The 56,896-nt window shown below is 69.3% G+C and carries 50 protein-coding genes (1 of these 50 running past the window's edge); 14 read left to right on the forward strand and 36 right to left on the reverse strand.

Translation table 11 applies throughout. From position 1 onward, the window contains the following. From GV007_RS12880 to GV007_RS12895, 4 genes are all read right to left on the reverse strand, one after another. The coding region (locus GV007_RS12880) for an MFS transporter (protein ID WP_160073122.1) at positions 1–1,477 on the reverse strand (1,477 nt) is incomplete at its 3' end. Positions 1,478–1,494: 17 nt separating this feature from the next. Beyond that, positions 1,495–2,517: an ABC transporter substrate-binding protein gene (locus GV007_RS12885; protein WP_160073124.1), complete on the reverse strand. Its 1,023-nt coding sequence runs from the start codon at positions 2,515–2,517 to the stop codon at positions 1,495–1,497. A 71-nt stretch (positions 2,518–2,588) separates the two neighbouring features. After that, positions 2,589–3,407, reverse strand: coding sequence for an amino acid ABC transporter ATP-binding protein (locus tag GV007_RS12890; RefSeq protein WP_104240008.1), 819 nt, complete (start codon positions 3,405–3,407; stop codon positions 2,589–2,591). Beyond that, positions 3,404–4,507: an amino acid ABC transporter permease gene (locus GV007_RS12895; protein WP_160074286.1), complete on the reverse strand. Its 1,104-nt coding sequence runs from the start codon at positions 4,505–4,507 to the stop codon at positions 3,404–3,406. Before GV007_RS12895 ends, GV007_RS12890 begins: the two co-directional genes overlap by 4 nt. Before the next feature lie 340 nt (positions 4,508–4,847). Here GV007_RS12895 and pcp point away from each other — a divergent pair, with 340 nt between their 5' ends. Continuing rightward, complete coding sequence (gene pcp, locus GV007_RS12900; protein ID WP_160073126.1) at positions 4,848–5,489, forward strand: pyroglutamyl-peptidase I; 642 nt, start codon at positions 4,848–4,850, stop codon at positions 5,487–5,489. A gap of 8 nt (positions 5,490–5,497) precedes the next feature. Here the strand turns inward: pcp and GV007_RS12905 are convergent, their stop codons facing one another. The 5 genes from GV007_RS12905 to GV007_RS12925 all read right to left on the reverse strand — a co-directional run bounded on the left by GV007_RS12905 (position 5,498) and on the right by GV007_RS12925 (position 11,188). Next, entirely contained in the window at positions 5,498–6,559 is a 1,062-nt protein-coding gene (locus tag GV007_RS12905) for a sulfate/molybdate ABC transporter ATP-binding protein (RefSeq protein ID WP_160073128.1), read from the reverse strand. Continuing rightward, on the reverse strand, positions 6,556–7,377 hold the full coding sequence (locus GV007_RS12910) for an ABC transporter permease (protein ID WP_160073130.1): 822 nt from the start codon (positions 7,375–7,377) through the stop codon (positions 6,556–6,558). Before GV007_RS12910 ends, GV007_RS12905 begins: the two co-directional genes overlap by 4 nt. A gap of 11 nt (positions 7,378–7,388) precedes the next feature. Further along, positions 7,389–8,198: a molybdate ABC transporter substrate-binding protein gene (modA, locus tag GV007_RS12915; RefSeq protein WP_160073132.1), complete on the reverse strand. Its 810-nt coding sequence runs from the start codon at positions 8,196–8,198 to the stop codon at positions 7,389–7,391. 115 nt (positions 8,199–8,313) lie between these two features. Next, positions 8,314–9,675: a threonine/serine ThrE exporter family protein gene (locus GV007_RS12920; RefSeq protein WP_160073134.1), complete on the reverse strand. Its 1,362-nt coding sequence runs from the start codon at positions 9,673–9,675 to the stop codon at positions 8,314–8,316. A gap of 79 nt (positions 9,676–9,754) precedes the next feature. After that, complete coding sequence (locus tag GV007_RS12925) at positions 9,755–11,188, reverse strand: hypothetical protein (RefSeq protein WP_160073136.1); 1,434 nt, start codon at positions 11,186–11,188, stop codon at positions 9,755–9,757. Between the two features lie 137 nt (positions 11,189–11,325). Between GV007_RS12925 and GV007_RS12930 the strand changes: the two genes are divergently transcribed. Next, positions 11,326–12,366, forward strand: a complete 1,041-nt coding sequence (locus GV007_RS12930; protein ID WP_160073138.1) for a Gfo/Idh/MocA family protein — start codon at positions 11,326–11,328, stop codon at positions 12,364–12,366. An 89-nt stretch (positions 12,367–12,455) separates the two neighbouring features. Continuing rightward, on the forward strand, positions 12,456–17,234 hold the full coding sequence (locus GV007_RS12935; protein WP_160073140.1) for an NAD-glutamate dehydrogenase: 4,779 nt from the start codon (positions 12,456–12,458) through the stop codon (positions 17,232–17,234). A 34-nt stretch (positions 17,235–17,268) separates the two neighbouring features. On the opposite strand, the gene GV007_RS12940 is transcribed toward GV007_RS12935, so the two are convergent. Then, complete coding sequence (locus tag GV007_RS12940; RefSeq protein ID WP_160073142.1) at positions 17,269–17,898, reverse strand: Fic/DOC family protein; 630 nt, start codon at positions 17,896–17,898, stop codon at positions 17,269–17,271. Then, positions 17,898–18,137, reverse strand: a complete 240-nt coding sequence (locus GV007_RS12945; RefSeq protein WP_160073144.1) for a hypothetical protein — start codon at positions 18,135–18,137, stop codon at positions 17,898–17,900. The genes GV007_RS12940 and GV007_RS12945 overlap by 1 nt, the downstream gene beginning before the upstream one ends. Before the next feature lie 129 nt (positions 18,138–18,266). Here GV007_RS12945 and GV007_RS12950 point away from each other — a divergent pair, with 129 nt between their 5' ends. Then, complete coding sequence (locus GV007_RS12950) at positions 18,267–18,734, forward strand: nuclear transport factor 2 family protein (RefSeq protein WP_160073146.1); 468 nt, start codon at positions 18,267–18,269, stop codon at positions 18,732–18,734. Between the two features lie 5 nt (positions 18,735–18,739). Continuing rightward, complete coding sequence (locus GV007_RS12955; RefSeq protein ID WP_160073148.1) at positions 18,740–19,303, forward strand: TetR/AcrR family transcriptional regulator; 564 nt, start codon at positions 18,740–18,742, stop codon at positions 19,301–19,303. 81 nt (positions 19,304–19,384) lie between these two features. On the opposite strand, the gene GV007_RS12960 is transcribed toward GV007_RS12955, so the two are convergent. Genes GV007_RS12960 through GV007_RS12975 form a run of 4 tightly spaced genes read right to left on the reverse strand, consistent with a single transcriptional unit; the run spans position 19,385 to position 22,116 of the window. Next, the gene (locus GV007_RS12960) at positions 19,385–20,137 is read right to left on the reverse strand and encodes an ABC transporter permease (RefSeq protein ID WP_160073150.1); all 753 of its coding nucleotides are present in this window, start codon (positions 20,135–20,137) and stop codon (positions 19,385–19,387) included. Positions 20,138–20,142: 5 nt separating this feature from the next. Beyond that, positions 20,143–21,108, reverse strand: a complete 966-nt coding sequence (locus GV007_RS12965) for an ABC transporter ATP-binding protein (protein WP_160073152.1) — start codon at positions 21,106–21,108, stop codon at positions 20,143–20,145. Between the two features lies 1 nt (position 21,109). Next, positions 21,110–21,415: a winged helix-turn-helix domain-containing protein gene (locus GV007_RS12970; RefSeq protein ID WP_104239989.1), complete on the reverse strand. Its 306-nt coding sequence runs from the start codon at positions 21,413–21,415 to the stop codon at positions 21,110–21,112. Next, complete coding sequence (locus GV007_RS12975) at positions 21,412–22,116, reverse strand: hypothetical protein (RefSeq protein ID WP_160073154.1); 705 nt, start codon at positions 22,114–22,116, stop codon at positions 21,412–21,414. The genes GV007_RS12970 and GV007_RS12975 overlap by 4 nt, the downstream gene beginning before the upstream one ends. A gap of 67 nt (positions 22,117–22,183) precedes the next feature. On the opposite strand from GV007_RS12975, the gene GV007_RS12980 reads away from it, so the two are divergent. Beyond that, positions 22,184–23,020, forward strand: a complete 837-nt coding sequence (locus tag GV007_RS12980; protein ID WP_160073156.1) for an exodeoxyribonuclease III — start codon at positions 22,184–22,186, stop codon at positions 23,018–23,020. A gap of 378 nt (positions 23,021–23,398) precedes the next feature. On the opposite strand, the gene GV007_RS12985 is transcribed toward GV007_RS12980, so the two are convergent. The 3 genes from GV007_RS12985 to GV007_RS12995 all read right to left on the reverse strand — a co-directional run bounded on the left by GV007_RS12985 (position 23,399) and on the right by GV007_RS12995 (position 26,589). Then, on the reverse strand, positions 23,399–24,328 hold the full coding sequence (locus GV007_RS12985) for a carbohydrate ABC transporter permease (RefSeq protein ID WP_160073158.1): 930 nt from the start codon (positions 24,326–24,328) through the stop codon (positions 23,399–23,401). After that, positions 24,325–25,176: a carbohydrate ABC transporter permease gene (locus GV007_RS12990; RefSeq protein ID WP_201297692.1), complete on the reverse strand. Its 852-nt coding sequence runs from the start codon at positions 25,174–25,176 to the stop codon at positions 24,325–24,327. The genes GV007_RS12985 and GV007_RS12990 overlap by 4 nt, the downstream gene beginning before the upstream one ends. A gap of 156 nt (positions 25,177–25,332) precedes the next feature. Further along, positions 25,333–26,589 (reverse strand): ABC transporter substrate-binding protein, encoded by a 1,257-nt coding sequence (locus GV007_RS12995; RefSeq protein ID WP_160073162.1) that lies wholly within the window; start codon positions 26,587–26,589, stop codon positions 25,333–25,335. Between the two features lie 225 nt (positions 26,590–26,814). Between GV007_RS12995 and GV007_RS13000 the strand changes: the two genes are divergently transcribed. Both GV007_RS13000 and GV007_RS13005 read left to right on the forward strand, forming a co-directional pair. Further along, a complete protein-coding gene (locus tag GV007_RS13000) occupies positions 26,815–28,050 on the forward strand; it encodes a Gfo/Idh/MocA family protein (protein ID WP_160073164.1) in 1,236 nt (411 codons plus the stop codon). An 86-nt stretch (positions 28,051–28,136) separates the two neighbouring features. After that, positions 28,137–29,117: a LacI family DNA-binding transcriptional regulator gene (locus tag GV007_RS13005; protein WP_160073166.1), complete on the forward strand. Its 981-nt coding sequence runs from the start codon at positions 28,137–28,139 to the stop codon at positions 29,115–29,117. A 62-nt stretch (positions 29,118–29,179) separates the two neighbouring features. Here GV007_RS13005 and GV007_RS13010 read toward each other — a convergent pair whose 3' ends face one another. From GV007_RS13010 to GV007_RS13025, 4 genes are read right to left on the reverse strand one after another with little or no spacing between them, the layout of a single operon-like run. Next, a complete protein-coding gene (locus GV007_RS13010) occupies positions 29,180–29,899 on the reverse strand; it encodes an NUDIX hydrolase (protein ID WP_160073168.1) in 720 nt (239 codons plus the stop codon). Between the two features lie 28 nt (positions 29,900–29,927). Then, positions 29,928–30,728 carry a DeoR/GlpR family DNA-binding transcription regulator gene (locus GV007_RS13015; protein ID WP_104297975.1) on the reverse strand — a complete coding sequence of 267 codons (801 nt, stop codon included), beginning with the start codon at positions 30,726–30,728 and terminating at the stop codon, positions 29,928–29,930. Positions 30,729–30,735: 7 nt separating this feature from the next. Further along, positions 30,736–32,166 carry a GntP family permease gene (locus GV007_RS13020; RefSeq protein WP_160073170.1) on the reverse strand — a complete coding sequence of 477 codons (1,431 nt, stop codon included), beginning with the start codon at positions 32,164–32,166 and terminating at the stop codon, positions 30,736–30,738. Continuing rightward, the gene (locus GV007_RS13025; protein WP_160073172.1) at positions 32,159–33,547 is read right to left on the reverse strand and encodes a homoserine dehydrogenase; all 1,389 of its coding nucleotides are present in this window, start codon (positions 33,545–33,547) and stop codon (positions 32,159–32,161) included. Before GV007_RS13025 ends, GV007_RS13020 begins: the two co-directional genes overlap by 8 nt. 140 nt (positions 33,548–33,687) lie before the next feature. Here GV007_RS13025 and otnK point away from each other — a divergent pair, with 140 nt between their 5' ends. Both otnK and GV007_RS13035 read left to right on the forward strand, forming a co-directional pair. Further along, the gene (gene otnK, locus GV007_RS13030; protein WP_201297694.1) at positions 33,688–34,941 is read left to right on the forward strand and encodes a 3-oxo-tetronate kinase; all 1,254 of its coding nucleotides are present in this window, start codon (positions 33,688–33,690) and stop codon (positions 34,939–34,941) included. Beyond that, positions 34,938–35,591 carry a class II aldolase/adducin family protein gene (locus GV007_RS13035; RefSeq protein ID WP_160073176.1) on the forward strand — a complete coding sequence of 218 codons (654 nt, stop codon included), beginning with the start codon at positions 34,938–34,940 and terminating at the stop codon, positions 35,589–35,591. The genes otnK and GV007_RS13035 overlap by 4 nt, the downstream gene beginning before the upstream one ends. 18 nt (positions 35,592–35,609) lie before the next feature. On the opposite strand, the gene GV007_RS13040 is transcribed toward GV007_RS13035, so the two are convergent. Beyond that, on the reverse strand, positions 35,610–36,143 hold the full coding sequence (locus tag GV007_RS13040) for a ferritin (RefSeq protein WP_104239975.1): 534 nt from the start codon (positions 36,141–36,143) through the stop codon (positions 35,610–35,612). After that, complete coding sequence (locus tag GV007_RS13045) at positions 36,140–36,694, reverse strand: hypothetical protein (protein WP_160073178.1); 555 nt, start codon at positions 36,692–36,694, stop codon at positions 36,140–36,142. Before GV007_RS13045 ends, GV007_RS13040 begins: the two co-directional genes overlap by 4 nt. Before the next feature lie 93 nt (positions 36,695–36,787). Here GV007_RS13045 and GV007_RS13050 point away from each other — a divergent pair, with 93 nt between their 5' ends. After that, positions 36,788–37,447 (forward strand): helix-turn-helix domain-containing protein, encoded by a 660-nt coding sequence (locus GV007_RS13050; RefSeq protein ID WP_160073180.1) that lies wholly within the window; start codon positions 36,788–36,790, stop codon positions 37,445–37,447. Positions 37,448–37,502: 55 nt separating this feature from the next. Next, positions 37,503–38,228, forward strand: coding sequence for a GOLPH3/VPS74 family protein (locus GV007_RS13055; RefSeq protein ID WP_160073182.1), 726 nt, complete (start codon positions 37,503–37,505; stop codon positions 38,226–38,228). Between the two features lie 735 nt (positions 38,229–38,963). Here GV007_RS13055 and GV007_RS13060 read toward each other — a convergent pair. The 3 genes from GV007_RS13060 to GV007_RS13070 all read right to left on the reverse strand — a co-directional run bounded on the left by GV007_RS13060 (position 38,964) and on the right by GV007_RS13070 (position 43,740). Then, positions 38,964–41,447, reverse strand: coding sequence for a YhgE/Pip domain-containing protein (locus tag GV007_RS13060; RefSeq protein ID WP_160073184.1), 2,484 nt, complete (start codon positions 41,445–41,447; stop codon positions 38,964–38,966). Positions 41,448–41,461: 14 nt separating this feature from the next. Continuing rightward, on the reverse strand, positions 41,462–42,154 hold the full coding sequence (locus GV007_RS13065; protein WP_160073186.1) for a TetR/AcrR family transcriptional regulator: 693 nt from the start codon (positions 42,152–42,154) through the stop codon (positions 41,462–41,464). A 341-nt stretch (positions 42,155–42,495) separates the two neighbouring features. Then, on the reverse strand, positions 42,496–43,740 hold the full coding sequence (locus GV007_RS13070) for an FAD-binding protein (RefSeq protein WP_201297696.1): 1,245 nt from the start codon (positions 43,738–43,740) through the stop codon (positions 42,496–42,498). 315 nt (positions 43,741–44,055) lie between these two features. Here GV007_RS13070 and GV007_RS13075 point away from each other — a divergent pair, with 315 nt between their 5' ends. After that, complete coding sequence (locus GV007_RS13075; RefSeq protein ID WP_160073190.1) at positions 44,056–44,598, forward strand: AAA family ATPase; 543 nt, start codon at positions 44,056–44,058, stop codon at positions 44,596–44,598. Between the two features lie 103 nt (positions 44,599–44,701). Here the strand turns inward: GV007_RS13075 and GV007_RS13080 are convergent, their stop codons facing one another. From GV007_RS13080 to GV007_RS13115, 8 genes are all read right to left on the reverse strand, one after another. Further along, on the reverse strand, positions 44,702–46,072 hold the full coding sequence (locus GV007_RS13080; RefSeq protein ID WP_201297698.1) for an FMN-binding glutamate synthase family protein: 1,371 nt from the start codon (positions 46,070–46,072) through the stop codon (positions 44,702–44,704). A 21-nt stretch (positions 46,073–46,093) separates the two neighbouring features. After that, the gene (locus tag GV007_RS13085; RefSeq protein ID WP_236558495.1) at positions 46,094–46,867 is read right to left on the reverse strand and encodes a protein glxC; all 774 of its coding nucleotides are present in this window, start codon (positions 46,865–46,867) and stop codon (positions 46,094–46,096) included. Further along, on the reverse strand, positions 46,855–47,763 hold the full coding sequence (locus GV007_RS13090; protein WP_104244798.1) for a glutamine amidotransferase: 909 nt from the start codon (positions 47,761–47,763) through the stop codon (positions 46,855–46,857). Before GV007_RS13090 ends, GV007_RS13085 begins: the two co-directional genes overlap by 13 nt. Before the next feature lie 51 nt (positions 47,764–47,814). Next, entirely contained in the window at positions 47,815–49,272 is a 1,458-nt protein-coding gene (gene glnT, locus GV007_RS13095; protein ID WP_228502501.1) for a type III glutamate--ammonia ligase, read from the reverse strand. A 1,452-nt stretch (positions 49,273–50,724) separates the two neighbouring features. After that, entirely contained in the window at positions 50,725–51,477 is a 753-nt protein-coding gene (locus tag GV007_RS13100) for a MerR family transcriptional regulator (protein WP_160073192.1), read from the reverse strand. Positions 51,478–51,642: 165 nt separating this feature from the next. Further along, positions 51,643–52,992, reverse strand: a complete 1,350-nt coding sequence (locus GV007_RS13105; RefSeq protein ID WP_160073194.1) for a M20/M25/M40 family metallo-hydrolase — start codon at positions 52,990–52,992, stop codon at positions 51,643–51,645. Positions 52,993–53,119: 127 nt separating this feature from the next. Further along, on the reverse strand, positions 53,120–54,463 hold the full coding sequence (locus GV007_RS13110) for an LLM class flavin-dependent oxidoreductase (protein ID WP_160073196.1): 1,344 nt from the start codon (positions 54,461–54,463) through the stop codon (positions 53,120–53,122). A gap of 18 nt (positions 54,464–54,481) precedes the next feature. Next, positions 54,482–55,522: an LLM class flavin-dependent oxidoreductase gene (locus GV007_RS13115; RefSeq protein WP_160073198.1), complete on the reverse strand. Its 1,041-nt coding sequence runs from the start codon at positions 55,520–55,522 to the stop codon at positions 54,482–54,484. 259 nt (positions 55,523–55,781) lie between these two features. Here GV007_RS13115 and GV007_RS13120 point away from each other — a divergent pair, with 259 nt between their 5' ends. Further along, the gene (locus GV007_RS13120) at positions 55,782–56,189 is read left to right on the forward strand and encodes a GNAT family N-acetyltransferase (RefSeq protein ID WP_160073200.1); all 408 of its coding nucleotides are present in this window, start codon (positions 55,782–55,784) and stop codon (positions 56,187–56,189) included. An 8-nt stretch (positions 56,190–56,197) separates the two neighbouring features. Here the strand turns inward: GV007_RS13120 and GV007_RS13125 are convergent, their stop codons facing one another. Continuing rightward, on the reverse strand, positions 56,198–56,896 hold the 3' portion of the coding sequence (locus GV007_RS13125) for a hypothetical protein (RefSeq protein WP_160073202.1). It continues 663 nt past the right edge of the window; only the last 699 of its 1,362 coding nucleotides appear in the window; its start codon lies off the right edge, out of view; the stop codon is at positions 56,198–56,200.

A 56,896-nucleotide genomic window follows, 5' to 3' on the forward strand; every position in this document is an offset into this window, starting at 1 on the left:
GGTTGGAGACGGGGTTGGTGGCGGCGGTGGAGGTGGCAGCGGCCGAGATGAGCAGCGCCCCGAGCGATGCGGCGATCGTGATCGACGCGGCCGCCCCGAACGCGAAGCTCGCCGGCATGTTCGCCCCCACTGCGAGGTAGGTGCCCGCGTAGACCGAGAGCGCAAGGGCCGCCGCGAGGCGTTGGCTGAGCTGGAAGAATCCGGCCGCGACCCCATTCACCCCTGGCGGCGCCTCGTTGAGCGTCAGTGATTGATTCGATGGGATGAAGAGCCCGGAGAAGAACCCCTGCAGCGTCCCGGCGCCCAGGATCCCGAGCACGATGAGCGGCTCCGATCCGGTCGTCACCAGGGCGATCTCGACGGTCACCACGATGAGCGCCAGGCCGAGGACCCACGTGATCCCGCTACGGCCGAAGCGCCGCGCGAGCCGCCAGCTCAGCATCGACCCGACGACCATGCCGAGGGCGCGGGGCGTGAGCAGCAGCGCCGCGGCGAACGGCGAGTAGCCGAGCCCCTCGATGAGGAACAGCGTGGTCAGCAGTCCGATGCCGAGGGCTGAGCCGAACGTGAGCGCGGCGACGGCGGTCCCGAGCAGGTAGCCGCGGTTGCGGGCGAGCTCAGGATGCAGCACCGCGGCGCCACCCCGCGCGTAGACGCGACGCTCCCAGAGGGCGAAGAGCACGAAGAGCGCAGCCGCAGCTGCAGCCAGCGCGGCGAGGAGGACCCCGGCGCTCACCGCCGCGACCAGCAGCGCGAGCGTGCCGGTGCCAAGCAGCACGACGCCCACCGCATCTACCTGTCGCAGCGCACCTCGCGCACCGCCCGGCACGGCAGACGGCCGCGGCAGCACGAACACCGCCGACACGATAAGCACCACGGCGAGCGGCACGGCGAGCAGGAAGACGAGCCGCCATCCCGTGTCCTCGGGGAGGACGGTCAGCAGGATGCCCCCGCCGAGCGGGCCGACGAGCCCGGCGGCCGAGCCGGCGGTCGTGTACCCGGAGAGCGCGCGCGAGCGCATGATGCCGCGGAAGGTGTCTTGGAAGAGCCCAAGCACCTGGGGGTTCACGATGCCGGCCCCGAAGCCCTGCACGAGGCGGGCGATGATGACGGTGGTCGTGTCGTCCGCGAGCGCGGCCGCGAACCCGGCGAGCGCGAACAGCGCGAGCCCGAGCACGTACAGCGAGCGTCGCCCGAGCAGGTCGCCCAGCCTCCCGGCGCCCACGAGGGCGAGCCCGAACGCGAGCGAGTACGACGACGTCAGCCACTGCACCTGTGCGCCATCGGCGTCGAGGGAACGCTGGATGCTCGGCACGGCGAAGCTGAACACGGCTTGGTCGAGGAGGGTCGTGAAGGCCGTCGCGACGCCGAGCGCCAGGATGAGCCCGTCCGGGCGCCCTCGTCGTCCGAGAGCTGCGGGCGCGGCGAAACCCGCCGCGCCCTCAGCCTTCGAGGACGCGACGGGTTCCGTCGCCATGGGGTGCGCGGCGATGGCTACTCCTCGCGCGGGAGGCCCGCGGGGTTCACCTCGGAGACGTCGATGCGCTCATCCTGCAGTCCCCAGCGGTCGAGGATCGCGTCGTACTGGCCGTTCTCGATGGCGTGGTTGATGACGATCGAGACGGCTTCGATGAGGCCGTTGTCCTTCGCGGTGCCGGCTGCGATCTGCGCGTTGGCGGGGAAGCCGCCGTTGAGGGTGCCGACGAGCTTCGTCTCTCCGTCGCTCGCCGCCTTGAACGCGGCGGTCGCGTTCGGGCCGAAGTTCACGTCGACTCGACCCGACTGCAGCGCGAGGGTGCCCGCCGCGTCGTCTTCGAAGTACTGGAAGTCGACCGGCTCGAGCCCAGCGGCCTTGTTCTCCTCATCCCAGGCGACGAGGATCTTCTCCTGGTTCGTGCCGGCGCCGACGATGACGGAGAGGCCAGCAACATCCTTCGCCTCGGTGATCGACTCGATCTCACTGTCGGCCTTCACGTAGAAGCCGAGCACGTCTTCGCGGTAGGTAGCGAAGTCGAAGAGGTCCTTGCGCTCTTCCGTGACCGTCACGTTCGAGGTGATGAGGTCGTACTTGCCGGACTGGATGCCGAGGGGCCAGTCGGCCCAGGCGGCGACCTCGCCCTTCAGCTCGAGGCCGAGTCCGTCGGCGATGAGCTGCGCGAAGTCGGCCTCGCTGCCGAGGCGCGTCACGTTGTCGTCCTCCGCGAGGAAGCTGAGCGGAGGGATGTACGCGCTGCCAACGACGGTGAGCTTGCCGGCCTCGGCAGGCTGCCATCCCGAGGCCTCGAGGGCCGCGATGGCTTCGGGGACCGGGTCGATCTGCGGGCGACCGTCGACGTTCGCGCTGGTCAGGTCGAACTGGATGAGGCCGCTCGCGGGGGCCGCGCCGTCGGGCTCTGCTGCCGTGACGGGAGCCGACTGGCCGTTGACGATGAGGGTCGTCGCGACGACGCCGATGACGGCGAGTGCTGCGACACCGCCGGCGATGACGCCGGCCTTCTTCTTGTTGAGCTTTGCCATGGGTGGCACCTTTCGGGTACGTACGTTGCTGAAGTTCTGGGGTGGGAGATGCGCGACGGGCCAGGGGGTGGCTAGAGGACCTTGCGGATGAAGTCCTGCGTGCGCGGATGCTGCGGGTTCGTCAGCACCTGCTCTGGTGTGCCCTGCTCGATGACGCGGCCAGCGTCGAGGAACACGATGCGGTCGGCGACCTCGCGGGCGAAGCCGATCTCGTGCGTCACGATGACCAGCGTCGTGCCGCCGTGGGCGAGCTCGCGGATGACATCGAGCACCTCCCCGACCAGCTCGGGGTCGAGTGCGCTCGTCGGCTCGTCGAAGAGGAGCACGTCTGGCTTGAGCGCAAGCGCCCTGGCGATCGCGACGCGCTGCTGCTGGCCGCCGGAGAGCTGCCGCGGGTAGTGGTGCTCCTTGCCCTCGAGGCCCACGCGCTGGAGGAGCTTGCGTGCCTGCGCCTCTGCATCCGCTTTGGATGCTCGCTGCAGCGCCACCGGCGCGGCCGTGATGTTCTGCAGCGCTGTGAGGTGCGGGAACAGGTTGAAGTTCTGGAAGACCATGCCAACCCTCGTACGGCGGCGAAGCGTCTCAGCTTCGCGCAGCTCGAAGAGGCGGTCTCCCTTCCTGACGTAGCCGATGTACTCGCCATCGATGAGGATCGATCCGCCGTCGACGGACTCGAGGTGGTTGATGGTGCGCAGGAGGGTCGACTTGCCGGAGCCGGAGGGCCCGAGGAGGGCGACGACCTCGCCTGGTTCGATCTCGAGGTCGATGTCGTGCAGCACCTCGTGGGTGCCGTACGACTTGCTGACGCCGCACACGCTGACCTGCCCGGATGCTGCGCTGCTGCGCTCGAGTTCCGCTTCGGCGTTCCGGTTGATCGTTGCCTGGCTCATGCTTCGCTCACGTCCTTCCGTGCTGGTCCTGGTGCTGGTGCTGGCGCGTCTGTGGGGCGGGCGGTCGCGCCCGCGGGGATGCCGTGCTTCTTCCGGTCGAGCGCCTTCGCGCTCTCGGCGTTCTCTCCGTCCGGCTTCTCGGGGTCCTCGCGCTGTTTATCTATGCCTCCGCTTTGCTCACCGTCGTCGAGCAGCGCCCACTTCTCGGAGATCCACGCGCGCGCCTTCTGGATGGGCGTCGGCGGCAGCTCCCGGTGCGCGCCCTTCGAGAAGTGCCGCTCGATGTAGTACTGCGCGATCGAGAGGAGCGTCGTGATGATGGCGTACCAGACGACCGCGACGAGGAGCAGCGGGATGATGCGCTGGTTGCGGTTGTAGATGACCTGCACCGTGTAGAACAGCTCCGGCAGGGCGACGACGAACACCACGGAGGTGCCCTTGACGAGGCCGATGATCTCGTTGAAGGCGTTCGGCGTGATGGCGCGGGCCGCCTGCGGCAAGATGATGCGGAAGAAGCGGTACCGGCGGGGCAGGCCGAGCGCGGCGGATGCTTCGAGCTGGCCCTGGTCGACGGACAGGATGCCGGCGCGGATGATCTCCGCCGAGTAGGCGGCCTGGTGCAGGGAGAGGCCGAGCGTCGCCGCGGCGAACGAGGAGATGAGCTGCACCGTCGGGAACTCGACGAGCCAGAAGTCGGTCGTGAAGGGCGTTCCGAGCCCGAGCGTCGGGTAGAGGTAGCCGAGGTTGTACCAGACCACGAGCTGCACGACGAGCGGCACGGACCGGAAGAACCAGATGAAGCTCCACGAGAACGAGTTCAGTAGGGGTGACTTCGAGAGGCGAGCGACCGCGAGCAATGCACCGAGGATGAAGCCGATCGCACCGGAGAGCACCGTCAGCTGGAGCGTCAGGACCAGCGCGTTGAGCACGATCTGGCTGAAGAAGTACTCGCCGAAGACGTTCCACTCGTAGCGCTGGTTCGTGACGAGCGACCACGCGAACTGGGCGACGGCGAACACGGCGACGGCGGAGAGGATCCACAGCACCCAGTGCTTGGGGTGGACGACCTTGAGGTGCTCACCCGGCCCGAGCGTCTGCATCCGCCGGCTCGCGAGTGGCTTCGCGTCGTCTGGCGGCGTCGACGACGGGCTGTCGGTGGTCGGTGCGGTGTCGAGTTGTGACATCGCGTTCTCCTCTCGGCGGACCCTCGATTCGAGGGGCTCACCCTCGATTTCGAGGGCATGTCGAGAAGGTATGGGCACGCGGATGCGGGGGCGACGGCCTCCCTTCACGGAAGTTCCGACACGGTCGCGCGGCGAAGCCCCGCGTCACATTCGGTCACCTGCTCGTCAGGTGAGGGGCCAGCGAGGGGTGCATCCGCGGCGTAGCGTTGAGGTTTCCCCCTCCGGCCGCCCCACCCGCACTGACAGGAGCCCCCGCATGCCGACCGTCCTCCTCACCGGCTTCGAACCCTTCGACGGCAACACGAGCAACCCGTCGTGGACGGCCGTGCAGGAGTTGCGTGATCGCTGGGACGGCGACGCGGAGATCCAGGTACGTCAGCTCCCCGTCGACTTCGCGAGCGTGGACGACGCGCTGCGTGCCGCCCTGGCCGAGGTCGACCCCGACATCGTGATCGCCGTCGGGCTCGCCGGCGGCACCGACACGATCAAGGTGGAACGGGTCGCGATCAACGTCGATGACGCACGCATCCCCGACAACAGCGGCTTCCAGCCGATCGACGAGCCCGTCGTGGGCGACGGCCCCGCCGCGTACTTCAGCACCCTGCCCATCAAGGCCGCGGTCGAGGCCGTGCGCTCGAGCGGCATCCCTGCCGTCGTCTCGCAAACCGCCGGCACCTACACCTGCAACCACGTCTTCTACCTGCTCTTGCACGAGCTCCGGCAGCGGGCCGGGGCACGCGGCGGCTTCGTGCACATCCCGTACTCCGCGGAGGAAGCCGTCGGCACCGACCGCCCCTTCCTGCCCTTGGACCAGCTCGCGAGCGCGCTCACCGCCGTCGTGCGGGCGACCCTCGCGCACGAGAGCGATGTGCGGGTCGGCGGCGGCACCCTCGACTGAGCAGGACCTCAGAGCCGGTACGCGATGGCGTCGGAGGCGGCGAAGGCGAACCACACGCGAGTGTTGGGCGCCAGGTCGAGCTCAGCGACTCGGCCGGGCGGCACGTCGGCAGAGAACTCGGCGCTCCGAACTCGGATGACGTCCCCTCGCGGCTCGAGGTCCGTGACGATGCCGGGGAGCACGTTCCATGAGGAACTCGGCTCCGATGGGTCCTCGGTGGTGACGGCGACCTGCGTCGGCCGCACGGAGATCCCGACCCGCGTGCCAGCAGCGAGCGATTCGACGAAGCTCGCCGCGACGCGCTGCCCCGCGTCGGCTCTGACGGAGGCGTCGTCGAGGGCGGTGCCGGTCACGAGGTTGAGCGCGGCGAGGCCGGCCGCGAACTGCGTGACGGGCCGCTCGAGCACCTCGCGCGTGGGGCCGACGTCGACGATGCGCCCGCCTTCGAGCACGACGACGCGGTCGGCGAGCATGAACGCGTCGAGCACGTCGTGCGTGACGATGATCGTCGTCTGGTCCGCCAAGACGTCGCGGAGCATCCGTCGGATCGCCGGTGCGACCGACACGTCGAGGGCTGCCATCGGCTCGTCGAGCAGCAGCAGAGCGGGGTCGGACGCGAGCGCCCGGGCGACGGCGATCCGCTGCGCCTGGCCCCCGGAGAGCTGAGCGGGCCGGCTCTGCGCCAGTCTTCCCGCGTCGACGCGGTCGAGCCAACGGGATGCGCGCGAGTTGGCCTCGGCACGCGACAGTCCCTTGCTGCGCGGACCGAAGGCGACGTTGTCGAGTGCAGTGAGGTGCGGGAAGAGCAGCGCGTCCTGCGCGAGCATCGAGACGCCGCGAGCATGAGGTGGCAGCCAGCGTCCACGGCCGCGATCGCCGATGTCGAAGAGGACGTCGTCGTTGAGCCGGGCCGTGCCGGTGTCGGGGCGGACCAGGCCCGCGATGAGCGTGAGGAGCGTCGACTTCCCGGCGCCGTTCGGCCCGAGCACCGCGACGGTCTCGCCGTCGGCGATCGTGAGCTCGACGTCGAACGCCCGCGCCCGCACGGTGGCGGCGAACTCGAAGCTCACGACGCGCTCCGCCGGAGCCGGAAGCCTTTGGCTTCGCCGGCCTGGTGGGCCACCGCGACCACGATCACCGCGACGACGACCAGGACGAGCGACAGGGCGACCGCCGCATCTGGATCGGTTTCACGCTGGAGGTAGATCTCGAGCGGGAGGGTGCGCGTGACGCCCTGCAGCGAGCCCGCGAAGGTGAGTGTGGCGCCGAACTCGCCGAGCGCGCGTGCGAAGGACAGGACGGCGCCGGAGATCACGGCGGGCAGCACGAGCGGCAGCGTGATGCGGCGCAGCACCGTGGTGGGCCGTGCACCGAGCGTGGCGCCGATCGCCTCGTAGCGCGTGCCGACGGTGCGGAGCGCACCCTCGAGGCTGAGCACGAGGAACGGGAGCGCCACGAAGGTCTGTGCGAGGACGACGGCCGTCGTCGAGAACGCGATGGTGACCCCCATGGCCTCGAAGCTCTGGCCGAGAAGCCCGCGCCTGCCGAAGGTGGAGAGCAGGGCGATGCCGCCGACCACGGGTGGCAGCACGAGCGGAAGCAAGACGAGGGAGCGGAGGAGCTTCTGCCCCCAGAAGTCGGTGCGCGCGAGCACGATGGCCATGGGCACCCCCAGGACGACGCAGAGCACCGTCGCGCTGAGGGAGGTGCGCAGGCTCAGCAGGAGCGCATCGATCGACGACTCCGACGTGATGAGCGGAACGAACTCGGCCCAGTTGACGCGAACGATCATGCCGATCAGCGGCAGCAGCACGAAGGACGCGCCGATGATCGCGACGGTCAGCACCCAGCCGGGCACGGCGGCAGAGGCGGAGCTTCTCCGGGGCACTGGATGCGCCCCTACGGCTGGCCGAACCCGGCGTTCGCGAGCACGTCCTGGCCCGCCGCTCCCGTGACGAAGTCGATGAACGCCTGGGCGACCTCCGTGTTCGTCGACGCGGCGACCGGGGCGATCGGGTAGGTGTTCACGGCCTCGCTCGACTCGGGAAACTCGATGCCGGTGACGGCGTCTCCTGCGGCGATGATGTCGGTGACGTAGACGAGCCCGGCGTCCGCTTCACCGGAGGTGACCTTGCCGAGCACGTCGGTGACCGACGACTCCTCACTCACCGGGGTGATGTCGACACCGGTCGCCGTCTCGACGGCGAGCGTCGCGGCGCCGCACGGCACCTGGGGAGCGCAGACGACGGTCTTCGCCTCCGGCTTGGCGAGGTCCGCGAAGGTGGCGATGCCGGCCGGGTTGCTCGGCGGGACCGCGATCTCGAGCACGTTGGTGGCGAAATCCACCGGGGCGTCTGGCGCGATGAGGGTGGCGTCCGTGAGCTTCGTCATGTTCTTCTCATCGGCCGAGGCGAACACGTCGACCGGGGCGCCCTCGGTGATCTGGGTGACCAGGTCGGACGAACCGGCGAAGTTCAGCTCGACCGTCACGCCCGGGTTGCTCGACTCGAACTCGTCGGCCAGCTCCGTGAACGTGCTCTTGAGCGACGCCGCCGCGAACACCGTGATGGTTCCCTCGAGGGTGGATGCGCTCGCCGGGGCAGTTTCCGCGGCGGGAGCTGCGGGGGCGCCGCTGCCCGCGCAGGCCGAGAGGCTGAGAGCAACCGCCGCCGTCAGCAGCACCGCCGCGATCTTCCTGGTGGGGGTCATGTGTCGAGACCTTTCGGGCAGTGGTTCGAAGATCGAGGCACGGGAGCTTCTGAGTGATCCCGGATCTGAGGAACCAGATTGACCCAGGGCCCGAATCTGCGCCACGAAGCCAACTCTACCGCCGCAGCTGCGGTTCCGCCGATTTCGCCGCTGGACCGGAGGATACGCCAGTCTGGGTCACCGCCCCGTGACGGTTCCACGCGCGGGCCGCTGCCCCCGTGTCCCGACTGATCCCGGTCCCCAGGACCATGCCGATCGCGATCGCGACGATCGAGCCGATCGTCTGCATGAGCGTTCCGGCAGCCCCCGCCGCCCCGGACGCGGCCTCGCTCAGGCCGATGAACCCGAGCGCGCCTGGGACGAGCATCCAGTACGCGCACGTCAGCATGACGGCGGGCGGCGGCGCCGCCCTGAGGTGCGACGCCAGGTAGATGGCGGGAACCGCGACAAGTGCGCCGACCATGCCGGAGAGTTCCGTGCCGAGCAGCGAATGCCCGAGCAGCTGCGCAGCGTAGGCGAGCGCCAGGGCGAACACGATCCACAGCAGAGATCGCTTCGGCGCGACCTCCGAGAAGTAGTAGCCGACACCGACGAGCAGGATCCCCACCCACGGCGCCCACGCGCCGAGGCGATCGCTCGACGTGTTCTCGGTGAGCGACGCCCCGGTCACCGTGATCCCGACGTAGACGCCGAACGCCAGCAGCCCGAGACGAGCGAACCCGTAGACGAGCCGGCTCGCGCCGGCCATGATCTGCCCGTTCGTCAGCTCGACCGCCGCGATCGTCAACGTCAGCCCAGGCAGCAGGCTCACCAGCGCGGGCGCGACGAGCAGCAGCACGTTCCCCTCGGTGACGCTCTGGCTCGCCAACGACACTGCGACCGTCGCCAGGAACGCAGTGAGAACCGGGAGCACCAGTGACAGCGTGCGAACCCTCGACCCGATCATGACGATGAGCCCCACCACCAGGCCGAGGGCCGCGTAGATCGGCACGGCGGTCGGGGTGGGATTCATGACCATCCCGAACCCGAGCGTGAGGAGCACCTGCCCGAGCAGCGACAGCAGGAAGCCGAAGCGCGGCTTCAGCCGCGTGATGCGCTCCACCTCGCTCACGACGTGCGCAGGGTCGAGCTGCTCGGCGGCTGCCCGGTGCACGAGCTCCTCGATGGAACCGGCCTGGTCGAGACGCAGCGGCTCCCCGGTGGCCGGGAACACCGCCGTCTTCTCGGTCTTCGGGTCCTCGATGATGATGAGCGTCGGGAGCACGAACACGCGGATGTCCGGTCGCCCGTACGCCCGCGCCAGCCCTTGCAAGGTCACCTCGACCTCGTTCGTGGCCTGCGAGGCCTCGAGCAGCGCCGGCCCGAGCGCACCGAACATCGCCCGCAGGTCGGTGTCGCTCGAGGAGGCGCCGTCTTCGGCGCTGTCAGCCTCGATGGCGGCGAGCAACCGCTGCACGCGTGTCTGGCGGAGATTCATGCGCTCGGTTCACAATCCAGGCGGAGGGGGCGCCTCTGGTTCGCGGACATCGGTGCGATTCTGCACGTCACGAACGATCCTAGGGCTGTGCCACCTGGATGCTCCAGGGCTGCGGGGTGCCGTCGATGCGCCTCGCCTCCTCGACCTCGACCACCATCGGACCCGACTGCCAGGTGCGCGAGACGGTCTCGGGAAGCTCGACCTGCGTCAGCTCGGGCGTCGCCCCGTGCGTGGTGATCTGCAGCTTCCCGTAGTCGCCGGCACTGATGGCGGCCTCCCCGCCAGCCCCCGTGTAGAGGTACAGACCGGCACCCTCACCTGAGAGGGTCGCGTCGAACGTCGGAAGGACGTCGACGGCGGAGAGCGTCATCTCCCACACGCCACCCGAGATGACCTGGATGCTGTTGGTCGCCACCGGGGTCGGGTCTTCTCCCCGCGCCGCGGCGTCCGCACCAGCCGTGTTCACGAGCCATTGCGTGGTGTCGCCCGGGATGCCGCTGCTGAACTCCACGTCCTCCGTGGCCTGCGGGTTCGCGACCAGGAAGGTGACGTCGCCCATGGTGTCGACGACCTCCAGCACTGCGAGCTCTCCGGCGCCGGAAGGAAGCAGGACGTCGATGTTCGCCTCCCCGTATCCGCTGAGCGGCACCCCTGGCTCGAGCGTGAGCTCTGGCACCGGATCGGTCACGACGGCGTCGCCCTCCAACCCGACCGGCGTCGACGTCGCGCTGCTCTCGGCGGCAGAGCTCTCCCTCGAGTCGGAGGCGAACTGCAGCAGCTGGATGCCGGCGGCGACCACGAACAGGAGGATGGCGAGGATCGAGACGGCGACGCCCTTGGCGCCCGAGCGGAAGCCGCGCCTGATGGATGGGGCCGCGAAGATCAGGGCAAGGACGATCCCGAACCAGAGGCCCACGACGGCCGCGACGATGGCGGCGACGCCGGCACCCACAGCGAGGCCCGGCTTGAGCCCGGGCTGGTTGCCGGTCGGCCTGCCGCCCTGACGAGCCGCGCGACCAGACGGCGCCGGCGGGAGTGGCGGTGGCGGGGCTTGCCCCGCGGTGGTGGGCTGCGCCGCGTCGGCCGCCTCGAAGGGAGCCGACACCGAAGGAGCCGCGGGCCCGGACCCGCGCCGCAGGGCATCCTGCGAGCCGCCGTGCGTGTAGGCGAGGCCGCGCTTCGCACCCTCCCCGAGCCGGTCGAGGTCGTACGTGGCGCGCGCTGCGGTGCTCGTCGCGGCGCGCCCCTCATCGCGGGCGAGCTGCTCGGCCGCGCGCTGCGCATCCCGCGCCGACTGGCCCGCCGAGCGCTGAGCGTCCTGGGACGTCTGATCGAGGGCACGCTGCCCATCCTGCGCGCGCTGCGCGGCAGCCCGCTCGGCGTCCCTGGCCCGTTGCTCGCGCCCCTGCTCGATGCGGTCGGCGCCGCGACTCGCGGTGTCGGACCACTGCCGCACGAAGTCAGGCGCCTTGTAGTCCGCCGGCGGCGTGTACCCGTTCTTGCTCTCCACCACGGTCGCACCCCTTTGTCACTGTCTGCGCCCATTCAACACCACACCCCCGACAGGCGAGCCGTTGTCACCCGGGCACCCCTGGCGTAGCCTTGTCCTGTCATTAGAACGAATCGCTTCAGCGCAGAATCGAGAGCACCATGAGCGCATCCACCCGCGCACGCATCGGCGTCGTCGGCTACGGGGCTGGCGGCCACCGCTTCCACGTGCCCTACATCCAGGCCGTCGAGGGCTGGGAGCTCGCCGGCGTCGTCACCCGCTCAGCGGAACGGCGCGCGATCCTCGCCACCGAGGCACCCGGCGTGCCAGCCTTCGATTCGCTCGACGCCCTCCTCGACGCCGGCGTGGACGCGGTCGTCATCACCACCCCACCAGACACACGCCGCGAGCTCGTCCTGCGAGCCCTCGAGCGCGGCGCGCACGTCGTCGCCGACAAGCCCTTCGCGCCCACCGCGCAGGGAGCGCGAGAGCTGCAGGCAGCCGCGGAACGCAGCGGACGCATCCTCACCGCCTACCAGAACCGCCGCTGGGACACCGACCTCGTCACCCTCAAGCAGGTCATCGACGAAGGCCAGCTCGGGGACATCTGGCGCGTCTCCTCCCGCATGGACCAGGACGACTCCGGCACCCTCGAGACCGGCCCAGCCCACGGCCTCCTGCGCGACCTCGGCAGCCACCTCGTCGACCAGATGGCCTTCCTCTTCGGCCCCGTCGAGCGCGTGAGCGCCCACCTGGACATCACCGCGGTGGACGGCGTCGAGGTCGACTGCGGCTTCGACGTCGCCCTCCACCACGCGAACGGCGTCTTCACCCGCGTCGCCTCGAGCAAGATCAACCACCTCGACGGTCGCGAGCTCATCGCGTACGGCGACCTCGGTGCCTACGAGTCGAGCATGGACGACGTGCAGACGGCGCAGATCGATGCCGGCCTGCGCCCAGCATCCTCAGCCACCGGCTGGGGACTCGAGGCCGAAGCGCGCTGGGGCACCCTGCACACCACCGAGGGCAGCAGGCAGATCCCGTCCGCGCGCGGCGACTACGCCGAGTACTACCGGATACTCCTCACCGCAGTCCGGGGCGAGTCCGCTCCCCCGGTCCCGATCGAGCAGGCCGTGCACACCGTCGAGATCCTGGATGCGGCACGCGAGAGCGCGCGCACCGGACTCACCGTGGAGATCTGAGCCGCTCCCCCTCGACCCTCCACCCCGCTACCATCAAGGCACGGGGTGCGACGGCGGGCCAATGGAGGCTCGCCTGCGAAGGGGGAAGCATGATCCACGGAACTGAATTCACCGGACTGCGCGAGGCGCTCGACGACATCGAGCCGAGCCTGCGGACCGGACTCGAACGGCTCATCGACGACGTCGATGCCGACGACATCGCCACGCGCGAGCCACGCGACATCGTGGGTGCCGCGGCGACCATGCGCCGGCTCGCCACACGACGCAAGAAGGGCGAGACCCTCATCGCCGTGTTCACGCCGACGCTCAAGGAAGAGGGCTGGAGCTCCCGGCGCACGATCGTCGACATCTGCACCGCGGATGCGCCCTTCCTCGTCGACTCCGTGACGGCGGCCATCGCGCGCCAGGGGCTCGCCGTGCACCTGCTCGCGCATCCCGTCGTCTCGGTTCGCCGCGACGACGACGGCGAGCTGCTCGAGATGCACGCCCACGGCGGCACCCTCGAATCGTGGATCCATCTCGAGATCGACCGCATCCCCACCGAAGAAGGACGCGACGAGCTCGCCGACCGCCTGCAGCACGTGCTCGACGACGTGCACACCGCGGTCGCCGACTGGCGGCCCATGCGCCGCGCCTGCCTCGACCTCGTCACCGACCTTCGCACGGAGCCGCCCACGAGCGTCGATGACGGCGAGGTCACCTCCGCCGTCGAGTTCCTGACCTGGCTCGCGGAAGACAACTTCACGTTCCTCGGCTACCGCGAGTACTCGCTCGAGACCGATGAGCGGGGCGAGGAGGTGCTGCGCCCGCTGCCGCACACCGGACTCGGCATCCTCCGCCGACCGTCCACCGCGACCACCCACCTCACCCCCGAGGCCCAGCGCACCGCCCGCGAGCCGCGACTGATCACCATCACGAAGGCGAACTCCCGCGCCACCGTGCACCGCGACGTGTACCTCGACTACATCGGCGTCCGCAGCTTCGACGAGGCGGGCAACGTCACCGGGGAGCTCCGCTTCCTCGGCATGTTCACGTCCGTCGCCTACGCCGCCTCCGTGCTCACCTTGCCCATCGTGGGCGCCAAGGTGCGATCCGTGCTCGCCGCATCCGGCCACGCACCGAACTCCCACTCCGGCAAGGACCTCCTGCAGATCCTCGAGCAGTACCCGCGAGACGAGCTGTTCCAGGACAGCACCGAGCACCTCCACGACGTCGCGTCCGAGATCAGCCGGCTGCGAGAGCGCAGGCGCTACCGCATCTTCCTGCGCCGCGACGAGTTCGGCAGGTTCGCGTCCGCGCTCATCTACCTGCCGCGAGACCGCTACAACACGACCGTGCGCCTCCGCATCGAGCAGGAGCTCCGCACCGCCTTCGATGCGAGCCAGGTCGACCACGCGACGAAGGTCGGCGACTCCCCGCTCGCCCAACTCCACTTCGTCGTGCGCGCCGCCAAGGGCGTGCACCTGCCAGAGGTCTCCGAGCAGGACATCCAGCCCCGCATCGAGCGCGCCATCCGCGGCTGGGACGAGGAGCTGGTCGATGCCCTCCACCTCGACCACGATGAGGAGCGGGCAGCCGAGATCCTGAGCACCTACGGCTCTGCCTTCCCGGAGGGCTACAAGGAGAACATCCCCCCGAGCGATGCCGTGAAGGACATCGCCCTCCTCGAGCAGCTCGATGAGGACACCACCTTCGCCGTGCACCTCTACGCGCCGGAAGAGGACGAGCCCGGGAAGCGCTACTTCACGTTCGCGTCGCACGACGTGTACCCGCTCACGATGGTGCTCCCCACCCTCACCGATCTGGGCGTCGACGTCGTCGACGAGCACCCGTACGTCGTGACCCTGCCGGACGGGCGCAACCTGCACATCTCCGACTTCGGGCTCACCGCGCCAAGCGCGTCCGTCTGGAACGACGCCGACTGGGGCGCCGAGCTCGAGTCGGTCTTCAGCGCCGTCTGGTCTGGGGCCGCAGAGAGCGACCGTCTCAACTCGCTGGTCCTCTTGGGCGGGCTGCGCTGGCGGCAGATCGTGATCCTCCGCGCCATCAGCATGTACCTGCGGCAGGTCGGCACGACGTTCTCCGTCGACTACATCGAGCAGGCCCTCATCGCCAACCCCGTCATCGCCGCCGACATCGTTCGGCTCTTCGAGACGAGGTTCGACCCGGACTTCGCCGGCGACCGAGAAGCGGCGCTCGCCGCGCTCGCCGCGCAGCTCCAGGAGGCCCTCGACAACGTCGCCAGCCTCGACTACGACCGCATCCTCAGCTCCATGATCGGCATCGTCGACGCCACCTGGCGCACCAACTTCTACCAGGTGGATGCGCAGGGCGAGCCCAAGTCGTGGGTGTCGATGAAGCTCGACTGCACCCGCGTGCCCGGCCTCCCGAAGCCCCACCCCATGGCTGAGATCTGGGTGTACTCGCCCGAGGTCGAGGGCGTCCACCTCCGCTTCGGCCGCGTCGCACGCGGCGGGCTGCGCTGGAGCGACCGGCGCGAGGACTTCCGCACCGAAGTGCTGGGCCTCGTGAAGGCGCAGATGGTGAAGAACGCCGTCATCGTGCCGACCGGGTCGAAGGGCGGCTTCTTCGCGAAGCAGCTCCCCGCGCCCAGCGACCGGGGCGCGTGGCTCGAGGGCGGTCGATCCGCCTACCGCACCTTCATCCGCGGGCTGCTCGACATCACCGACAACCGCGACGGCGCCGACATCGTGCCGCCGCCACGGGTTGTGCGCCACGACGGGGACGACTCCTACCTCGTCGTCGCCGCCGACAAGGGCACGGCCTCGTTCTCCGACATCGCGAACGGCATCTCCGAGGAGTACGGCTTCTGGCTCGCGGATGCGTTCGCGTCCGGCGGCTCTGCCGGCTACGACCACAAGGGCATGGGCATCACCGCCCGCGGCGCGTGGGAGTCCGTGAAGCGGCACTTCCGGGAGCTCGGCCACGACACGCAGACGCAGGACTTCACAGTCGTGGGCGTCGGCGACATGTCGGGTGACGTGTTCGGCAACGGCATGCTGCGCTCGGAGCACATCCGCCTCGTCGCGGCGTTCGACCACCGGCACGTGTTCCTCGACCCGACCCCGGATGCGGCGGCCACGTTCGCGGAGCGTCAACGGCTCTTCGACCTCCCCGGCTCCTCGTGGGACGACTTCGACCGCAGCGTCATCTCGGAGGGCGGCGGCGTCTTCCCGCTCTCCCAGAAGTCGATTCCGGTGACGCCGCAGATGCGGGAAGCGCTCGCTCTCGACGCCGACGTGCAGCGCCTGACCCCGCTCGAGCTGAAGAAGGCCGTGCTGCTCGCGCCCGTCGACCTCCTCTGGAACGGCGCCATCGGCACCTACATCAAGGCAAGCGACGAGACGAACGCGGAGATCGGCGACCGCGGCAACGACGCAGTCCGCGTCGACGGCCATCAGCTGCGGCTGCGCGTCGTCGGCGAGGGCGGCAACCTCGGCGTGAGCCAGCGCGGTCGCATCGAGGCCGCCCTCGCAGGGGTGAGCCTCAACACCGACGCGATCGACAACTCAGCTGGCGTCGGCACCTCCGACCGCGAGGTCAACATCAAGATCCTCCTCGGCGCCGTGGAACGCGACGGACGCCTCGACCGCGACGCCCGCAACGAGGTGCTGCGCGCCATGACCGACGAGGTCGGCACGCAGGTGCTGCGCGACAACTACGAGCAGAACGTGCTCCTCGGCAACTCGCGCTCGAACGCCGCCAAGATGCTGCCGTCCCACAAGCGGCTCATCACGTGGCTGGAGGAACGCGACGAGCTCGACCGCGACCTCGAGTTCCTGCCGAGCAACGCCGAGATCAGGCGCCGCATCGACGAGGGGCGCGGCCTCACGAGGCCCGAGTTCTCGGTGCTCGTCGCCTACGCGAAGCTCGCGCTCAAGAGCGACCTCGCCGAGACCGACCTCGCCGAGGACCCGTGGTTCGCGAACACCCTCGCCGAGTACTTCCCGGCCGAGGTGCGCGAGCGGTACGCGGACGACCTGCACGCGCATCCGCTGCGCCAGGAGATCATCGTGAACTCGGTCGTGAACTCGATGGTCAACCGTGGCGGCATCACCTTCGCCTACCGGGCCCAGGACGAGACGGGTGCGACGAGCGAGGAGATCGCGCGCGCCTACGTCGCTGCCCGAGAGATCTTCGACCTGCGCGGCTTCGTCGTCGAGATCGAAGCCACCGACAACCTCGTGCCTGCGTCCATCCAGACCGAGCTGTACCTCGGCTTCCGTCGACTCCTCGACCGGGCAACTCGCTGGATCGTGCAGCACCGGCCCGACAGCATCGACGTCGGTGCGGAGATCGAACGGTTCAGCGGCCCGGTCGCGCAGTTCGCGAGCCGCATGGGCGAGCTGCAGCAGGGTGAGGAACGCGAGCGCTTCGACGCCCGCGTGCAGGAGTTCGAAGACGCCGCCGTTCCGCGTGCGCTTGCGCTGCGCGGGGCTGGCCTCCTCGAGCTCATGCCGCTGCTCGACATCATCGAACGCGCGGGCCAGCACGGATGGGACCTCGAGGAGTTCGTCGGCCTCTACTACGTGCTGTCGGCGCGCGTCAGCTTCGACGACATGCTCGTGCGGGCGACGGCGCTGCCGCAGGACGACCGCTGGGGGTCGATGGCGCGCGCCGCCATGCGCGACGACCTGTACGCCGTCATGATCGAGCTCGCCGCTTCCGTCATGACGCAGACGGAGCCAGCCGAGCACACCGCTCGCATCGACGCGTGGATCAGCCAGCTCGGCCCCAGCGCCACCCGCGCGCTCGACGAGGCTGCGGATGCGGTGCACGCTGGCGACGACACGGGTCTCGCCACGCTGTCGGTCGCGCTGCGGCGCCTGCGGTCGCTCGTGCGCTGACCGCGGGCGCGGGTCCGGGCCGGAACGCCGGCCCTTACCGCTCAGCGGCGAGCGCGCGGAATACGGGCACGAGCGAGTCAGGCACCGGCTCGTAGGAGAAGCGATCGGGACCGGAGAATCGTGATCCCTCGTTCCACATGGCAGCCGTGACACCTGACGTTGCGGGGTCGTAGTCGATCTCGAAGCGACTGAGCTCCGAGACGTGCTGCATGAAGAGCTTCGATGCGCGCCCGTTGCCTTCACGGAAGGGATGCGCATGGTTGACGTACGCGAACACCTCGGCAGCCGCGGCCGCGAACTGGTCGATGTCGAGCTCCGACCAGTCGAGCTCCTCGATGATCCGGCCGGCGTCCTCGAGGTATCTGGGGATGTCGTCGAGCTCCGCGAACCCGAACTGGTCTTTGTAGATGGGCACCGTGCGGTACTCCCCTGCCCACTCGTAGATGCTCCCGAAGAGCTGCTTGTGGAGCGCTTTCAAGTGTGCAGCGTCGTAGGTCTTCGGGATCGACAGCAGACCCTCTTCGACGAGCGCCTGCTGCGCATTCGCCTCGGCGAACTCCGCCTTCGCCAGATCGGCCTTGTCCCGCAGCCCGAAGAGGTTGCTCAGCACGGAACCGCCCGGCTCCCAGAGGTACGAATCCCAGGCGGCGGAGTGGGCCGCCATCAGCTCGCGGCAGCGTGCGCGTGCGTGCGCTCGATCGCACCGGCGACTCGACGGTCGTACTCGGCCTTGTCGATGGCTCCGCGCAGCAGGTCAGTCAGGTTCTCGACGTCTTCGCGATTCGGCACCCAGCCCTCGTGCCAGCTGGAGGCGAGCGCGTTCACGACGATCTTGCGCTGCTTTGCGCTCAGCGGGGCGAAGAGCTCCGGCCAACGCTCCTGGATGTCGAATTCGACGGCCATCTCGAGCCTCTCGCTCAGTGGGCTCCAAGTCTACCAAGCAGCCCATCCCGCACCCTAGCTTTACCGATCGATACAGCGTATTCTCTGTACCAATCGGTAAAGAACCGGTGGTGACATCGAGGAGCTTCCATGGACGAGCGTCCGCCCCTTCCCCCGTTCACAGCAGAGACCGCTGCACGCAAAGCGCGGGCGGCCGAAGATGCCTGGAACACCCGTGACCCCGAGCGGGTCTCCCTGGCCTACACCGCCGAGAGCGCCTGGCGGAACCGTGATCGGTTCGTGAGCGGGCGCGCCGAGATCGTGGCGCTGCTCACAGAGAAGTGGAACCGGGAGCTCGACTACCGGCTCATCAAGGAGGTCTGGGCCCACGAGGGGAATCACATCGCCGTCCGCTTCGTCTACGAGTCCCACACTGCAGCGGGGCAATGGTTCCGCTCGTTCGGCAACGAGAACTGGGAGTTCGATGAGCACGGCCTGATGCGTCGTCGACTCGCGGCGATCAACGACGTTCCGATCGACGAGGCCGACCGGCTCTTCCACTGGCCCCTCGGCCAGCGACCGAGCGATCACCCCGGGTTGACCGAGTTGGGCATCTGAGCGTCATGGCCAAGCCGTCGACGACTCGTGAGGCCGTGCTCCCCCTCCTGACGGAGGCGTTCCGCGAGCACGGATACGAGGGGGCCAGCATGGCCATCCTCCAGGACGCGACCAGCCTCGGCCGCGGGAGCCTGTACCACTTCTTTCCCGGTGGCAAGGAAGAGATGGCGGCGGCAGTCCTCGCCGACATCCAGGCATGGTTCGACGAGCGCATCTTCACGCCGCTGCGCGCCACCAGCACCAACGCGGAGGAGGCGCGACAGGGCATCCACGCCATGATCGACGAGGTACGGGACTACTTCCGTTCCGGTCGGCGCGCGTGCCTCCCCGGCGCGTTCGCCATCGGCCGCGAACGCGACCAGTTCGATGAGGCCGTGCGCGGCTACTTCACCGATTGGGTCGACTCGCTCACTGCCGCCCTGGCCGCCGCAGGGTCGCCGGAGCCCCGCTCGCACGCGCTCCAACTGGTCGCTGCCATTCAGGGCGGCATCGTCCTCGCCCGCGCCCTGAATGATCCCGACGCGTTCGACACCGTCATCGACACAGCTCGTCGTGCACACGATCTCTGAACTCCTGGAGGCGGAGGCGGAGGCGGACCCTCCCGGCCCAACCTCATCCTGCAGACCAGTGCCCGGTGGCCCCACGGCCCCCTAGGAGAACTTGCGGCCCTCGTCGCGCTTGTACAGGAACACGGCGAGGAAGCCGAGGACCGCAGTCCAGGCGAGGATGCCGAGCAGCGCCCACACGGGGAACTCACCGCCGGAGACGGTCGCGATGACGAGTTCGCGGGCCTGACGGACGGGCAGCACCTTCGACGCCGAGTCGAGCCAGTCAGGGAACAGGAAGGGCGGCAGGAACAGGCCCCCGCCGAACGCGAGCAGGAACATCAGCACCTGCGTGATCGCGATGGCGGCCTTCGGACCGGCGGTCGTGCCCACGATCGCGCCGATGAGGGCGGAGGGAACCGCGGTGAGCACGACGGCGACGAGTCCGAGCAGCACGCGCATCGGGGTCGGGTCGGCGGCCGTGAACAGTCCGCCGACGATGAGCAGGGGGATGATCGCCAGCGTCGCCATGACCAGCGTGCTGATCACGAGACCCGCGATGCGCGCCGACGGCTTGCCGGGCAGCGTGCGCAGGTAGGGCACCCACGGCTTCGACCGCTGCTCTGCTAGGTCGAGGCCGAGGCTGAAGAGACCGTTGGTCATGAATGCGAAGACGATCATGGACGCGGTGGCCTGCGTCGCGAACGCCGGGTCGTCGACGATGGCGCTCTGCGGCAGCACGAAGAAGCAGAACGCGAGCGTCGGGAAGACGAGCGAGCCGATCACGGCGATGGGCACGCGTGCGGTCTCGATGAGCGAGTACTTGACGTGCGTGGCGATGAGTCCTGCAGTGGACATGGTCCTCAGCTCCTGTTCTGGGCGTTCTGCGTCATGGCGAGGAACGCCTCCTCGAGCGTGGCTCCGCGAACCGTCAGGTCCGTGAAGGGTGCACCGGATGCGACGAGCGAGCGGATGAACGCGTCCGAGTCGCGGACGAGTGCCGTCACGAGCCCTGCATCCACTGTCCGCCCACCGGGCGCCGAACCCTCGACGGCTTCGGTGAGGGCGTCGGCGTCGATGGCCTGGATGCGCGCAATGTCAACGCCGCGCATCGTGACGCGTCGCCGGGAGACGCTGCCGACAACCGAGGCGAGGCTGCCGTCGGTGATGACGGTGCCGTGGTCGATGACCACGACTCGCTCGGCAAGCTGTTCGATCTCCTCCAGGTGGTGGCTCGTGACGATGACCGCGCAGCCGCTGCGGTGCTTGGCGCGGAGGGCGTCCCAGAGGCTGCGCCTCGCGTCGACGTCGAGGCCTGTGGTCGGCTCGTCGAGGAGCACGAGCTCCGGGTCCCCGACGAAGGCGAGGGCCACGGCGAGCCGACGCTGCTGCCCGCCAGAGAGCGAGCCGCACTGCTTGCCGAGCAGGGGGCCGAGGTCAAACGCATCCACCAGCCCTCCCCTGGCCGCGGGTCTCGGGAAGTGCGCGGCGACGTAGTCGAGCACCTCCCCGACCTTGAGGGCCTCCGGCAGCGCGCTCGCCTGCGGTGTCGAGCCGACGCGGGTGCGGGTGCGCACGTCGAGCGGGTCGCCGTCGAAGAGCCGAACCGTGCCGGTCGTGGGCGAGCGGAGGCCGAGCAGGAGGGACAGCAGCGTCGTCTTGCCCGCCCCATTCGGGCCGAGGAGGCCCACGCACTCCCCCGCCCGGACGTCGAGGGTGACGCCGTCGAGCGCCGCGTGCTGGCCGAAGCGCTTCACGACGTCGGTGACCTCGACGATGGATCGCGTCGGCGTGGTGGTGCGTTGTTCGCGGGTGGGCTGTGCGTCCATGTCATCCTCCGAGGAGCTTCAGGAGCGCCGTCCGGTAGCTGCGAAACGCTGCGCGTCCGGCGGGGCTGATGGTCAGATACGTGATGGGCTTGCGGCCGGCGAAGGCCTTGTCGATGACGACGTAGCCGGCGTCCTCGAGCTTCGAGAGGTGCGTCGTGAGGTTCCCGGCAGTCATGTCGAGGAGGCTGCGGAGCTTCGAGAAGGTCATCTCGTCGCCGTCGTCGAGGCTCTCGGCGAGGGTCGTCATGATGCGCAGCCGAGCAGGGGCGTGGATGATCGGGTCGAGGTCGATGCTCGTGTCGCTCATGCGGGCACCTCGCCCCGCAGCGTCGGCTCGCTCGAGATGACGCCGGTACGCAGCAGCACGATGAACGTGATGAAGATGAGCGGACCCACGGTGCCGTAGACGAGGTAGTGCGTGGGTGCGCCGAGCGCCGTCGCGACGACCACGAGGGCGACGACTGCGGCGCCGAGCGCGAACTGCGCCTTCGACCGGGACATGGCGGCGCCAGCCATGTAGAGGACGCCGATCGTGAGGGCGAACATGCCCGGCATGAGGAGCGGCGCGAGGTCGGGATCGTCCACCTGGCGAAGGAGCGACGCCGCGAAGAACCAGGCGCCGATCATCGAGATCGACCAGGAGAAGCCGTAGAGCATGCCTGCGGTGTTGCTACGGCCGCGCATCCCGCGTCCCATGGAGATGCCGGAGACCGCCGAGACGATGACGCCGATGACCATGAGCACCCCGAAGACGATGAACGCCGTCGCGGTCGGGATGCGCAGCACCGGGTTGCCCCCGCCGTCCTCGGCACTCCAGAGGGCGAGGAATCCGACGAGCCAGGCGACGGCCCAGGTGGCGAGCAGGATGTAGAGGGCCCGGTCGAGGCGGGTGCGCGTGGTGCGCTGCTGATCGCGCATGAGGGCCAGCATCTCGCTCGGCGCGAGGGCTGCCTCTTCGTCCTGCGACGGGGTGATGCCTGCGGGGGTCGAGCTTCCGTTGGTCTCCATGCAAAGTAGTTTGCGTTACAAACTGGTTTGCGTCAACCCCTGGGACCTGGGCGATAGCCTTGACCGCATGCGCATCGCCACCTGGAACGTCAACTCCATCCGGGCCCGCTCGGGCCGAGTCATCGACTGGATGGTGCGGGCCGACATCGATGTGCTCGCGATGCAGGAGATCAAGTGCAAGCCAGAGCAGTTCCCTCGCGAGGTGTTCGAGGAGGCCGGCTACGAGCTCGAGATCCACGGCCTCAACCAGTGGAACGGCGTGGCCTTCGCGAGCCGCCTCCCCATGAGCGACCCGGAGATCACGTTCGCCGACATGCCCGGCTTCGGCAAGACGACCCCAGAGGGCACGCTCCCCCTCGAGGCCCGCGCGCTCGGCGTCACCGTCGAGGACCTCCGCCTCTGGTCGCTCTACGTGCCGAACGGGCGCGAGCTCACGCACGAGCACTACACCTACAAGCTCGCCTGGCTGAAGGCGCTCCTCGCCGACATGACCACGTGGCGGCAGGCGCATCCGGACACCCCGCTGGCGCTCATGGGCGACTTCAACATCGCGCCCCTCGACATCGATGTGTGGGACCTCGCCGCGTTCGTCGACTCGACGCACATCTCGGCCTCTGAGCGCGCAGCGTTCGAGGCGTTCCTCGAGGCCGGCTTCGTCGACACCGTCCGCTCGCGTGGCGTCGAGGGCTACACGTACTGGGACTACAAGCAGCTCCGCTTCCCCCGCAACGAGGGCATGCGCATCGACTTCATCCTCGGGAACACCGAGTTCGACGACCTCGTCGTGGATGCATCCATCGAGCGCGACGAGCGCAAGGGCGACGGCCCGAGCGACCACGTGCCCGTCGTCGTGGAGCTCGACCTCGAGACCTCGCTCGACGACGACCGCCCGATGATCTTCTAGAGCCGCCCCCGGGATGGAAACCTCACTTCGTTGCGGGAAGTTCCCCAGCACGAAGCGACTTTTCCACCCCGAGACGCTGACCCCACCCCGAGGCGCTGGCTGCTCCTCCAGAGCCAACCTCGGGATGGACACCTCACTTCGTTGCGGGAAGTTCCCCAGCACGAAGCGACTTTTCCATCCCGAGACGCTGACCCCACCCCGAGGCGCTGGCTCCGTTCCCGAGACGCTGACTCCGCCCCCGAGGCGCGGCTGCTCTTCTAGAGCCAACCTCGGGATGGAAAGGTCGCTTCGTTGCGGGAAGTTCCCCAGCACGAAGCGACTCTTCCATCCCGAGATGCTGGCCCCTCCCGAAATGCTGGCCCCACCCCGAGACGCTGGCTACTTCTCCGAGCCGGCGACCATGCCCTTGATGAAGTACTTCTGCAGGAAGAGATAGGCCACGAACACGGGCAGGACGGCGAGCAGCGACGCCGCCGCGGCGGCCGGGAGGTTGCTGCTCTGCACCGAGAAGAACGAGGCGATCGCGGGGGCGATGGTCTGCATCTCGGGCGAGGTGAGGATGTACCCAGAGATTGCGAACTCGTTCCACACGGCGACGCCGGTGAGGATGACGACGGTCGCGGTGACCGGCTTGAGCATGGGGAACACGACGAGGAAGAGGATCTGCAGTCGGTTCGCGCCGTCGATGGTCGCCGCTTCCTCCACCGATTGCGGCAGCGACCTCATGAACGCCGTGTAGAGGAAGATGCTCAGCGGCAGCTGGTGCGTGACCATGACGAGGATCGCGCCCCAGTACGTGTTGAGCGCTCCCATCTGGTTGAGCAGCGTGTAGAGCGGAACGAGGATCGACAGCGGCGGCACCATGATGAGGCCGAGGATGCCGAACGAGACGATGCTGTTGAGCGCCGAGGCGCGTCGGGCGAGCGGATACGCGGCCAGCGCTCCCAGCACGCACACGAGCACCGTCGAGACTCCGGTGACGATGACGCTATTGCCGATGGCGCGCAGGATGTTGCCGCTCTCGACGGCGATGGCGAAGTTGCCGAAGAAGATGTCCGTCGTCGGGAACAGCCATTGGGAGGAGCGGTCGGTGCGCTCCTTGAACGCCGTGGTGACGGCGATGAAGAACGGGAGCAGCTGCACGACGGAGGCGACGATGAGGACGGCGCCGAGCCCGAGGGCCGTCCCCGTGGCGCGGCTCGTTCGCTTCGGGCGGCCAGTGCTGCGCGCACGCCCACCACTGCGAGGCGGCTTGGTCGGTGGGGCTGGATGCTCCACTTTCGCTTCGGTCACGGTCGTTGCAGTCATGCGCGGTCCAGTCGTCGTCGATTGAGCAGGGTGTTGAGCCCGAGGGTGAAGAGCACGATCACGAGGAACAGCACGATGCCCATGCCCGAGGCGTAGCCGGCGCTCTGGTTGTCGAAGTAGGCGACGCCGATGAGCGTCGAGACCGAGTTCGTCGAGTAGCCGGGGCCTCCGCCGGTGAGCACGACGATGACGTCGAAGAGCTTCAGCCCGCCGATGAGGTTGAGCACGATGCTCGTCGCGAACGCCGGCTGCAGGAGGGGCAGCGTGATGTGCCAGAACTGCTTCCAGTACCCGGCGCCATCGAGGGTGGATGCCTCGTAGAGCTCGGTGGGGATCGATTGCAGCCCGGCGAGGTAGATGATCATGGAGACGCCAACGAACTGCAGCGAGTTGACGAGGACGATGATCGCGATCGCGGCGCCGGAGTCGCTGAGCCAGGCGACGCGCTCGCCGCCGAGCCCGACGACGATGTCGTTGAAGGCGCCGTTGTTGTACTGGAAGAGCAGGTAGTACATGGTGCCCATGACCACGGGCGAGACGAGTACCGGCAGGTAGATGATCGCCCGTGCCAGGTTGCGGCCGCGCACCTTCTGGTCGAGGGCGAGGGCGAGCCCGAGCCCGAGGGCCTGCTGGATGATGGTCGACCCGAAGCCGTAGATGAACGTGTTGATGAGGACGAGCCGGAACGTCTCATCCTGGAAGAGGCGGGTGTAGTTCGCGAAGCCGACGTCGCTGCGGTCGGCACTGTACCCGTTCCAGTTCGTGAAGGAGATGGCGGCGCCCGTCACGAGCGGGTAGATGGTGAAGACGGCGAACAGCAGGAGGGCCGGCACGTAGAGCAGGTTCATCCCTGCTCCGGCCAGAGGGGAGGACCCCCTGCTCCGCCGCGCCCTGGGTGCCCTGGGTGCTCTGGGTGCTCTGGGTGCTCTGGGTGGCAGCTTCTGTGGCGATGTTGCAGTGTCAAGCGAGCTCATGGGGATCTCCTCTCAGCATCCGCTCGCCGTTCAGCTCTGGCCCCAGAGGCTGGTGAAGTCGGCGTCGACCTGGGTCACGGCCTGGTCGACGCTCGACTGGCCGGTGATGATCGAGTCGGTGGTGGTCACCATCGTGTTCCACATGCCGTTGGGCAGGTAGACGCGGTCGAAGTACGGCACGAGCGGCGCTGAGCCGGAGATGACGTGGGTGTCGAACGACTCCTGCAGCGGGCCGAGGTCGGCCGAGGCGTCGGTGAGCCCGGGAAGGTTGCCGACGGATTCGGCGAGCACGGTGATGTTCTCGGGCTGGGCGAGGAACGCCAGGTAGGCCTTCGCGTCGTCGAGGTGCTCGCTTGTCTTCGAGATGCCGAAGGCGTTGAACTCTCCGCCGACCAGGTAGGGGTCTTCGCCTGTGAGGGAGGGGACGGGCATGAAGCCGAGGTTGGCGTCCGGGTTGTACTGCAGGGCGTTGTTGGCTGCCTGGTTCTGGCTGAAGACGAAGGCGGTGTTGCCGTCGGCGAGCGCGCGCGACACGTCGTCGGAGGTCGCCGAGGAGTAGTCGGGGTTGAAGTAGCCGGAGGTGCGCCACCCGTCGATGAGGTCGAGCGTCGTCGCGTAGGGCGCGTCGACGAAGGAACCGGCGCTGAGCTCGTCGAGCTGCTCGGGCGTGTATGCGCCGGCGACGATCCAGTCGGTGAGGTTGCCGGCCGGGCCGCCGTCCTTGCCGGACACGGCGATCGGGGCGACGCCGCTCGCGTCGACGGCCGCGGCGGCTTCGGCGAAGTCGTCCCAGGTGGAGATGGAGGCGGGGTCGACGCCGGCCGCGGTGAGCACGTCGGCGTTGTAGATGATGCCTGCGACGTCGGTGTCGATGGGGAGGGCGAAGAACTCGCCGGCGTCGTTGCGCATGGCCGAGTCGAGGGCTGGGTTGAAGTTGGCGGCCCAGGCCTCGTTCTGGAGGGGCTCGAGGAACTCGCTGTAGCGGAGGAGCGACCATCCGTGGGTGGCGAAGATGTCCGGGGCGTCGCCTGCTGCGAGCCTGACCTTCATGTCTGCCTCGTACTGCGAGCTGGGCGCGACGAGGTCGACCGTGACGCCCGGGTTGGCCTCTTCGAAGGCGGCAGTCACCTCCTCGAGGGCGATCATGAGCTTGGAGTCGACCGAGGCGTTGGTCTGGAACTCGATGGTGGTGCCGGATTCGGCGGAGCCTCCACTGCAACCGGTGAGGGCGAGGAGGAGCGTCGCCGCGACGGAGGCTGCCGCGACGGTGGTAGCGCGAGACTTCATTGTCATTCCTTCGTGTGGGCGATGGATCCGGCCGACCGCAAGGACGCGGATGGCTCCATCGCTATCTGCCGACAATTTATGCGAGTAAATATCTATCCGCAAGGGTCAATAAAACAGACATATATCGTGTTGACGCGAGTAAATAGTCGTGCGATGCTCGAGGTCCTCGCCCGACTCCCCACCGTGGTGGAGCCAGGGTTTTCCTGTCACCTTGAAAGGTCACCAATGTCGCTGTCCCTGGGAATCGTTGGAGCCGGTCAGTTCGCCGGCCAGTTCGCCACCCTCTTCAAACTCCACCCCGGTGTCGACCGGATCCTCGTGACCGACGTGCTGTCCGAGCGCGCGGAGGCGCTCAACGCATCCGCCGAGCTCGACGGAACCGCCGAGAGCTTCGAAGCCCTCCTCGCCGACGACTCGATCGACGCGATCGCCCTCTTCACCCAGCGCTGGACACACGGTCCGCTGGTGCTCCGCGCGCTGCAGTCAGGCAAGCACGTGTACTCGGCAGTGCCCATGGCCATCTCGGAAGACGAGATCGCCGCCATCATCGAGGCGGTGCGCGAGACCGGCCTCACCTACATGATGGGTGAGACCAGCTACTACAACCCGGCGACGATCTACGCGCGCAACCAGCTCGCCGACGGGAAGTTCGGGCGCATCTTCTACGCCGAGGGCGACTACGTCCACGACATGGACCTGGGCTTCTACGATGCCTACGCCTACTCGGGAGGTGCCGAGTGGAAGCGCACGGCGAGCTACCCGCCCATGCTCTACCCGACCCACTCCATCGGCGGCGTCCTCGGCGCCATCCCAGGCCACGCCACCAGCGTGAGCTGCATCGGCGTGGTCGACGACCGCCAGGACGGCGTCTTCGACCGCGAGATCAGCATGTTCGACAACAACTTCTCGAACGCGACGGCGCTCTTCGAGCTCTCCGAGGGCGGGGCCATGCGGATCAACGAGATGCGTCGCGTCGGCTACCCCTCGCACATCCGCGAGAGCCGGTTCCGCTACTTCGGCACGGAGGGCAGCTTCGAGCAGCTCGCCGAGGTCGCCGTGTGGCAGGACAAGCAAGGCGTCACGGACGTCTCCGACCTGATCGCGACGGATGCGACCGCGGATGCCGACGACCCGTCGCTCGCGCACGTCGCCCCCGCGCTGCGCGACGCGTTCGTGTCCGGACACTCGAAGGTGCACGACACCTCGCGGCTCCCCGCGGAGTTCTCTGGCGTCCACAACGGACACGAGGGCAGCCACCACTTCCTCGTCGACGACTTCGTCACCGCCGTCAACAACCGCACCCTCCCGCCCGTCAACGCCTGGGTCGCCGCGCGCTTCACGCTGCCAGGCATCGTCGCGCACCGCTCAGCCCTGGCTGGTGGAGAGCGGCTCCCGATCAACGATTTCGGCGATGCACCCGCGGCGCTCGGTGCGGTGAGCGCCGACGCCGCACACGCCTGACGGAGCGAGCGATGAAGATGCGGGCGCCCGAGGATCCGGGCGCCCGCATCGACCGTAAGATCGACTCGAGTGAACGAGGAGTAGTGATGCCCGAAGGTGCACCCCGGAAGGTCACGCGCCGGGACGTTGCGCGCCACGCAGGTGTCAGCGATGCCGTCGTCACGTACACCCTCAATGGCCGCGCCCCCGTCGCGCCGGCGACCGCGGCGCGCGTGCGCGAATCGATACGCATCCTCGGCTACACGCCGAACGCCGCGGCCCGCGCGCTGAAGATGGGCTCCTCGCGGCTCATCGGCATCATCGTGCCGGACACCACGAATCCCTTCTGGTCCGAGCTGTGCCAGCAGGTCGAGAACGTGGCGGCGCGTGAGGGGTACGCCGTGCTCGTCGTGAACTCGCGCGACGACGACAACCGGGCCATCGCACTCGCCCGGTCCCTCGCCTCACGGCAGGTCGACGGCTTCCTCGTCGCCTCCATCGTGCATCCGAACGAGGTCACCGCCTTCAACGCGCTCGGCATCCGCTGGGCCACCCTCAACAACCCCCACCCCATCGCAGGCACCATGGGTGTCGGCGTCGACCTCGAGCAAGGCGCGCGCGACGCCACGCGACACCTCATCGACCACGGCTACCGCAGGATCGCGTTCGTCGGCTCGACGAAGGATGCCCGCTACGGCGGGTGGACCACCGAGCTCGCCTCCGCCGGCCTCGAGCCCGGGCTCGTGTTCCCTGCCGACTTCGAACGCCGCTCCGGGTACCTCGCCGGCCGCAACCTCGCCGCCGCGAGCGCCCAGGTCGACGCGGTCTTCATGAGCTCCGACCAGCTTGCGATCGGCGCGATGCGGGCGCTCCACGAGGCAGGTGTCGACATGCCAGGCGACGTCGCCGTCGTCTCGTTCGACGGCACGGACGACGCCGAGTACGCGTGGCCGGGGCTCACGACGCTCGCCCAGCCCATCGCCGAGCTCGCCGAGCAGGCCGTCTTCCGCCTGCTCGGCGTCGGGAGCATCCCGGACGAGCGGCCTCGGGGCGAGCTCGTCATCCGGAGGTCCTGCGGCTGCGAGTGAGCCGGCCGGCTCAGCGGTCGCGGCCTCGCGCCACGCTGATTCGATTCGGGCGAGTGGCGAACTCAGGCGTCGGGGAGCTCGAACTCCCGCGTCTCGTCCCAGGGCTCGGTCCAGCCGAGGCGGTCGAAGATGCCGTCGAGGAGCATCGCCGTGAAGCCCCAGACGAGGTGCTCGCCAGATTCGTTCCGCACCAGGAACGCCGGGCCACGCCACTCCTCGCCGTCGCGGCGCAGCACCGTGGTGCCTCGATTCATGGGGTCCAGCAGCTCGGCGACGGGGGCTCGGAACACGGCGGCCGATTCCGCCTCATCGACGACACCGACCTCGGACGCACGCCGCCACCAGGCGAGCACGGGCGTCACGAGATGCCGCGAGTAGGTGAGGGGCACGGGCTCGAGGGGGCCGAGCACGTCGATGCCATCGGCGTCGAGCCCCGTCTCCTCCACCGCCTCGCGCAGGGCGGCAGCAACCGCGTCCCTGTCCTCCGCGTCGACCCGGCCACCCGGGAACGCGACCTGGCCCGGGTGCGAGCGCAGCGTCGAAGCTCGCGCGAGCAGCAGCACGTCGAGGTCACGGGAGACGGCGCCGGCCTGGGCGTCGCGATCGCTGGGAAGCGAGTCGAGGACGCCGAAGAGAATGAGCACCGCAGCCGAACGGGAGACGCGCACGAGGCGCTCATCGACGGGCGACAGGTGCACGGCAGGCTCTCGCCCAGCAGCCGCGCACTCGGCGAGCTCGGTCAGCTGCGCTCGCGCCGCCTTCGTCACGGGTTCAGGATGCACGGCTTCAGCGTACGCGGCGCTCGCTGGCTCAGCCCTGCACCGCGGCGGTCACGAGCTCGACACCGATCTCGCGCACCGCCGCCGCGTCGGCCTCGGAGATGCCCTCGTCGGTGATGACGGTCGAGAACCGATCGAGCCCGCAGACGCGGTAGATCGAGTAGCTGCCGAGCTTGCTGCTCGTGGCCAGCAGCACCGCGCTGCTCGCCACCTCCATGGCAGCCAGCTTCACATCCACCTTCTCAGCGCTCGGCGTGGTGACTCCACGCTGAGCGTCCCACGAGCTGGCGCTCACGAACGCGATGTCCACTGCGAGCTGGCGCAGCACGCCTGCCGCGAGGTGCCCCACGCTGGAGCGGTTCGCGTGGTCGAGCTTGCCGCCGATGTGCACGACCTCGACGTGAGCATCGCCGATGAGGGAGCTCACGATCGTGAAGTCGTTCGTGACCACCGTGGGCGCTGCCAGCGCCCGGATCGCGGGGAGCAACGACGAGGTCGTCGTCCCCGCATCCAGGTAGTAGACGCCGTCGTCGCGGAGCAGCTTCCCCGCGGCGAGGCCGATGGCCGCCTTCTGCGCCCGCTCCGAGCTCGCCTTCGCGTCGAAGCTGGGCTCGACCGCGACGGAGCGCGCCGAACGCACTCCCCCGGGCACCACCGCGGCGACACCCTGGCTCACGAGCTCCCCGATGTCCCGGCGTACCGTCATGTGCGACACCCCGAGCAGCTCCGTGAGCTGATGCACGCTGAGCACCTCGTGAGCGCTCAGCAGCTCGAGGATCTTCTGACGTCGCTGGTCCGGAATCAACGGCGGCTCCTCGGTGTGGCTTCTCATGCGACCTCTAGATCAGTCCTGCGTAGTACAGCACGAGAACGATAGCGAATCCCGTCACGCCCGAGATGATCGAGGCGACGCCGATCGACCTGATCCCCTGGCCGACCGTCATGTTCGACAGGGTCGTCGTCACCCAGAACCCGGACGAGTTGGCGTGCTTGAAGATCTGCGCGCCCGTGCCGCAGGCGAGGTAGACCGCGAGCGCCGACACACCGAGGTCGTCGATGAGGGGAGCCATGATCGCCGACGCGGTGAGCATCCCGAGGATGTTCGAGCCCGTGATCGTGCAGATCGCCGCCGCGACGAGGAAGGGCACGACGAGGGGCGGGATGCCGACGTCCTGGATGACCACCGACATGCGCTCGGCCACCCCGGTCTCGCGGATGAGGAGGGCGAGCGCGCCGCCGACTCCGGTCAGGGCGAGCGGCATGGCGGCCGTGCGCAGGCCGTCCTCGAACATGCCGTTGACGATCTCCTTGCGACGCCACGCGCCACCGAAGAGGGGGAGGGTCGACAGCACGCCGATCGCGAGCGCCATGATGGGCGCTCCGACGAAGCCGACGAGCTCCTGGATGAACGAGCCCTCCGGAAGCGTCGGCCCCAGCAGCGAGTCGATCATGATGAGCGAGATCGGCAGGTAGATGGGGAGCAGGGCGAAGCCGAGTCGGACGGGGAGCCCCGTGAACGGGCTGAGCGCGAGCGTGCGGCCGACGCCGCCGTTCTGAGCGGTGAGCGTCTTCGTGGTGCCGGAGCCGCCTTCGCGCTGCTCCTGCTCTGCCTGCTCCGCCTTGGCGATCGACTCGATGAACTCCGCCTTGGGCGCGACGTAGGTCTTGATGCGCGTCAGGTAGAACGTGGCGACCGCGATGCCGGGCAGCCCGACGAGCAGTCCATACATGATAGACACGCCGAAGTCGAGGCCGAGGACCCCCGCCGCGGCGAGGGGGCCGGCCCCTGGCACGACCAGCGAGGTCATCACGTAGGCGCCGATGTAGAGGATCGGGCCGAACTTCATCATCGACTCCTTCGACCGGTAGGCCATGGCGGAGACGATCGGGATGAGCATGATGACGGTCGTGTCGGCGATCAGGGGGATGCCGATGATGGTCGAGGCGAGGGCGATGCCCCATGGCATCTTGCGCTTCGTTCCGAGCATCTTCTCGACGGACTGCGTGATGCGCAGCGCCCCGCCGCTGATCTCGAGCGCCTTGCCGAGCACGCAGCCGAACACGATGAGGAGGCCGACGTTCGCGAGCGTGTTCCCGAAGCCCTCGTTGATGAGGGACACGGTGCCGGCGCCGCCCTGCCCGAACATGAGGCTCAGCACGGCGACCACCACGAAGAGCACGAACACGGGATGCACCTTGAACCGTCCGATCATGAGCACGAGGCCCACGATCGCGAACGCGAAGGAGAGGAGGATGAAGACGTCAGACATGGCTGCCCTCCCGGACGTCGTCGCCAGCCCACGCGGCGAGGAGCTCGGCGTCATGATCGGCGAGGTCCTCGATGAGGATGAGCTCGCCGGCACGCACGTCCCGGGCGAGCGTCGCGCGCGACGCGACGTAGAGCGGGGCCACCCTCGCAGACTCGGATCCCGCCTCGAGCAGCACTGCCTGCACGCCGGTCACGTCGTGGTGGTGGCCGCCCATCTCGAGCAGCGTCCCCGCGGCCAGGTCCGCTTTCGCTCGCCCTGCCATGAGGATGCTCCTCGTCGGCTCTGGACTGCCGTACGGCGCCCCGAGGTGCACTGCGAGGAGCAGTGTCATCGGCGTCTCGACGCCCATGAAGTGGTAGGGCAGGTAGATGCAGGCGTACTCGCCGGAGCGACTGACGACGTGGCCCTTGCCGCGCAGCACCTCCCAGGTCTGGGCGTCGTAGGTGCGCACGACGACGAAGACGCCGCCCCCGAACGATGCCTCATCCGGGGTTCGCAGCACGGAGAACACTTCGACGACGCCGGTGCGCTCGAGCACTCCGCCGGAGGACTTCGGCGCGTAGATGTCGGCGAGCTCGCTGATGCGAGCCACCGGGTAGTGCATGAGCTCGTCGTCGACGACGAAGCCGGTGTGGTTGGCGACGACCGCCATCTCGCAGTAGTCCGCCGTAGCGCCGGTGGGGAGCGCCGCGACGGCTTCGGCGCGAGCGCGCAGCGTCGCGGGGATGTCGTCGCCGAGCGTCAGGTGCTCGCCGAGCTGCGGTGCGTGGATCTGCTTGTCGAGGTGGGTGACGGTGCCTGCGGACGGGTCGAAGACGAGGTCGTACTCGCTGGACTTGCCGATGGCAACGATGTCGAGTCCGAGCGTCCGCACCCAGGAGACCAGGGCGATGAGGTTCGCGGGCTGGTCTCCGCTCGCGGGCGTGTAGACGACGTCGTTCTCGCGGGCGATCGAGGCGAGCTCGATGCCAGCGACCGAGTCGACCTCCTTCGAGACCATGGCGACCGGCCTCGACGCTCGCAGTGCATCCGCGGCCACCCGGTAGCCGAACCCGGGGTCCCCGGTTGCCTCGACGAGGATGTCGAAGGCCTCGGGAAGCAGGAGCTCGCGACTCGCGACCACGGCGGTCTTGCCGGCCGCGACGACCTCGAGCACCTCGCCTGGGGTGCCGCAGACGACGAGGGACTCGGCGGCGAAGCCGACCTCGAGGGCGAGCGCACGCGCACCCTCCGGGTCGAGGTCGCAGAGCACACTGGCGTGCAGGTCCTCGATCTGCGTGGTCTGCGCGAGCAGGGTGCGAGCGAATCCGCCTTTGGCCCCGGTGAGCGCGTACTGCACGCGGGTCCCGCGATGCGCGGCGAGAAGATACTCGATGTTCATTGGTCTCCGTTTGGCGTCGTTGCCAACGACCGGCAGGTCGTCGTGCTGACATCATGTATAAAGGATTCACAGATCATGTGCAAACACTCACAGATATTCACACTGTCTCGTTCGAGTGCTGCAGCAGGAGGGAACCCAACTTGACGATTCTTCACGGCTGCGTGGCCGACGACTTCACCGGAGCAGTCGACCTCGCCGGAAACTTCGCGGCACGGGGGCTGAACGCAGTTGTCATCACCGAGCCCGACTCCGCGCTGCACGAGCTCCCCAGCGACACCGAGGCGGTCATCATCGCCCTCAAGACGAGAACCGCAGCCCCCGACGCAGCTGTCCGTCAGAGCGTGGATGCGTTCCGCCGGCTGAGCGAGGCAGGCGCACGCCAGCTGTACTTCAAGTACTGCTCGACCTTCGACTCGACCGAGCACGGCAACATCGGCCCCGTCATCGACGCCACGCTCGCCGAGCTCGACCTCACGACGACGATCGTCGTCCCATCGTTCCCCGGCAACGGGCGCACCGTGCGCGACGGCCAGCTCTCCGTCTGGGGCGAGCTGCTCGAGCACAGCTCGATGCGCCACCACCCGCTGACGCCCATGACCGAATCCGACGTGCGCCTGCTGCTCAGCCGTCAGGCGCAGACCCCGGTCGACTTCATCGAACTCGCGACGGTTCGCGACGGCGTGGATGCGCTACGCGCGGCGCTCGAGCGCGCCTCGTCTCCCAGCGCCGTGGTCATCGACGCCGTCACGGACGCCGACCTCACCACCATCGCGGCCGCCGCCGCAGGGCTGAGGTTCGTCACGGGCGGATCCGGGCTCGCGCTCGGCATCCCGGTGCCCGAACGACGCGCAGCCGAGACGCCCCGACTCGCGGCGCTCGCAGGCAACCGCGTCATCCTCTGCGGCAGCGCCTCCACGCGAACCCAGGAGCAGGTGCAGGCAGCCAAGAAGGCGGGATTCCTCAGCCTTCAGGTCGATCCCCGCGCCGGCACCGAGCAGATCGCGTCCATCGTCAGGTGGGCCCGCGAATCCTGGGCGGAACGCCCAGACGTACCCGTCCTCGTCTACGCGACCGGCTCCCCCGACGACCTCGCCATCGACGACGCATCAGCACACGCCGACGCCGCCGATCGCATCGAGCGCACGCTCGCCGAAGCCGCAGCCGCGCTCATCGACGCCGGCGCCGTCGAGGTCATCTCGGCAGGAGGCGAGACCTCCGGCCGCATCGTGACCGAGCTCGGAATCAGCAGCCTCAAGCTGGGACAGCCGATCTGCCCTGGCGTGAGTTGGGCCCGAGCGACGACCGCCGACGACCACGTGATCAACCTGGCCCTCAAATCCGGGAACTTCGGCTCCACCGAGTTCTTCGTCGAGGCCTGGGACGAGCTCGCGTGACCCCGACCGCCCACCTCGACCAGGCCACCGAGCTCCTCGAAGCCGGACGCCGGCTCTCCGACCTCGGACTCAGCCCAGGCACCTCAGGCAACATCTCCATGCGACTGGGCGAGCGGATGCTCATGAGCCCGACCGGCACGGAGCTCGGTCGCCTCGAAGCCGACCACCTCTCCGAGGTCTCCCTGGCGGACGGGGCGCACCTCGCCGGCCCGCGACCGTCGAAGGAGCATCCGCTGCACCGCGCGTTCTACGAGCGCAACCCGGACACGCACGCCGTCATCCACCTGCACTCCATGCACGCAGTCGCCGTGTCCCTGCTCGACCCGTGGACCACGAGGTCGGCACTCCCGCCGCTCACCCCGTACTTCGTCATGCGCGTGGGGCAGACCCCGCTTGTGCCCTACGCGCACCCCGGCGACCACGACCAGGCCGACGGCATCCGCGCACTCGACTTCGCGTTCGATGCCGTGCTCATCCAGAACCACGGGCCAGTGACGAGCGGCGCCACCATGGATGCCGCGATCCAGGCCGCGATCGAACTCGAAGAGGTCAGCAAGATAGCCCTCATCACCCGAGGGCACCGGGTCGCCCAGCTCACCCAGACACAGGCGCAGGAACTCGCGCAGCAGTACGGGCGGAACTGGGACTGACCCGGGCCGAGCTAGCTGTTACAGCGCGCCGCCGGCCGCCGCAGGCGCGTCCGCATCCTGCCCGCTGTCGCCGATGGTCTCGCGGGCGATGAAGTTCTCGATGTCGAACAGGTTGTCGCCGGCGCGCTTCGCGATCGTGACGAGCGTCGACATGGAGGCGACCTCCTCGACCTGCTCCTTCAGGAACCAGAGCATCGCCTGCTCGCCGATCGCGTCGCCGTCAGCACGCGCAGCACGGAACAGCGCCTCGATCTGCGACGTCACCTCCTGCTCCTGCGCGAGGGCAAGCGCGATGGGCTCGACCACATCGGCGAACTCGGTCTTCGGCGCTGCGACGCCGGGGATCGTGACGCCGAGGTCGCGGTCGAGGCGGTACTGCACGAGCATCATCGCGTGGTTCCGCTCCTCGACCGACTGCTGGTAGAAGTGCGCCGCGAGCTGCGGGAGGTCGTGGTTGTCGAACCAGACGGCGATCGCGATGTACTGCTGCGAGGCCGAGAACTCGTTGCCGATCTGGGCGGTCAGAAGGTCATTGAACGTAGATGAAGTCACGCCGCAACGCTACTCCTGGCAGGTTTCGCGTGGCGGTCAAGTTTCGTCGCGGCGCGAATCGTCCTCAGGAGTAGGGCGACACCGGTCGCCAGCACGAATGGCAGGCAGGTCAGCACGAAAGCTTCCCCGATGATCGCCCCCGTGCTCCCCCAGTACCTGGTCTGGTCGGCATCCACGCCGATGCCCGCGACGAGACTGTTCACGATGACGGCCACGCTCAGGGCTGCGCAGGCGGATGCAGCCAGGACGGCGACGGAGGCAAGCCAGAGCAGCGACGGGCGCAGGCTCAGCGCGATGGCCCTCGTCACATCGAGCGCCAGCCACACGCCGAGCACCACCGCTGCCGCGATGCTCCCGTACGCGATCGGGATGAGCGTGCCGGCGAGGCGCGCACCCTCAGCGGAGTCGCGATCGACGTCGGATCCGGCCGCCGCGTTCGGGAACACCAGCAGCATGTACGCGAGGTACCCGGCGATGATGACGAGCAGCACCGCCCTGATCGCGGCGCGCACGACCCAGCCACGGTCGGCACCAGCGCTCGTCTCGCTCATGACCGCAACGCTAGAGCCAGGCACGCCCAACACCAAACGACGCGGGCGGGCCGGTCGGCGAAAGCTAGGCTTGAACGGAACCCCGGAGGCTGCATGAGCGACGCACACGACCACGACCAGATCGGCGTGGGCTCCGTGCACCGCGAGGTCGACCCGGCCACGGTCGGCCCGCAGCCGGGCGACCTCGAGCGTGCCATCGCCATCCAGGTGCGCGCGTACCGCCTCGCGACCGGGATGTCGGTCGCCGAGATGGCCGACAAGGTCGGCATCTCCAAGGCCATGCTCTCGAAGATCGAAAACGCCCTCACCTCCTGCAGCCTCACCACGCTCGGCCGCCTCGCCCACGGCCTCGACGTGCCCGTCACCGCCCTCTTCCGCGGCGTCGACTCCGACAGGGAGGCCGTCTACGTGCCGGCCGGCCACGGGGCGCAGATCGTGCGCCGCGGCTCCAGATCCGGCCACCTCTACGAACTCCTCGGCGCTCTGCGCGGCCAGCACAAGCGCATGGAGGCGGTGCTCGTGACGCTGACCGAGGCGAGCGAGGTGTTCCCCCTGTTCCAGCATCCGGGCACCGAGCTGCTCTACATGCTCGAGGGCCGCATGGCCTACGGGCACGGGGACGCGCGCTACGAGATGGGCCCTGGCGACACCCTGCAGTTCGACGGCGAGGGCCCGCACGGTCCGGAGGAGCTCATCGAGCTCCCGGCGCGTTTCCTCTCCGTCACGGCATACGGAGACCGCGCGGAGGGCTGAGCCTCGGCTGGTACCTTGGCCGGCACGACGACTCGCGCACCTGCCAGGGGGAACCATGGAACAGCTCGACCACATCCCGACCACCGGCCCCGACGAAACGCAGCCGCTGCTCGCAGAAGATCTGCTGCTCCTGCTCTTCAATCCAGACGACGGAACGATCGGCGGCGAGGGCACCCTCTTCTACGTGCTCGCCGGTGCCGTGCTCACCGAGCTGGCCCTGAACGACCAGGTCGCGATCGAGAAGGCCGGCATGCGCGGGACCCTGGTGCTCTCGGTGGGTGAGACGGTGTCGGACGACGAGATCCTGCGGGCCGCGTGGGAGTACTCCGACGGAAAGCGGCGCGAGGTGCAGGGCATGCTCGCGTCCATCGGCCCCCAGCTGCGCGGCCAGCTGCTGGAGAGCCTCATCTTCCGCGGCGACCTGCACCGCGAGCAGGGCAAGACCTTCGGGTTCATCCCCAAGACCACCCTCAGCCTGGGCGACACGGGCCGACGAGCGAAGCTCATGAGCCGAGTCCAAGCCGTGCTCATCGACGGCGCCGAGCCCGACGCCCGCACCGCCGCACTCGCGGCGCTGCTCTCCGCGAGCGGATCACTGCCGACCCTGCACCGAGAGCTCCCGTGGGAGACCGACGTGATCAACCGAGCGAAGGCCCTCGAGGCCGGCGACTGGGGTGCCGCCGCCGCGAGCTCGGCGGTCGCGCGCACCATGAACGCGATCACCATCAACGCCGCCGTCGCCGCGAGCGTCGCCGCCAACGCGAACGCGGCGAACAGCTAGCCCGGGCTGCCCCGGGGCCGCGGTCTCGCCCCGCGGCCCCCGCGAACCCCGCGAGCCCCGCGAGCCCCGCGAGCAGTCTCCGGGTGGGTTCCACGCCTCGGGATGGGTTGCAAGCCATCCCGAAGCGTCAAAGCCATCCCGAACATGGCAGGAGAGCGCACGAAACGCGCGCCAGCCGACAACTACCGGATCTCGACCGGCTCCGAGATTGCGGCCGCCGCCGGCGCCACCGCTGGCTTGAGCCGCCAAGGTCCGCTCGAACCCTTCGCCCCACGCCCCACTGGCCCCACGAACCCCGCGGTCCCGACCGGCCCCGGCGAACTCCGCGAGCAGTCTCCGGGTGGGTTCCCCGCCTCCGGATGGGTTGCAGGCCATCCCGAAGCGTCAAAGCCATCCCGAACGCGGTAGGAGAGCGCACGAGACGCGCGGCCGACCGAACCCCGCGGTCTCGCCCCGCGGCCCCGGCGAACTCCGCGAGCAGTCTCCAGGTGGGTTCCCCGCCTCGGGATGGGTTGCAGGCCATCCCGAAGCGTCAAAGCCATCCCGAACACGGCAGGAGGGCCCACGAAACGCGCGCCCGACCGAACCCCGCGGTCTCGCCCCGCGGCCCCGGCGAGCCCCGCGAGCAGTCTCCGGGTGGGTTCCCCGCCTCGGGATGGGTTGCAGGCCATCCCGAAGGGTCAAAGCCATCCCGAACACGGCAGGAGAGCGCACGAAACGCGCGCCCGCCGACAACTACCGGATCTCGACCGGCTCCGAGATTCCAGCCGCCGCCGGCGCCACCGCTGGCTTGAGCCGCTCCCGGCGCCGCCTGAGCGCGATCGACAGGGTCGTCAGCGCGAGGGCGGCGACGAGCCAGACCGTGAGCATCCCGTACGCCTCGCCGATGCCGATCGACCCGCCGGCCACGAGCGAGCGGAACGCCGTGACCGCGTAGTTCAGCGGCAGCCACGAGTGGATCAGCTGGAAGAACGCGGGCGCCGTCTCGACCGGGTAGGTGCCGCCGGCCGAAGAGAGCTGGAGCACGATCATGATGAGCGCAAGGAATCGACCGGGAGGGCCGAGCAGCGCGTTGAAGGCCTGGTTGACGGCGACGAACGTGACGCTCGTGAGCAGCGCGAGCGCGACGAGCCCGGGCATGTCTGCCGGCTCGAGGCCAAGACCGAACCGCACGATCGTGAGCATGAGGAGGCTCTGGGCCGCACCGAGCATCGCACCGGGAGCGAAGCTTCGCAGGGCCACGACGATCGCCGGCTGGCGGCCGAGCACGAGCCGCTCCCTCAGGGGCGGGAACATCAGGTAGAAGGCGAGCGCGCCGACCCAGAGGCCGAGCGTCATGAAGTACGGCGCGAGACCGTATCCGTACGCCGGCACCTCGTTGAGGCGGGTCTTCGTGATCTCCACGGGCGTCGACGTGACCCCGGCGAGGTGGTCGGCCTGCGCATCCGTGTAGCTGGGGATGTCGGAGACCCCGTCGTCGAGGCCGTCGGCGAGGGTCTTGCTGCCGTCCGCGAGCTGCGTGATGCCGTCGTTCAGCTCGGTGCCGCCCGACTCCGCGTCGGCCGTCCCGTCGGCGAGCGTCGTCGCGCCCTGCTCGAGCTGCGTCGCGCCGGAGGCGAGCTGCGGCGTCGACTGCGCGAGGGTGGATGCACCAGCTGAGAGCGTCTGCGTTCCCGTCGCGAGCGTGGATGCGCCATCCGCAAGGGATTGCGTGCCCGTCGCCAACGTGGCTGCACCGTCGGCAAGCGACTGCGTGCCCGTCGCGAGGGTCGACGCGCCGGATGAGAGCTGCGAAGTGCCAGCCGCGAGTTCCGCGGACTTCGTCGAAGCCGTCGAGATCGCCGCGACGAGCTCGTCGGCCTTGCCGCTGAGCGGCGCGACGGATCCGGAGAGCTGGGTTGCACCGGCCGCGAGGTCTGTCGACTTCGACTGGAGGAAGCTGAGCCCCGTACCGGCCGCGGCGTCGCCGACCAGGCCCGTCATGCCGGCGCTGAGCCCCGCAGCTTGCGTGTTTGCGGCTTCTGCGGATTCGGAGAGCTGCGTGATCTGCTCCTTGCGCTGCTCGTCCGAGAGCGTGTCCCAGCTCGAGAGCAGCGAGTCGACGTCGCCCGAGAGCTCGCTGGTGCTCGACGCCAGCTGCGACGCCCCGCCGTTGAGCGTCTCCGCTCCGGTCAAGGCGGTGTCCACTCCGCCGGCAAGAGCTGTCGCCCCTGAGTCGAGCGCCGTGGCACCGGATGTGAGGGCGGTGACCTTGCCTGGCAGATCCGTGGCAGCCGTGGACAGTTCCGCGAGTCCATCGCTGAGGAGCTGCGCGCCGGAGCTCGCCGTGCTCAGCCCCGTGCTGAGCTCCTGCGCGCCACCGTTCGTGCTGGCCGCGCCCGCGCTGAGCTGCTGCGCGCCCGTGTTCGCATCCGCGGCGCCGGAGCTGAGCTGCTGGGCACCCGAGTTGGCGGTGACGAGGCCGGTATTGAGCTGCTGCACCCCCGCATCCACCTGGGTCGCCCCATCGGCGAGGGTCGCGCTGCCGTCGGCAAGCGCGAGGCCGCCTTCCCGCAACTGCCCGAGACCGACCACCAGCTCGCCGGACCCCGTGCGCGCCTGCTCGGCGCCGTCGTTGAGCTCGGTCGCACCGTCGGCAGCCTCCGAGACGCTCTCGTGGATGTCGGTGAAGCCCACGTAGACGTTGCGGAGGTACTCGTCGGAGACCTCGGCGGCGAGCTCGTCGGCGACCGTGGTGCCGACCGTCGACGCGATGTTGCCGACGATGATGTTCGCGCCGTCGTTGGTGGTGATGGAGAGGCGGGCGATCGCCGCATCGAGCGGGTCGTCGCCGCCCGCCGAAACGGCCGCCGCCGAGAAGCCTGCCGGAATGTCGAGCACGGCGAGCACCTGGCCGGACTCGAGCGCGCTCTGCGCCTCCTCCGCCGACATCTCGTGCCAGCTGAAGTTGTTCGACTCGGTGCTGTCGACGAGCTTCTCGGTGAGCGTCGCGCCGAGGTCGACGGGCTCGGCGGGATCGCCGTCGGTCGTCGTTGCGGGCGTCGCGGCCTGGTCGCTGTTCACGATCGCCGCGTTGATGTGGTCGAGGCGGTGCGTCGGGTCCTCGTTCGACCAGATCAGCGAGCCCGCGTAGATGAGGGGGATGAGCATGATGCCGACGATGACGATGAGCGTCCGCCGGTGCGTGCGCACGAAGTCGGGGAGGGAGAAGGAACGCATGGGCGTGGGGAGTCCTATGAGCGAGCGTGCTCGACGCGGAGGGCGTCAAGCTCGGCGACAGTCGCGCCGGAGGATGCGAGAAGCAGGGAGGAGAGGCGTTCGACGAGCTCGTCGATGGATGCGCGTGCATCCGCTGCCGTGCCGGCAGCCGTGGTCGTCGCGGCGTGGGCATCGGCCTCGGCCTCGGCGGCGACCTGAGCGGCGGCGAACAGCCACCTCGTGACATGCCACATGGCGCCGGCCGCGAGGAACTCGGCTCGATCCTGCGGGGTGTCCGGGCCGTGGCGGCGGCGGATGACGGGGCCGAGCGGCGAAGACTCGAGCAGTCGCGTCGCGAGGTAGGCGATGATGTCGCCCGTGAGGAGGCCGAAGCTGCTCTCGAGCGCCGCCCGGTAGAAGGGCGCGTCGGCGGCGAGCTCGCCGAGCAGGGCGCGGAGCGTGCCCCGCACGAAGCTCGGCCACGACGGGTCGTCGCCGACGCTCGGGATGCGGTCGAACGCCGACTGCAGACGCCGGAGGGCGGCCTCACGGATGAGGGCCGCGGTGTCGTCGAAGTGCTTGTAGAAGGTGGGGCGGCTCACGCCCGCGCGGCCGACGATGTCGGTGATGCTGAGCTGCGCCGCATCCGTCCCCTCATCCAGCAGTTCGACGACGGCTGCGACGAGCGCCGCCCGCGAACGGACGAACCTCGCATCTTCCTGGGTCACGGCACTCCTCGATCGGAACTAATTTACAAATGTAAATTAGCACGATCAAGTGAGAACGCAAGGGCCAGGCCGGAGATGGCCGGGGCGAGGCCGGAGACCGCCGGGGCGAGGCCGGCCCAGCGCAGAGCGGGGTCGAACGAGGGACGGACGCCCGATGCCCGCTCCGCCTGACCAACATCAGTGCAGAAACCTGCAGATTGGGGCGCGAGGCCTCGAAACGCCGCCGATTTGCACTGAAGTTGGTCAGGCGTCGCGGCGAGCCGCCCCGGCGCACCGCCAGCGCGCGGCCCGCCAGCGCGCGGGCCGCCAGCGCGCGGGCCGCCAGCGCGCGGGCCGCCGCCCTACCGCAGCACGCGCCGCGTGAAGTCGTTCGCGAAGACGCCGTCGGGGTCGTAACGGTCGACGAGCTTCCGGAAGTCGGCGAAGCGCGGGTACAGTTCCGAGGCCCTCACGCGCTCGTCGAAGACCTTGCCCCAGTGGGGGCGCCCGCCGAGCGGCGCGAAGATCTCGTCGAGCAGCGGCAGCAGCTCGGCGACCTCCGGGTCCTGCTTCCACGTGAAGTGCAGGCCGACGACATCGTTGCCGTGCATGGGGCTCAGCCACAGCGAATCGCGCGCGACCGTCCGCACCTCGTTGACCAGCAGGTGGGGGCGGATGCGGTCGGCGATGCCCGCGAGCGCGAGCAGCGCATCCTGCGCCCGAAGCCGCGGGATGAGGTACTCGCTCTGCAGCTCAGCACCGTTGGAGGGCTGGAACTCGAGCTTGAAGTGCGGCAGGCGCTCATACCAGGGGCCGGCGACGCCGAACTGCTCGCTGCAGGCCACGGCCGAGACACCGCGGATGGGGTGCATCGCCTCGGTGGCGGGCGTTGCGCCGAAGAAGTCGCCAAGGGCCACCTCGCTCGCGAGCTGCTTCACCCACACCTGGTCGATGAGCTCGGGCTCCGCCCACGTCGTGAAGGCGCTCACGCTGTACCCGGCGCCCGTGATCTCGTCGAAGTTCTCGAGCAGCGCCGCGAAGGGCAGGTTCTCGAAGACGCGCTGCCGCACCTCGAAGTGGGGCACGACGTCGATGCGGATGCGCGTGACGACGCCGAGGGCACCAAGCGACACGACGGCCCCGTCGAACCCCTCGTCTCCCCGCTCGAGCACGACGACGTCCCCGTCGCCGGCGACGAACTCGATGGCGGCGACGGCGGCCGCGAGGCTCCGGTTGGTGTTGCCGGAACCGTGTGTTCCCGTGGCGACCGCGCCCGCGATGGAGATGTGCGGGAGGGAGGCGAGATTCGCGAGCGCCAGGCCATGCTCGGCGAGGTCGATCGCGAGCTCCCCGTAGCGGGTGCCCGCTCCGATGGAGACCCACCGCCGGTCCTCGTCGATGCGGAGCGGGCTGCGCAGGCCCCGCGTCGAGACCTGCACGCCGCCCGTGTCCGCTATCCGGTTGAAGGAGTGCCCGCTGCCGAGCGCGCGCACCGAGTGCCCGCCGGCCACCGCGGCCCGCACCACCTCGCTGACCTCGGCCGTGCTCGTGGGGGTGGCGATCTGCTCCGCCTCGAAGGTGATGTTCCCGGCCCAGTTGGAGGTCACTGCGGTCCTGCTTTCTGCGACGTTGCGAAGTGGATGCACCCGGCGGAGCCGAACCAGTCCGTCAGGCCCGAAGCTCCACCGCCGACCACGATACGGGGGCAGGGCGGGTTGATCAGACGCCGGCCGACTTCCGCGACGAAACCCGCCATCCGAACAGAGCAACACGCCCCCCTGACCAACATGAGTGCGATTTCGCGCCGATTCGCCCCTGGACAGCGACAACGCGCTGTTTTCGCACTGATGTCGGTCAGCCGAGCGCGAGCTCCGGGCCCACCCCGTGGCGGTGAAGCCGCGCACCACCTAGGCTCGCCTGCCATGCGGATCGTCGTGTCGGGAACCCACGCAAGCGGCAAGAGCACGCTCATCGGCGACTTCGTGGCCTCGCATCCGCAATACCGTGTCCTCCACGATCCGTTCGAGGAGCTCCTCGACGACCGCTTCGATGACCTCGACGCTGGCCTGTTCAGCCGCCAGCTCGACATCGCCGCCCACCGCCTAGCCGAGCTGCCAGAAGGCACTGACGTCATCGCGGAGCGCGGGCCGCTCGATTTCCTCGCCTACCTGCACGCGCTCGAGGCGCTCGGCAGGCCCGGGCGCTCGCGCGCGGCGATCGGGCACGGTGCAGCGCTCACTCGGCACACGGTCGAGCGGGTGGATCTCCTGGTCCTACTCCCCCTCGCCTACCGCGACCAGATCTCGGTGAGCGATGACGAGGACCTCGAACTCCGGGATGCCATGAACGACGCGCTCCTGGACCTCGCCGCCGAGCCGGAGCTCAGCAGCCCACGCGTCGTGGAGCTCACGGGTGACCGAGCCGAACGCCTCGCTCAGCTCGAGGCGGTCTGCCTCGAACGCTGACCAGCTTCCGTGACGAAGCCCCCGCATCCTGACTTTCAAAGCCCGGATGCAGGGGTCTCGTCACGGAAGTCGGCCAGGCTGCGACGAGGGCCGGCCCCTCGCCCTAGTACTGCTTGCCGGGGATCCAGCTCGTGCCCGCGAGCGGCACGTTCGCCATCGCGGCCGATTCGACGGTCAGCGCGACGAGGTCCTCCGGCTCGAGGTTGCGGATGTGCGACTTGCCGCACGCACGGGCGATGGTCTGCGCCTCCATGGTCAGCACACGCAGGTAGTTCGCGAGGCGCCGCCCTCCCTCGACGGGGTTGAGGCGGGAGGCGAGCTCCGGGTCCTGCGTCGAGATGCCGGCCGGGTCGCGCCCGTCCTGGAAGTCGTCGTAGAAGCCGGCGGCCGAGCCGATGTCGGCGTACTCCTGCTGGTAGCGGGGGTCGTTGTCGCCGAGTGCGATGAGCGCGGCCGTGCCGATCGCGACCGCATCGGCGCCGAGCGCCATCGCCTTCGCGACGTCGGCTCCCGTGCGGATGCCGCCGGACACGATGAGCTGCACCTTGCGGTGCATGCCGAGTTCCTGGAGCGCCGCCACGGCCTGCGGGATCGCGGCGAGCGTCGGAATGCCGACGTTCTCGATGAACACCTGCTGCGTCGCCGCCGTGCCTCCCTGCATGCCGTCGAGCACCACGACGTCAGCACCGGCCTTCACCGCGAGCGCCGTGTCGTAGTAGGGGCGGGACGCCCCGATCTTCACGTAGATCGGCTTCTCCCAGCCGGTGATCTCGCGAAGCTCGGCGATCTTGATCGTCAGGTCGTCCGGGCCCGTCCAGTCGGGGTGGCGGCTCGCGGATCGCTGGTCGATGCCGATGGGCAGGGTCCGCATCCCGGCGACGCGCTCGGTGATCTTCTGCCCGAGCAGCATGCCGCCACCGCCCGGCTTCGCGCCCTGACCGAGGACGATCTCGATCGCATCCGCCTTGCGCAGATCGTCGGGGTTCATGCCGTACCGCGAAGGCAGGTACTGGTAGACGAGGTGCTTCGACTGGCCACGCTCCTCCGGTGTCATGCCGCCATCGCCGGTCGTCGTGGAGGTGCCGACCTCGGACGCCCCGCGCCCGAGGGCCTCCTTGGCGTTCGCGGAGAGGGCGCCGAAGCTCATTCCGGCGATCGTGACGGGGATGTCGAGGTGCAGGGGCTTCGAGGCGAAGCGGTCGCCGAGCACGACGTCGGTGCCGCAGCGCTCGCGGTACCCCTCGAGCGGGTAGCGCGACATGGATGCGCCGAGGAACAGCAGGTCGTCGAAGTGCGGCAGCTGCCGCTTCGCACCCCACCCGCGGATGTCGTAGATGCCCGTGCGTGCGGCGCGCTGGATGTCGGAGATCGTCGCGCGGTCGAACGTCGCGGACTCGCGGAGGCCGAGCTCGGCGAGGCGAGCGGGTGACTGCGGTGCGCCGACGGTAGACGTGGGCTGGTCGATGAGAGTCATGAGTGGCGCTTCCTGCTCGGCCTAGTAGGCGTTGTCGACGTTGAAGTGGTAGAGCTTGCGGGCCGAGCCGTAGCGTTTGAACGCGGCTGGGTCGTCGTCGCGGCCGGCTGCGACGAGCAGCTCGGCGAGCTCGGCGAGGTGCTCCTCGCGCATGGGCTTCTCGATGCAGTCGGCGCCGAGCGATTCGACGGTGCCCTGCACGTAGATGCGGGTCTCGTAGATGGAGTCGCCGAGCGCTTCCCCGGCGTCGCCGCACACGACAAGGCGACCGGCCTGCGCCATGAACGCCGACATATGCCCGATGCTGCCCCCTACGACGATGTCGACGCCCTTCATGGAGATGCCGCAGCGGGCTCCGGCGTTGCCGTCGATGACGACGAGGCCGCCGTGGCCGGTCGCAGCGGCCGACTGGGAGGCGTCCCCTGTGACGTGCACGCTGCCGCTCATGATGTTCTCGGCGAGCCCGACTCCGGCGTTGCCGTTGATGGTGACGGCGCCCCGCTGGTGCATTCCGGCGGCGTAGTAGCCGACGTGCCCGTCGATCGTGACGTCGATGGCCGAGCTGATGCCGACGGCCACGTTGTGCTTGCCGGCGGGGTGCTGGATGCTCCACCTGGTTCCGGCTTCCGCTGCCTGGACGGCTGCGTTCACGACTCGCACATCCTGGCCGGCGAGGTCGATCGTGGTGGGGCTGGCCGCAGACGTCGCGGACGACGAGGGGGCCGCTGCGGGCACTGGGGGCGCTGGCGCTGTGGCTGGGGCTGCCGCGTACTGGGTGCTGTCTAGAGTGACCACGTGTAGACCTTTCCGGGGACTGGTTCGAAGATGTCGGCGGATTCGATGCCGGGGAGCTGCGCAAGGGCGCGGTACTCGGAGGCCATGGCCACGTAGTCGTCGGTGACGGCCACGATGGCGGGCTTGCAGGCGATGGGGTCGCGCACGATGGCCATGCTGTCGGCGGTCGTGACGACAAGCGTGTAGAAGCCGTCGAAGACGTCGCCGAGGTTGATGAGCGCCTCCTCGAGGGTGTCGCCCTGCTCGAGGCGGGAGGCGATGTAGCGCGCACCGACCTCGGTGTCGTTCTCGGAGTCGAACTGCACGCCCGTGCGCTTCAGTTCGCGACGGATGGAGGCGTGGTTCGAGAAGGATCCGTTGTGCACCAGGCAGAGGTCGTCGGCGACAGCGAAGGGGTGCGTGCCGCCCGCGGTCACGGCCGATTCGGTGGCCATGCGGGTGTGCGAGACGCCCTGACTCCCTGACATGGATTCGAGGCCGTGGTTGGAGGCGACGTCCATGGGATTGCCGACGCTCTTCATGACGGCGAGGTGGCCGCCGCGGCCGATGATCGTGGCGGTCGGGAGGGCCGCGCTGACCGCATCCGCGAGGATGCTCGTCGACAGCTCGCCGCTCACGAGCGTCGTGTCGCCGACGACGGATACCTTCGGCGCCGCCCCGGCGGGGAGGGTGCGCTCGAGTTCGGCGGTGAGCTCTTCCACGGTGAGCAGCTGCGTGCCGCCGAGGAGGCTGAGCGTCGACGCGGCGCTGCCCGTGAGGTCGGGGTTGTCGTACACGGCGAGGCCCGCGGAGTCGGGTCCGCGGTCGACCATCTCGCAGAGCATGGTCTGGAGCAGGTCGCCCATCTGCGGCCTGAGCTGGGGGTTGCGCAACTGCAGCGCGGCGATTCCACACACGGGCGTGGTCCTTTCGGGGGTGGTCTTGTCTGGTCTCTGGATGCGGGCGGGTCAGAAGGCGGTGAGGTAGGTGTCGAGCTCCCAGTCGCTGACCTGCGCGTGCCAGGTGAGGAACTCGGTCTCCTTCGCGTCGGCGAAGTAGCGGCCGGTGGCCTCGTCGCCGCTGAGGCTGGCGAGGATCACGGGGTCGCGGCGCAGCGCTTCGACGGCGTGGAGGAGCGTCGCGGGCAGTACGGCCGCACCTTCGGGCGCCTGGCCTGGGCCCGAGGGGTTGCCTGGGTCGATGCTGTTGTCGATGCCGTCGAGGCCGGCCATGATCGAGGTCGCGACCGCCAGGTAGGGGTTCGCTGCGCCGTCCCCCGAGCGGAGCTCGACGCGCTTGTTGTCCGGAACCCGCACCATGTGCGTGCGGTCGTTGCCGCCGTACGACGCCTTCCGCGGCGACCAGGTCGCGCCCGAGCTGGATGTGGCTGTGCCGATCCGCTTGTAGGAGTTCACCGAGGGAGCGAGGAACGCCTGCAGCGCGGGCGCGTGCTCGAGGAGCCCGGCCACGAAGCCGTACGCGACGGGCGAGAGGCCGAGGCCCCGCGCATCCGCTGCCGGCTCGCTCGCGGCGTCATCGGTGGATGCGGCGGTGCCGCCCGCGCCCGGGTTCGCCGGGAAGAGCGGCTCGTCCTGCTCGCTCCACAGCGACAGGTGGAGGTGCAGGCCAGTGCCGGTGCGGTTCGTGAAGGGCTTCGGCATGAACGTCGCCGTCATGCCGCGCTCTTCGGCGAGCACGTTGAGGATGTAGCGGAGCGTGATGACGCGGTCGGCGGTCGTGAGCGCGTCGGCGTAGTCGAAGTTCTGCTCGAACTGGCCGGCCCCGTCTTCGTGGTCGTTGGCGTAGTTGCCCCAGCCGAGCGAGTTGATGGCGGTCGAGACAGAGGAGAGGTGGTCGTACATGCGTGTCACGCCGCGGGCGTCATAGCAGGGGCGAGGGCCGTTGTCGCGCTTGTCAGCGGGGGCGAGGGTGCCGTCCTCGGCGCGGTCGACGAGGAAGTACTCGACCTCGGCGCCGACCTTGGCCGTCATGCCGCGCGTGGCGAGCTCGGCGATGGCGCGCTTCAGGATGTTGCGGGGCGCGTACGGCCACGGCTTCCCGTTGACGTGCGGGTCGCAGTGCACGAGCGCGAGGCCCTCGCGGACGAACGGCAGAGGGGTGAACGAGTCGAGGTCGGGGATCGCGATGAGGTCGGGGTCGTGCTGCTCCTGGCCGATGAGGCCGGCGGCGAAGCCCGCGAAGCCGAGGGCGCCTGCCTCAAGCTCGTCGGCGGCAGAGGTCGGCACGAGCTTCGCGCACGGCTTGCCGTTGAGGTCGACGAACGTGGCGAGGATGAACTGCACGCCGTGCGCCTGGGCGAGGTCGCGGAGCGTGATGCGGTCGTCTGCCGCGAGCTCTCCTTCGACCAGCTTGGGGGCTAGTTGTGTCATGGTCGTCTCCCGCATGATGTTGATGTTACCTGACATGAAACCTTGTTAGCCAATAGTAGACAGACGGATGTTTCCACAGCGTTCGCCCCTGTAAACACTGGGTTACGGGAAGCGGGGTGAGGGCCCCCATCCGCATCCGCATCCGCGTCCGCACCCGCAGACCTCGCACTTGCGCACCCCCGCACACCGACAGGCATGCACAACCCCCAGGTCTGACGAAGCCCCATCCGCAGACCTCGCGCCTACGCACCCCCGCGCGCCGAAAGGCGTGCACAACCCCCAGGTCTGGCAAAACCGCATCCGCAGACCTCGCACTTGCGCACCTCAGCTGGCGCCTTCTGGTGCCCTACCCCCAGGTCTGGCAAACCCGCACCCGCAGACCACACCCGCAGACCTCGCACTTGCGCACCTCACCTGGCGCCTCCTGGTGCCCCAGCCCCAGGTCTGGCAAAACCACACCCGCAGACCTCGCGCCTGCGCACCCCTGTGCGCCGAAAGGCGTGCACAACCCCCAGGTCTGACGAAGCCCCATCCGCAGACCTCGCGCCTGCGCACCCCTGCGCCCCGAAAAGGCGTGCACAACCCCAGGTCTAGCGAAGCCGCATCCGCAGACCTTGCGCCCACGCACCTAAGCTGGCGCCTTCTGGTGCCCTACCCCCAGGTCTGACGAAGCCCCATCCGCAGACCTCGCGCCCACGCACCTCAGCTGGCGCCTTCTGGTGCCCTACCCCCAGGCCTGACGAAGCCCCATCCGCAGACCTCGCGCCCACGCACCTCAGCTGGCGCCTCCTGGTGCCCTACCCCCAGGTCTGGCAAAACCACACCCGCAGACCTCGCGCCTGCGCACCCCTGTGCGCCGAAAGGCATGCACAACCCCCAGGTCTGGCAAAACCGCATCCGCAGTCCTCGCACTTGCGCACCTCAGCTGCCACCTTCTGGTGCCCTAGCCCCAGGTCTGCAGCCGACTGGGCGGGGCAGGACGGGACGGGGCAGAGCGCGCATCCCAAACCCGCGCATCCCTCAGGTCGCCTGCGCAGGAGTCACCCAGATGCATCTTGCGCTCGACGGGGAGATGCATCTCCCTCACTTCTGTGCAGGGGGGGGAGATTGGCTGTGTGGGGACGCCCGCGCGAGGCGGAGCGCACAGGACGCGCATAGCTACGGCCCGCGGGCCCCAAAGCCACAAGCTGAAAGGCAAAAGAGTCAGCGAGATGCATGCTTCGGTCGCTACGAAGATGCATCTCGCTGACGTTTGTGAGAACTCGGTCGACTCGAGCGATGGATGCCGGTGCTGGTCCGCTCAGGGACGCCCCAGCTGCAGGCTCCGCAGGGCGTGCACCGCTGGTCGAGGGAGCAGCTCGGCTGGTCGTGTCGAGCCAGCCGAGGGTTCAGCTCGGCTGGTCGTGTCGAGCCAGCCGAGGGTTCAGCTCGGCTGGTCGTGTCGAGCCAGCCGAGGGTTCAGCTCAGCTGGGTGATAGTGCGGCTCGGCTAGTCGAGGGTGCGCTCGGCGTAGATGCGCATCGCGTCGCGCACGAACTCGGCGCCCGTCGCGTGGACGCGCGTGTAGTTCTTGGCGAAGCGCTCGTCGGCGACGTACATCTCGCCGAGGTTCGTGAACAGCTCGGCCGTCGGGGACTTGCCCTGCCAGCTGTCGCTGATCCACGCGAATTGGCGGGCGGCGGCCACCTGCGCCTCGTCGCTGCCAGCCCCAAGCCCCGCCGACTGGGCCGCGCTGAACGCATCCTGGATCTGCGTCTGCTCCTCCAGGAAGCCCTTCTTGCCGTCCGCGCCGAGGCCGCGCCACCACGTGTCGCTCTCGGCAGAGGCTTCGACGCCCCACCGCTCCTCGACCTCGTCCTTGTACTGCGTGTGGTCGAATCCGTCGAACATCTGCTCAGGCATGAGCTGTTCCTTCCCCTTGAGTGCGGCGAGCGTCGCACGCACCGATCCGATCTGCTTCGTGAGGCGGCCGCGCTCGTCGTGCAGCCAGCCGAGGTGCGCCTCGAGCGCAACGACATCGTCGCTGCGGCCGGCGAGGGCGTCCCCGATCGCCGACAGGCCAACGCCCAGCTCACGGAGGAGCAGGATGCGCTGCAACCGAACCAGCGCGCCCTCGTCGTAGTAGCGGTAGCCGTTGGCGCCCGTCCGGCTCGGCCGCAGCAGGCCGATGCTCTCGTAGTGGCGCAGCGTCCGCGACGTCACCCCCGACCGCTTCGCGACTTCGCCGATCGACCATTCCATGGCGGGCGTCCTCTCGCTCAGATCGTGTGAGCGGCTCCCCCGTTCTCGGGAGATCCGAACCGCTCGAGAACGACTGTAGAAGTTGACGCTGCGTCAAGGTCAAGCGGGTGCACGAGTTTGCCCGAGCCCCCGAACGGGCGCACCGACTGGCGCGTCAGGCGCGCGTCAGGCCGAGAGGAAGCCTCGGACGACGTGATCGAGGCCGCGCACCGTGAGGTCGATGGACTCGAGGTCGAGCCGTTCGTTCGCGGAGTGGAACCTGTTGCGGGCGACCGAGAAGGTCAGCTCGGAGGTGAGGATCCCGAACCCGAAGGCGTTCGCGCCGTGCAGCCGGTAGAAGCGCGCATCGGAGCCGCCGACCCCGAGGATCGGAGCGGGCTTCGCTCCTGGCACGAACTCGGCGAGGGCCTCTTCGATCTGCCCGTAGAGGCGAGTCGTGGTGGCCGACTCGTTCGCTGGCGAGAACCACTCCCCCTCGACGCTCACGAGGCCTGGGAACTCGGCGGCCACGGCAGCGAGGTGTGCCTCGACGTCCTCCTCGGTCACGCCTGGCAGCACTCGGATGTCGAGCGAGATCGACCCGCTGTCCGGGATGACGTTGACCTTCGACCCGGCGTCGACGACGGTGACGGCGACGGTCGTGTGCGTCCAGGCGTGGACAAACGGGGCGAGATCGCCGAGCTCGGGGTGCGCGCTGAGCTCGTCGATGGCCTCGTCGATGGTGTCGGGATGCGCGAGCCGCGTGCTCAGCTCGGTCGGAAGGTCAAGGGCTGCGAGCGTGTCGATCCACTGCTCGCTGATGCGGGGCTTCGGCGCGCCGGCCTGGAGGCGGTCGATGACCTTGGCGAGGGTGACGGCCGCGTTCGATCGGCCCCACGGAGCCGAGGCGTGCGCCGCGTCGCCGCGCACGACGATGCGCCGCGGGGCTGCCCCCTTCTCGCCGACGCCCACCGTGATAGCGGTGCTGCCGATGCCGCCGAGGCGCGCGCCTCCCCACTCGGTGAGCACGTTGTCGGCGGCGATCGTGGCCCAGTCGTGCTCGGAGAACCAGCCGACCCCCGCCCGACTGCCCTGCTCCTCGTCGGCGACGGCCGCGAACACGAGGTCGCCGGTGGGGGCGAAGCCGCTTGTCGCGAGGCGCTTGAAGATGACCGCGTAGGAGGCGGTGAGGAACAGCATGTCGACGGCACCGCGCCCCCAGACCTCGCCGTCGACGAGCTCGCCCGAATGCGGCGGATGCGCCCAGTCGCTCGCCTTCACGGGAACGACGTCGGTGTGGCCGACGAGGGCCAGCGACTCCGCAGCAGCGTCACTGCCCGTGAGGCGTGCCACGACGGAGACACGACCGGGGAACGGCTCGACGCGCGCGAGCTCGACGCCGCTGCCGGCGAAGAACTCCTCGATGACCGCCGCCGCCCGCCACTCGTTACCCGAGTCGAGCGCACCGTCGTTGACGGTCTCGGCGCGGATGAGCTGCTGCAGGAGGGTGACGGTCTCGTCGCGAAGCGAAGTCATTCCCCCATCCTCGGCGGAAGGGGGCCGAGGCGCGCGCCGGAGCGTTGCGCGGAGTAACGAGCCAGGCTGCAGGGGCTCACGCGGCCCCTCTTGTCAGGTCTTCCCACCTTCACCGAGGTGCCCCGGCTCAGACGCTCGCGGGCACCAGCTCCCCGACGACGGCCGGCAGACCGAGGTTCTCGCGCAGCGTCGTTCCCGGGTACTCGGTGCGGTAGGAGCCGCGCTCCTGGAGCGCCGGGATGAGCTCGTCGACGATGTCGTCGAGCCCCGAGGGCACGAGGTACGGGGTCAGGTTGATGCCCGTCACGGCTCCGCTGCGGGCCAGCTCGGTGAGCGTGTCGGCGACCTCGTCGACGCCGCCGACGAAGCCACGCTGCGACGAGAGGTGGATCACAAACTCGCGGATCGACAGCCCGAGCGCCTCCGACTTCTCCCGCCACTGCTGCGCGAGCTCGAGCGCCTTCGCGTTCTGGAACGCGCTGCCGCGGGTGCCGTCGGTGACGGCCACAACCGGATCCTCCACCGGCAGCGGACCGTCGGGGTCGAGGTGGGAGAGGTCCTTGCCCCAGAACTGTTCGAGGTAGCGAAGCGACGTCGAGGGCGAGATCTGGTGCTCGCGCACCCAGCGGGCTTTCTCCTCCGCCTCCTTGGGGGTTCCGGCGACGATGATCGTCGCGCCGGGGAAGAACGCGAGCTCGTCGCGTGCGCGGCCGAACTTCGTGAGCCGCTCGCGCAGATCGGCGGCGAACGCCGTCGCACCCTCCAGCTCGGGGTGGGCGGAGAAGATGACGTCGGCGTGCTCGGCACCGAAGTCGCGCCCCTGGCTGGAGTCGCCGGCCTGGAACAGCACGGGCCTCGACTGCGGGCTCTGCGGGAGGACCCGCTCGGAGACGAAGCGGATGAACTCACCATCGAAATCGACGCGGCCCCGGTTCGCCCACAGTTCCTTGGCTGCCCGCACGAACTCAGCCGCCCGGTCGTAGCGGTGCTCATGCGCGAGGTGACCGCCGCGGCGGAAGTTCGCGCCGGTCCACGCGTTGTCGGTCGTCACGATGTTCCACGCCGCGCGCCCCTCGCTGAGGAGGTCGAGGCTCGCGAGCCGGTAGGCCAGGTCGGCCGGCTCGTTGTAGGTGGTGTTCTGCGTGGCGACGAGGCCGATCTTCTCGGTGATGGGCGCGAGCGCGGCGAGCTGCGTGATGCCATCCGGTCGCCCCGCCACGTCGTTGTCGTGGATCCTGCCGAGATGCTCGCGCAACCGCAGCCCCTCACCGAGGAAGAAGGCGGAGAAGAGTCCGCGTTCAGCGGTCTGGGCGATGCGCCGGAACGACTCGAACTCGGTCTGCGATCCGCTCCGCTCGCTTGACCAGATGGTCGTCGAGTTCACGCCCTGGAAGAAGACGCCGAACTGGATCTGGCCCGCTTCCGCCGCTCCCGAGGCAGGCCGCGTCGGGCCTGTGCTGTGCTGTGTCATCGTCGTGATCCTTCGCGTTCAGAGAGCCTGGGCGGCGTAGCGGTTGACGGGGTGCGCGAGCCCGAGAGCGTCGCGCAGGTGCTCGCCGGCGCGCGGCGAGGTGAAGACGCCAGCGCGGCGCAGCGCTGGGAGCACGGCGCGGCCGAGCTCCTGCACATCCGCGTCGAAGTCCGCGGGCAGCACGCGCACGCCGTTCGCGAACGACGCGACCTCGGTGATGAGCTCGACGAGACCGACCGCATCGCCGGAGTAGTGGATGCGCCCCGCCGCCTGCGTGTCGGCCGCGGGCGCACCGGCCCGGTCGGCCGCGGGGCGTCCTGGCGCATCGAGCGCGACCGAGACCTCGACGATCGTGCGGGCGATGCCTTGGGAGTCGGCCTGCCCGGCCGCGGCGCTGGCCTCGAGGACCGTGCGCTCGCGGATGAGTGCGACGTCGACGAGCTCGGGCGCCGCCGAGCCGTAGGGCGCGAACGTCGGGAGCAGCCCCTGGTGCGGGCGCGGGATGATGGACGGGCCCTTCACGCTGAAGCGCGCGCCCTCGAAATCGGCGTAGTGGAGCTTGTCGCGGTCGAGGTAGCGGCCGGTCTCGACATCGCGGATGACGGCGGCGTCCTCCCAGGAGTCCCAGAGCCTGCCGAGCACTTCGATGGTGTCGTCGACTTCAGTGCGGCGGGCCTCAGGCCCATCGAGCGGGGGCCGGTCGAACGCGGCCGCTTCGACCTCGCTGCCGTCGACGTCGCCGATCCACCCTGCCCTGCCGTGCGACGCGTAGTCGAGCGTCGCGAGCTGCGTCGCGAGGTGGAACGGCTCGACCGCCGAGACCCGGATGAGTGGCACGAGGCCGGTCGCCCCGGAGAGCGGGGCGGCGAACGCGGCCTGCTCGATGGCGTCCAGCCGCGGAGCCGTCGTCGCGAGGTCGCGGAAACCCGTGTCCTCGAACGTGGCGATGGTCACGCCGAAGCGCTCGAGCGCGGCGATAGCTGCGCGGATTCGCTGTGGGCTGACGCCCTCGCTGCCCGCTTCGACGGCGATGGCAAACGGCGGGTTCTCGTGAGTCATGCCTCGAAGACTAGGAAGCGCACGTCGCCGCCTGGATGTCGACGCTTCACCTGCCGCCCCGGGAGGACTTCTGGCGCAACACTGGGTGCGAGCCTCGTGAAGTGAGGCGTACGGTACCCACCAATGAGCAGCAGCCCGCCTCCCACTGGAGCGGACCGCACAGCCCCGACCGTGGAAGGAGCATGAAGATGACACACACGACAACAGGCCTGAACTTCATGTGCCAGCAGCGCGTCGAGACAGGCAGGCCGGTCCTGCAATGAGCCTCGGGCTGCACACGTCGATCGGCAACGCCGTCCGTGTGACCACCACCCGAGCGGGCAGCGGCCGCGTGGAGTTCCACGCGATTCCCTTCGACGGCACACGAGTCGTCGCGAGCGCGGTGCTCTCCGGCCCCCTCGACGCCGTCGGTTCCGAGCTCGTGTTCGACGAGCTCTGGGTTGCCCCGGACGTGCGCGGAACCGGCATCGGGACCCGCGTGACGAGGGCCGCCATCACCTGGGCGGACCTGCACCTCGCAGCCGGAATCGACACCTACGTGCCGGAGGAGAACGTTGCCATGCAGCGCCTGCTGGAGCAGCTCGGCTTCGAGCGTCGGCCCGAGCTCGAGCACGGTGAGGAGAGCTGGACGCAGATCTTCGCGCTCACCCTCGAGCTCGCCGGTTAGCTCACCGTTCAGCTGATCGGCTCTAGTGACGGCACCGGCCCGGCCCCCGACATCCCGATGACCACGAGCGCCGGTCGGCTGACCGCGTTCCCGGCCTCGTCCTCCCAGGTCAGGGCGAGGCGCGAGCGGTCGACGACACCGCCAGAGCCGGCGAAGCTGGTCGTGCCGCCAGACGCAGCGATGTCGAACGAGGTGATCTCGCGGGTGCCCGCGACGACGAGCACGTCCACACCGTCATCTCGGACCCACCTGGCCGCGATGACAGGCAGCTGCGGTGCGCCGTTCACCGGTCTCGCGACGTCCCCCGCACCGAGCACGATCGGGTCCTCGTTGCCGCGCACGGCGATGATCGCCGCCCAGAGGACCCCAGAGCCGCGGCCCTGGCTCTCCAGGTGGGAGACCGAGGCGAGCGCGAGCCGTTCACCGGATGGCAGCGGCTGATCGTCGAGGATGGATGCCCGCAGCCGGTACCCGTGCTGTGCGTCTCGGGCGGTGATGATGCCGCGCGAGAGCGCCGCGTAGCGAGCGTTGCCACGCTTGGGATCGGTGACCGCGGTCCAGTCCCGGTCTGCATCCTCGGTCTGCAGCATCGTGAGCCCCGAACTGGGATGCACGTAGGCGAACCCCGCGTAGACGTCCGCCGCAGCCGTGCCTCCCGCGTCCGGGATGCGCAGCAGCGCCCTGGCAGACAGGAGAAGGAGCCCGTC

The sequence above is a fragment of the Pseudoclavibacter sp. 8L genome, assembly GCF_902506465.1.
Classification (GTDB): Bacteria; Actinomycetota; Actinomycetes; order Actinomycetales; family Microbacteriaceae; genus Pseudoclavibacter.

What these genes read in the sequence shown, in the direction of transcription:
- GV007_RS12885 (WP_160073124.1), bottom strand. Translation starts at nt 2,517, where the DNA reads ATGGCAAAGCTCAACAAGAAGAAGGCCGGCGTCATCGCCGGCGGTGTC.
- GV007_RS12890 (WP_104240008.1), bottom strand. Translation starts at nt 3,407, where the DNA reads ATGAGCCAGGCAACGATCAACCGGAACGCCGAAGCGGAACTCGAGCGC.
- GV007_RS12895 (WP_160074286.1), bottom strand. Translation starts at nt 4,507, where the DNA reads ATGCAGACGCTCGGGCCGGGTGAGCACCTCAAGGTCGTCCACCCCAAG.
- pcp (WP_160073126.1), top strand. Translation starts at nt 4,848, where the DNA reads ATGCCGACCGTCCTCCTCACCGGCTTCGAACCCTTCGACGGCAACACG.
- modA (WP_160073132.1), bottom strand. Translation starts at nt 8,198, where the DNA reads ATGACCCCCACCAGGAAGATCGCGGCGGTGCTGCTGACGGCGGCGGTT.
- GV007_RS12920 (WP_160073134.1), bottom strand. Translation starts at nt 9,675, where the DNA reads ATGAATCTCCGCCAGACACGCGTGCAGCGGTTGCTCGCCGCCATCGAG.
- GV007_RS12930 (WP_160073138.1), top strand. Translation starts at nt 11,326, where the DNA reads ATGAGCGCATCCACCCGCGCACGCATCGGCGTCGTCGGCTACGGGGCT.
- GV007_RS12935 (WP_160073140.1), top strand. Translation starts at nt 12,456, where the DNA reads ATGATCCACGGAACTGAATTCACCGGACTGCGCGAGGCGCTCGACGAC.
- GV007_RS12940 (WP_160073142.1), bottom strand. Translation starts at nt 17,898, where the DNA reads ATGGCGGCCCACTCCGCCGCCTGGGATTCGTACCTCTGGGAGCCGGGC.
- GV007_RS12945 (WP_160073144.1), bottom strand. Translation starts at nt 18,137, where the DNA reads ATGGCCGTCGAATTCGACATCCAGGAGCGTTGGCCGGAGCTCTTCGCC.
- GV007_RS12950 (WP_160073146.1), top strand. Translation starts at nt 18,267, where the DNA reads ATGGACGAGCGTCCGCCCCTTCCCCCGTTCACAGCAGAGACCGCTGCA.
- GV007_RS12955 (WP_160073148.1), top strand. Translation starts at nt 18,740, where the DNA reads ATGGCCAAGCCGTCGACGACTCGTGAGGCCGTGCTCCCCCTCCTGACG.
- GV007_RS12960 (WP_160073150.1), bottom strand. Translation starts at nt 20,137, where the DNA reads ATGTCCACTGCAGGACTCATCGCCACGCACGTCAAGTACTCGCTCATC.
- GV007_RS12965 (WP_160073152.1), bottom strand. Translation starts at nt 21,108, where the DNA reads ATGGACGCACAGCCCACCCGCGAACAACGCACCACCACGCCGACGCGA.
- GV007_RS12970 (WP_104239989.1), bottom strand. Translation starts at nt 21,415, where the DNA reads ATGAGCGACACGAGCATCGACCTCGACCCGATCATCCACGCCCCTGCT.
- GV007_RS12975 (WP_160073154.1), bottom strand. Translation starts at nt 22,116, where the DNA reads ATGGAGACCAACGGAAGCTCGACCCCCGCAGGCATCACCCCGTCGCAG.
- GV007_RS12980 (WP_160073156.1), top strand. Translation starts at nt 22,184, where the DNA reads ATGCGCATCGCCACCTGGAACGTCAACTCCATCCGGGCCCGCTCGGGC.
- GV007_RS12985 (WP_160073158.1), bottom strand. Translation starts at nt 24,328, where the DNA reads ATGACTGCAACGACCGTGACCGAAGCGAAAGTGGAGCATCCAGCCCCA.
- GV007_RS12990 (WP_201297692.1), bottom strand. Translation starts at nt 25,176, where the DNA reads ATGAACCTGCTCTACGTGCCGGCCCTCCTGCTGTTCGCCGTCTTCACC.
- GV007_RS12995 (WP_160073162.1), bottom strand. Translation starts at nt 26,589, where the DNA reads ATGAAGTCTCGCGCTACCACCGTCGCGGCAGCCTCCGTCGCGGCGACG.
- GV007_RS13000 (WP_160073164.1), top strand. Translation starts at nt 26,815, where the DNA reads ATGTCGCTGTCCCTGGGAATCGTTGGAGCCGGTCAGTTCGCCGGCCAG.
- GV007_RS13005 (WP_160073166.1), top strand. Translation starts at nt 28,137, where the DNA reads ATGCCCGAAGGTGCACCCCGGAAGGTCACGCGCCGGGACGTTGCGCGC.
- GV007_RS13015 (WP_104297975.1), bottom strand. Translation starts at nt 30,728, where the DNA reads ATGAGAAGCCACACCGAGGAGCCGCCGTTGATTCCGGACCAGCGACGT.
- GV007_RS13020 (WP_160073170.1), bottom strand. Translation starts at nt 32,166, where the DNA reads ATGTCTGACGTCTTCATCCTCCTCTCCTTCGCGTTCGCGATCGTGGGC.
- GV007_RS13025 (WP_160073172.1), bottom strand. Translation starts at nt 33,547, where the DNA reads ATGAACATCGAGTATCTTCTCGCCGCGCATCGCGGGACCCGCGTGCAG.
- GV007_RS13045 (WP_160073178.1), bottom strand. Translation starts at nt 36,694, where the DNA reads ATGAGCGAGACGAGCGCTGGTGCCGACCGTGGCTGGGTCGTGCGCGCC.
- GV007_RS13050 (WP_160073180.1), top strand. Translation starts at nt 36,788, where the DNA reads ATGAGCGACGCACACGACCACGACCAGATCGGCGTGGGCTCCGTGCAC.
- GV007_RS13055 (WP_160073182.1), top strand. Translation starts at nt 37,503, where the DNA reads ATGGAACAGCTCGACCACATCCCGACCACCGGCCCCGACGAAACGCAG.
- GV007_RS13060 (WP_160073184.1), bottom strand. Translation starts at nt 41,447, where the DNA reads ATGCGTTCCTTCTCCCTCCCCGACTTCGTGCGCACGCACCGGCGGACG.
- GV007_RS13075 (WP_160073190.1), top strand. Translation starts at nt 44,056, where the DNA reads ATGCGGATCGTCGTGTCGGGAACCCACGCAAGCGGCAAGAGCACGCTC.
- GV007_RS13080 (WP_201297698.1), bottom strand. Translation starts at nt 46,072, where the DNA reads ATGACTCTCATCGACCAGCCCACGTCTACCGTCGGCGCACCGCAGTCA.
- glnT (WP_228502501.1), bottom strand. Translation starts at nt 49,272, where the DNA reads ATGTCAGGTAACATCAACATCATGCGGGAGACGACCATGACACAACTA.
- GV007_RS13100 (WP_160073192.1), bottom strand. Translation starts at nt 51,477, where the DNA reads ATGGAATGGTCGATCGGCGAAGTCGCGAAGCGGTCGGGGGTGACGTCG.
- GV007_RS13105 (WP_160073194.1), bottom strand. Translation starts at nt 52,992, where the DNA reads ATGACTTCGCTTCGCGACGAGACCGTCACCCTCCTGCAGCAGCTCATC.
- GV007_RS13110 (WP_160073196.1), bottom strand. Translation starts at nt 54,463, where the DNA reads ATGACACAGCACAGCACAGGCCCGACGCGGCCTGCCTCGGGAGCGGCG.
- GV007_RS13115 (WP_160073198.1), bottom strand. Translation starts at nt 55,522, where the DNA reads ATGACTCACGAGAACCCGCCGTTTGCCATCGCCGTCGAAGCGGGCAGC.
- GV007_RS13120 (WP_160073200.1), top strand. Translation starts at nt 55,782, where the DNA reads ATGAGCCTCGGGCTGCACACGTCGATCGGCAACGCCGTCCGTGTGACC.